Source organism: Micromonospora parastrephiae (genome assembly GCF_016802865.1).
GTDB classification, from domain to species: Bacteria; Actinomycetota; Actinomycetes; order Mycobacteriales; family Micromonosporaceae; genus Micromonospora; species Micromonospora parastrephiae.
Genome location: NZ_JAEVHM010000029.1, coordinates 1 through 46,085, shown reverse-complemented (window position 1 = coordinate 46,085; position 46,085 = coordinate 1). Strand labels below are relative to the sequence as shown.

At 68.9% G+C, this 46,085-nt stretch carries 36 protein-coding genes and 4 pseudogenes; 19 read left to right on the top strand and 21 right to left on the bottom strand.

What is annotated here, in order from left to right:
• Positions 1–344 (top strand): hypothetical protein (locus JNW91_RS32080; RefSeq protein ID WP_407664285.1); only part of this gene is annotated, 344 nt, incomplete at its 5' end.
• A gap of 45 nt (positions 345–389) precedes the next feature.
• On the opposite strand, the gene JNW91_RS09210 is transcribed toward JNW91_RS32080, so the two are convergent.
• On the bottom strand, positions 390–1,340 hold the full coding sequence (locus JNW91_RS09210) for an N-acetylglucosamine kinase (protein ID WP_203174470.1): 951 nt from the start codon (positions 1,338–1,340) through the stop codon (positions 390–392).
• 96 nt (positions 1,341–1,436) lie between these two features.
• On the opposite strand from JNW91_RS09210, the gene JNW91_RS09205 reads away from it, so the two are divergent.
• From JNW91_RS09205 to JNW91_RS09175, 7 genes are all read left to right on the top strand, one after another.
• Positions 1,437–2,354, top strand: a complete 918-nt coding sequence (locus tag JNW91_RS09205) for a MurR/RpiR family transcriptional regulator (protein WP_203174469.1) — start codon at positions 1,437–1,439, stop codon at positions 2,352–2,354.
• The gene (locus tag JNW91_RS09200) at positions 2,351–3,100 is read left to right on the top strand and encodes a sugar isomerase domain-containing protein (protein ID WP_203174468.1); all 750 of its coding nucleotides are present in this window, start codon (positions 2,351–2,353) and stop codon (positions 3,098–3,100) included. Before JNW91_RS09205 ends, JNW91_RS09200 begins: the two co-directional genes overlap by 4 nt.
• A gap of 61 nt (positions 3,101–3,161) precedes the next feature.
• Complete coding sequence (gene ngcE / locus JNW91_RS09195) at positions 3,162–4,541, top strand: N-acetylglucosamine/diacetylchitobiose ABC transporter substrate-binding protein (protein WP_309244294.1); 1,380 nt, start codon at positions 3,162–3,164, stop codon at positions 4,539–4,541.
• Positions 4,541–5,449 (top strand): carbohydrate ABC transporter permease, encoded by a 909-nt coding sequence (locus JNW91_RS09190; RefSeq protein ID WP_203174466.1) that lies wholly within the window; start codon positions 4,541–4,543, stop codon positions 5,447–5,449. The genes ngcE and JNW91_RS09190 overlap by 1 nt, the downstream gene beginning before the upstream one ends.
• A 55-nt stretch (positions 5,450–5,504) precedes the next feature.
• Positions 5,505–6,389, top strand: a complete 885-nt coding sequence (locus JNW91_RS09185; protein WP_203174465.1) for a carbohydrate ABC transporter permease — start codon at positions 5,505–5,507, stop codon at positions 6,387–6,389.
• Between the two features lie 37 nt (positions 6,390–6,426).
• Positions 6,427–7,605 (top strand): glycosyl hydrolase, encoded by a 1,179-nt coding sequence (locus JNW91_RS09180; RefSeq protein WP_203174464.1) that lies wholly within the window; start codon positions 6,427–6,429, stop codon positions 7,603–7,605.
• Between the two features lie 289 nt (positions 7,606–7,894).
• A complete protein-coding gene (locus tag JNW91_RS09175; RefSeq protein WP_203174463.1) occupies positions 7,895–8,986 on the top strand; it encodes a hypothetical protein in 1,092 nt (363 codons plus the stop codon).
• Between the two features lie 49 nt (positions 8,987–9,035).
• Here JNW91_RS09175 and JNW91_RS09170 read toward each other — a convergent pair whose 3' ends face one another.
• Entirely contained in the window at positions 9,036–9,578 is a 543-nt protein-coding gene (locus tag JNW91_RS09170) for a TetR/AcrR family transcriptional regulator C-terminal domain-containing protein (protein WP_238424656.1), read from the bottom strand.
• Positions 9,579–9,599: 21 nt separating this feature from the next.
• A pseudogene (locus JNW91_RS32075) lies at positions 9,600–9,689 on the bottom strand (TetR/AcrR family transcriptional regulator); the annotation flags it as partial.
• Between the two features lie 100 nt (positions 9,690–9,789).
• Here JNW91_RS32075 and JNW91_RS09165 point away from each other — a divergent pair.
• Both JNW91_RS09165 and JNW91_RS09160 read left to right on the top strand, forming a co-directional pair.
• Entirely contained in the window at positions 9,790–10,914 is a 1,125-nt protein-coding gene (locus tag JNW91_RS09165; RefSeq protein ID WP_203174461.1) for an FAD-dependent oxidoreductase, read from the top strand.
• A 365-nt stretch (positions 10,915–11,279) separates the two neighbouring features.
• Positions 11,280–11,426 carry a hypothetical protein gene (locus JNW91_RS09160; protein ID WP_203174460.1) on the top strand — a complete coding sequence of 49 codons (147 nt, stop codon included), beginning with the start codon at positions 11,280–11,282 and terminating at the stop codon, positions 11,424–11,426.
• A gap of 122 nt (positions 11,427–11,548) precedes the next feature.
• On the opposite strand, the gene JNW91_RS09155 is transcribed toward JNW91_RS09160, so the two are convergent.
• Complete coding sequence (locus tag JNW91_RS09155; RefSeq protein WP_203174459.1) at positions 11,549–11,953, bottom strand: hypothetical protein; 405 nt, start codon at positions 11,951–11,953, stop codon at positions 11,549–11,551.
• A gap of 305 nt (positions 11,954–12,258) precedes the next feature.
• Positions 12,259–12,651, bottom strand: coding sequence for a YybH family protein (locus JNW91_RS09150; RefSeq protein ID WP_203174458.1), 393 nt, complete (start codon positions 12,649–12,651; stop codon positions 12,259–12,261).
• Positions 12,652–12,932: 281 nt separating this feature from the next.
• Between JNW91_RS09150 and JNW91_RS09145 the strand changes: the two genes are divergently transcribed.
• On the top strand, positions 12,933–15,269 hold the full coding sequence (locus JNW91_RS09145) for a HelD family protein (protein WP_238424649.1): 2,337 nt from the start codon (positions 12,933–12,935) through the stop codon (positions 15,267–15,269).
• A 56-nt stretch (positions 15,270–15,325) separates the two neighbouring features.
• Here JNW91_RS09145 and JNW91_RS09140 read toward each other — a convergent pair whose 3' ends face one another.
• Positions 15,326–16,054: a VOC family protein gene (locus JNW91_RS09140; RefSeq protein WP_203174457.1), complete on the bottom strand. Its 729-nt coding sequence runs from the start codon at positions 16,052–16,054 to the stop codon at positions 15,326–15,328.
• A 70-nt stretch (positions 16,055–16,124) separates the two neighbouring features.
• Positions 16,125–16,892 carry an SAM-dependent methyltransferase gene (locus tag JNW91_RS09135; RefSeq protein ID WP_203174456.1) on the bottom strand — a complete coding sequence of 256 codons (768 nt, stop codon included), beginning with the start codon at positions 16,890–16,892 and terminating at the stop codon, positions 16,125–16,127.
• 334 nt (positions 16,893–17,226) lie between these two features.
• On the opposite strand from JNW91_RS09135, the gene JNW91_RS09130 reads away from it, so the two are divergent.
• Both JNW91_RS09130 and JNW91_RS09125 read left to right on the top strand, forming a co-directional pair.
• Positions 17,227–19,074, top strand: a complete 1,848-nt coding sequence (locus tag JNW91_RS09130; RefSeq protein WP_203174455.1) for a glycoside hydrolase family 15 protein — start codon at positions 17,227–17,229, stop codon at positions 19,072–19,074.
• Between the two features lie 315 nt (positions 19,075–19,389).
• Positions 19,390–19,944 carry a hypothetical protein gene (locus JNW91_RS09125; RefSeq protein WP_203174454.1) on the top strand — a complete coding sequence of 185 codons (555 nt, stop codon included), beginning with the start codon at positions 19,390–19,392 and terminating at the stop codon, positions 19,942–19,944.
• A 143-nt stretch (positions 19,945–20,087) separates the two neighbouring features.
• Here the strand turns inward: JNW91_RS09125 and JNW91_RS09120 are convergent, their stop codons facing one another.
• From JNW91_RS09120 to JNW91_RS09105, 4 genes and pseudogenes are all read right to left on the bottom strand, one after another.
• Entirely contained in the window at positions 20,088–20,696 is a 609-nt protein-coding gene (locus JNW91_RS09120; protein ID WP_203174453.1) for a hypothetical protein, read from the bottom strand.
• Positions 20,697–21,022: 326 nt separating this feature from the next.
• Positions 21,023–24,201 (bottom strand): annotated as a pseudogene (locus JNW91_RS09115) (penicillin acylase family protein).
• Between the two features lie 349 nt (positions 24,202–24,550).
• Positions 24,551–25,165, bottom strand: coding sequence for a lytic polysaccharide monooxygenase auxiliary activity family 9 protein (locus tag JNW91_RS09110; RefSeq protein ID WP_309244293.1), 615 nt, complete (start codon positions 25,163–25,165; stop codon positions 24,551–24,553).
• 461 nt (positions 25,166–25,626) lie between these two features.
• Entirely contained in the window at positions 25,627–26,208 is a 582-nt protein-coding gene (locus JNW91_RS09105) for a hypothetical protein (RefSeq protein WP_203174451.1), read from the bottom strand.
• A gap of 428 nt (positions 26,209–26,636) precedes the next feature.
• Between JNW91_RS09105 and JNW91_RS09100 the strand changes: the two genes are divergently transcribed.
• A complete protein-coding gene (locus JNW91_RS09100; RefSeq protein ID WP_203174450.1) occupies positions 26,637–27,881 on the top strand; it encodes a PQQ-dependent sugar dehydrogenase in 1,245 nt (414 codons plus the stop codon).
• 111 nt (positions 27,882–27,992) lie between these two features.
• Here JNW91_RS09100 and JNW91_RS09095 read toward each other — a convergent pair.
• The 7 genes and pseudogenes from JNW91_RS09095 to JNW91_RS09075 all read right to left on the bottom strand — a co-directional run.
• Positions 27,993–28,397, bottom strand: a pseudogene (locus JNW91_RS09095) (DinB family protein); the annotation flags it as partial.
• 31 nt (positions 28,398–28,428) lie between these two features.
• Entirely contained in the window at positions 28,429–29,019 is a 591-nt protein-coding gene (locus tag JNW91_RS09090) for a hypothetical protein (protein WP_203174448.1), read from the bottom strand.
• Between the two features lie 238 nt (positions 29,020–29,257).
• On the bottom strand, positions 29,258–31,438 hold the full coding sequence (locus JNW91_RS09085) for an MMPL family transporter (protein ID WP_203174447.1): 2,181 nt from the start codon (positions 31,436–31,438) through the stop codon (positions 29,258–29,260).
• A 280-nt stretch (positions 31,439–31,718) separates the two neighbouring features.
• A pseudogene (locus JNW91_RS32070) lies at positions 31,719–32,031 on the bottom strand (ATP-binding cassette domain-containing protein); the annotation flags it as partial.
• On the bottom strand, positions 31,994–33,964 hold the full coding sequence (locus tag JNW91_RS09080; protein ID WP_309244292.1) for an APC family permease: 1,971 nt from the start codon (positions 33,962–33,964) through the stop codon (positions 31,994–31,996). The pseudogene JNW91_RS32070 and the gene JNW91_RS09080, both read right to left, overlap by 38 nt.
• Positions 33,965–34,351: 387 nt before the next feature.
• Positions 34,352–34,726, bottom strand: coding sequence for a KUP/HAK/KT family potassium transporter (locus JNW91_RS33905; protein WP_407664286.1), 375 nt, complete (start codon positions 34,724–34,726; stop codon positions 34,352–34,354).
• A gap of 142 nt (positions 34,727–34,868) precedes the next feature.
• Positions 34,869–35,951 (bottom strand): aldo/keto reductase, encoded by a 1,083-nt coding sequence (locus JNW91_RS09075; RefSeq protein WP_203174446.1) that lies wholly within the window; start codon positions 35,949–35,951, stop codon positions 34,869–34,871.
• Positions 35,952–36,220: 269 nt separating this feature from the next.
• Between JNW91_RS09075 and JNW91_RS33900 the strand changes: the two genes are divergently transcribed.
• The 4 genes from JNW91_RS33900 (at position 36,221) to JNW91_RS09055 (ending at position 38,584) form a co-directional block, all read left to right on the top strand.
• The gene (locus JNW91_RS33900; protein WP_203174472.1) at positions 36,221–36,781 is read left to right on the top strand and encodes a LysE family translocator; all 561 of its coding nucleotides are present in this window, start codon (positions 36,221–36,223) and stop codon (positions 36,779–36,781) included.
• Between the two features lie 43 nt (positions 36,782–36,824).
• Positions 36,825–37,049 carry a hypothetical protein gene (locus JNW91_RS09065; RefSeq protein ID WP_203174445.1) on the top strand — a complete coding sequence of 75 codons (225 nt, stop codon included), beginning with the start codon at positions 36,825–36,827 and terminating at the stop codon, positions 37,047–37,049.
• On the top strand, positions 37,021–37,509 hold the full coding sequence (locus JNW91_RS09060; protein WP_203174444.1) for an HAD family hydrolase: 489 nt from the start codon (positions 37,021–37,023) through the stop codon (positions 37,507–37,509). Before JNW91_RS09065 ends, JNW91_RS09060 begins: the two co-directional genes overlap by 29 nt.
• A gap of 295 nt (positions 37,510–37,804) precedes the next feature.
• Positions 37,805–38,584 (top strand): FkbM family methyltransferase, encoded by a 780-nt coding sequence (locus JNW91_RS09055; RefSeq protein ID WP_203174443.1) that lies wholly within the window; start codon positions 37,805–37,807, stop codon positions 38,582–38,584.
• A 281-nt stretch (positions 38,585–38,865) separates the two neighbouring features.
• On the opposite strand, the gene JNW91_RS09050 is transcribed toward JNW91_RS09055, so the two are convergent.
• A complete protein-coding gene (locus JNW91_RS09050) occupies positions 38,866–41,394 on the bottom strand; it encodes a LamG-like jellyroll fold domain-containing protein (RefSeq protein WP_203174442.1) in 2,529 nt (842 codons plus the stop codon).
• Positions 41,395–42,241: 847 nt separating this feature from the next.
• Here JNW91_RS09050 and JNW91_RS09045 point away from each other — a divergent pair.
• Entirely contained in the window at positions 42,242–44,137 is a 1,896-nt protein-coding gene (locus tag JNW91_RS09045; RefSeq protein WP_203174441.1) for a M14 family metallopeptidase, read from the top strand.
• Positions 44,138–44,491: 354 nt separating this feature from the next.
• Here JNW91_RS09045 and JNW91_RS09040 read toward each other — a convergent pair whose 3' ends face one another.
• Together JNW91_RS09040 and JNW91_RS09035 are read right to left on the bottom strand one after the other, a co-directional pair.
• A complete protein-coding gene (locus tag JNW91_RS09040; RefSeq protein ID WP_203174440.1) occupies positions 44,492–44,908 on the bottom strand; it encodes a YeeE/YedE thiosulfate transporter family protein in 417 nt (138 codons plus the stop codon).
• Positions 44,908–45,564: a YeeE/YedE family protein gene (locus tag JNW91_RS09035; RefSeq protein WP_238424646.1), complete on the bottom strand. Its 657-nt coding sequence runs from the start codon at positions 45,562–45,564 to the stop codon at positions 44,908–44,910. Before JNW91_RS09035 ends, JNW91_RS09040 begins: the two co-directional genes overlap by 1 nt.
• Positions 45,565–46,085: the final 521 nt, after the last annotated feature.

Genomic DNA, 46,085 nt, shown 5'->3' with positions numbered 1-46,085 from the left:
CCGGACCCACCGCCGGGGCCGTTCCCCGGCCAGCCCCGGCCCTGCCATCCCGACCCAGCGCCGGGCGGCCGGCGGGGCCGTCCGGCGCCGCACCGACGCCGACCTCCGCGACGGCAGGTACACGCCTTCAGGCACTCGGTGGCGTGGTGACTGTGCTCTGCACCGTCGATCAGGCTCGCGTCGTCAGCGTCGATCCCGCCCCGGGCTACAGCATCAAGGATTACCGCTCGGGGCCTGCCAAGGAGGTCCAGGTGATGCTGCTGTCCGCGGGCAACCGGAGCGAGATCAAGGCGCGGTGCGACGACGGTACGCCGGTCCCGAGGGTAAAGGAGACCCGTCAGTGAACGCGCTGTCGGTCCCGCCGGCTGCCCGGACCGCTGCGGTCCTGGTCAACGACCGGCCAGGGACGGTTCACGATCGAGCCGAAGCATGCGGTGGTGCAGGCGCACCGCCTCCTCCTGGTCGGTGATCTGGCGCAGTGCGAGCCAGGCGGCTCCGACCGCCGGGTCCCCGGCGGTCGCAACCGGGCCGCCGAGGCTGGCCAGCACCGCCGTTCGCACCGACGTGGTCTTGGTCAGCAAGCTGCCGGCGAGCACGACGGGGCCGTCCGGCGGGCCCAACTCGCCGAGAGTGGCGACCAGTCGAGCGGCGGCCTCGGCGGTCAGACGCTCGGCGAGGGCGTCGCCGGCCGTGGCGCACGCGCACACCAGGGGTGCCAGCGCGGCGAACGCCGCCGGCTGCTGACGGCCGGCCCAGCGCACGAGTTCGTCGCAGCTGGTCACGCCGGCCTGCGCCGCGATGATGGCCGCCAGCCCTGGATCCACGGTGGGTCCGGACCAGGCCCGGGCGATCGAGCGCACCGCCTGCAGGCCCAGCCACATCCCCGAACCCTCGTCGCCCAGCAGCCAGCCGAGGCCGTCGGCGGTGCGGCTGACGCGCCAATCGTCGATGCGGGCGGCGACCGCGCCGGTGCCGGCGATGAGCACCGCTCCCGAGGGTGCCGGTGTGCCTGCCGCGAAGGCCGTCACCGCGTCTCCGACCACGGTGACCGGGCAGGTCAGGCCACGTAGCGCCCACTGATTCGTAAAGGCCGTCGCGATTTCGGGGTCCGCCATGATGCCCGCGCCGGCGATGCCTGCGACGCCGCTGACCACGGCCGCCGGGTCGTGCTTTCCCAGGGCGTCGCGCACTGCCACGCCGATGGAGTGAGCGGCGGCCGGCCCCGACGCCGTCGGGTTGCCCGGGCCTGCGGAGCCGCGGCCCACCACGGTGCCGTCCCGGGTCGCCACGACCGCCCGGGACGCCGTGCCGCCGGCGTCAACACCCAGTACCAGCACCATGCGGCAGATCGAAGCATAGAAATTTCCTGTTGACTAGACATTGATGTGGTCGTAATTTTCATCTTCATAGCTACTCGATGAAAAGGACGATCACTAGTGACGGGTGAGAGTGGCGGGCTGCTGGTGCGGCTCCGCATGGAGGGGCCGAACATGCCGGAGGCCCTGGCGAAGATCGCCGAGGCCATCCTCGGCGATCCGGAGACGGCGGCGCATGCCAGCATCGTCGACCTGGCCGAACGATCCGGGACCTCCACCGCGACGGTCACCCGCTTCAGCCGGGCACTCGGCTTCAAGGGGTACGCCAACCTACGCGTGGCCGTCGCGACCGAGACCGGGCGGGCCGAGCAGGCACGCTGGGAGACCGACATCTCCGGGGACATCGCGCCGGAGGATCCGATCGGCAGCGTCCTCGACGTGATCACCGCCGCGGACACCCGGGCCATCCAAGCGACCGCGTCCGGCCTGGACACCTCCGCGGTCGAACGGGTGGCGGCCGCGATCGCCGCCGCCGGTCGGGTGGAGATCTTCGGGCTGGGCAGCAGCGGCACCGCGGGCAGTGAAATGGCGTTCCGGCTCGAACGCATCCGCATCCCGGTGCGGTACCGCGCCGACACGCACACCGCCCTCACCAACGCCGCGCTGCTCGGGCCGGGCGACGTCGCGATCAGCCTGTCGCACTCCGGCCGGACCCGTGAGGCGATCGAAATGCTCGCCGAGGCCGCCGATCATGGTGCCCTGACCGTGGCGGTCACCTCGTTCGCCCGCTCACCGCTGGCCGAGGTCGCCGACGTCGTCTTCACCACCTCGGTGCACGAGACCACGTTCCGGCTCGCGGCCCTCTCCGCGCTGCACTCGCAGCTTCTGATCCTCGACCTCATCTACGTCGCCGTCGCACAGCGCACCTACGAACGGACCGCCGAGGCGCTCGAACTCACCGTGCGGGCCGTCGACGCACACCGGATGCCGGACACCAATGCGAACCGCAAGCGAGCACGGAGGGAAAAGCCGCTGTGACGATCACAAGCGCGGATTACGTCGAGGTCATCACCAAGGCCATCGAACGCGTCAGCACCACCCAGGGCGACCGGGTGGCGCGGGCCGCTGATCTGCTGACCGCGACGCTACAGGCCGGTGGGGTGATCCAGGCGTTCGGCTGCGGACACTCCGAGGCGCTCGCCATGGAGATCGCCGGTCGGGCCGGTGGCCTCGTACCGACCAACAAGATCGCCTTACGCGACATCGTCCTGTACGGCGGCGAGCCGACGAGCGTGCTCAGCGACCCGCAGCTCGAGCGCACGCCCGGCATCGCGCACCGCCTCTACGCACTCGCCCCGATCAAGCCCGACGACGCGTTCGTCATCGCCTCCAACTCCGGCGTCAACGGCGCCGTGGTGGAGATGGCACACCTGGTGAAACAGCGCGGACACGCGCTGATCGCGATCACCTCGATGGAGCACTCCGCCCGGGTCGAATCGCGGCACGACAGCGGGCTCAAGCTCGCCGACCTCGCCGACGTCGTGCTCGACAACGGCGCCCCGTACGGCGACGCGTCCCTCGACTACGGCGACGGCGCGGTCGGGGCCGTCTCCTCGATCACCGCGGCACTGCTGGCCCAGCAGATCGTCACCGAGGTGGTGGCTCGGCTGCTGGCGCTCGACATCACCCCGCCGGTCTACCTGTCCGACAACGTGCCGGGCGGGCGGGAGCACAACAAACACATCGAAGCGCGGTACGCCGGGCGCATCCGGCGCACCGCATAGGGAAAAGGCCCAGCTGATGAACCCTTCACCCCTGTCCGGACCGTATCCCACGAGACGAACTGTGCTGCGCGCGGCAGCGACCGCCGGTGTCGCGCTACCCCTGCTGAGCGCCTGCGTGACCGGTGGTGACGACGACCAGGATCCGGCCGCCGGCAACACCGGCGCCAAGAGCGCCGACAACCCGTTGGGCGTCAAGGCGGACGCACCGCTCGAGGTCGTGATCTTCAAGGGCGGGTACGGCGACGAGTACGCCAGGCAGGCCGAGACGCTCTACGCCCAGAGGTACGCGGGCGCGAAGATCGACCATCAGGGCATCCAGAAGATCGGGGAGGCACTGCAGCCCCGGTTCGTCGCGAACACTCCGCCGGACGTCGTGGACAACACCGGTGCCAGCCGCCTCGACATCGCCACGCTGGTCTCGGCCAGGCAGGTCAGCGATCTGAGCCAGCTGCTCGACGCCCCCGCCTACGACGACCCGGGCAGGACGGTGCGTGACACGCTGCTGCCCGGCGTGGTCGACGACGGCACCTTCGACACGGTGCCGCTGACGCTCAACTTCACCTACACCGTCTGGGGTCTCTGGTATTCGAGGCCGCTCTTCGCCGGGAAGGGCTGGACCTACCCGAAGAGCTGGGACGAGATGCTCGCGCTCTGCGCGACCATCAAGGCCGCCGGTATCGCGCCCTGGACGTACCAGGGCAAGTACCCGGAGTACATCAACGATCCGCTGCTCGGCATGGCCGCCAAGACCGGCGGACCCACGCTGGTCAAAGCCGTGGACAACCTTGAGCCGAACGCGTGGAAGGCGCCGGGCCTGCTCGGCGCGGCCGAGGCGTTCGCGGAACTGGCCGGCAAGGGCTACATCATGTCCGGCTCCGAGGCGCTGTCCCACACCGAGGCGCAGGCCGCCTGGTCGCAGGGCAAGGCCGCGTTCATCCCGTGCGGCTCGTGGCTGGAGAGCGAGCAGAAGGGCGTGACCGCACCGAACTTCGACATGGTGATGGGCCCGGTGCCGTCGCGGACCTCGGCGGACACACTGAAGCACACCGCGCTGCAGGCGGCCAGCAGCGAATCGTTCCTGGTACCGGCGAAGGCCAAGAACCCCGCCGGCGGCATGGAGTACCTACGGATCCTGTTCTCCAAGCAGTCGGCGAAGGCATTCGCCCAGACCGCTGGCACGCTGCCCGCCGTGGCCGGAGCGACCGACGGTCTCACGCTGAGCAGCGGCCTCGGCTCGGTCCGCGACGCGGTCCAGGCGGCCGGGACGGAGACCTTCACCTACCGGTTCCGTACCTGGTACGCCCCGCTGGCCAAGGCCGTCGACGACGCCACCGGTGAACTGGTGAACAGGCGCATCACCGCCGCGCAGTGGTCGGAACGGATCCAGAAGGCGGCCGACGCGCTGGCCAAGGACTCCACGGTGAAGAAGTACACCCGCTGATGAGACACGGTCGGTGGCGGTTCCTGGCCGGCGCGCTGGTGCCCGCGCTGGTGCTGCACGCGGTCTTCGTGCTGTCGCCGTACGCGCAGGCCTTCTACCTGTCGCTGACCGACTGGACCGGCGTTGCCGGCGAGGCGCACTTCGTCGGGGCGGGCAATTATGTCCGCCTCGGCAATGACTCCCTGTTCCTGCACGCGGTCCGTAACAACGCGGTGATGCTGGTCGTGGTGCCACTGGTGACCATCGGTATCGGGCTTTTCCTGGCGAGCATGATGCACCTCGGCGGCCGTGGGGGAAGACGGGGGATCGCCGGCTCGGGTGCGTACCAGATCGTCTATTTCTTTCCGCAGTTGTTGTCCCTCGTGGTCATCGCGGTGCTCTGGGGGTTCGTCTACAACCCGAACACCGGGTTGCTGAACGGGGCGCTGCGGTCGCTCGGCCTGGACGGGTTGACCCGCAGTTGGCTCGCGTCGCCGTCCCTGGCGCTGATCGCGGTGATGGCGGTACTGGTCTGGTCGTCGGTGGGCTTCTACGTGGTGCTGTTCAGCGCGGCGATCGACAGCATTCCGCGCGAGCTGTTCGAGGCGGCGCTGCTCGACGGAGCGGGCGGCTGGGCGACCTTCCGCACGGTGACGTTCCCGCTGGTTCGAGAAAACGTGCACGTCGCGTTCGTGTATCTCGGCATAGCGGCACTGGACGCCTTCGCCGTCGTTCAGGTGATGACGGTCGGCCCCGGTGGGCCGGACGGCGCGACCGAGGTGATCGGGCTGTCGCTCTACCGCAACGCCTTCCAGTACGGGAAGTTCGGCTACGCCTCGGCCATGGGTGTCGCCCTGTTCTTTGCCACCCTGACCCTGGCCGTGCTCGCGCTGCGGTCAGGCCGCAAGGAACGGCTGGAGCTGGCATGACCGACTGCACCGCGGCGCAGCAAGGGCCAGGAGGGCATGCCGAGGGAGGATCCGCATGACCGTGACACGTGAACGAACGGCTGTTTCGGCCCGGCCCGCCCCTGCACGTCGCGCCCCACGCTCCGCAGCCGCCTTTCCGATGCACGTCGCCATGCTGGCCTGGGCGGTCGTCACCGCGCTCCCGCTGCTCTGGGCGGTGGTCAGTTCCTTCAAGACCGACAACGAGATCCTCAACGAGCCGTGGTCCCTGCCGGCCTCGCCGCAGTTCGACAACTGGTCGCGTGCGTGGACCGAGGCCAGCATCGGCCGCTACTTCCTCAACAGCGTCATCGTGGTGGGCGGCGCGCTGCTGCTGACCATGCTGTTGGGCTCGCTGGTCGCCTACGCCCTGGCGCGCTACGAGTTCCGCGGCAACCGGCTCATCTACTACACCTTCGTCGCGGCGATGTTCTTCCCGGTGTTCCTGGCGTTGGTGCCGCTCTTCTTCGTCGTCCAGCAGTTGGGACTGCTGGGCACGTACCCCGGTCTGATCCTGGTCTATGCGGCGTACGCCGTACCCTTCACGGTTTTCTTCCTGCACGCGTTCTTCCGCACGCTGCCCGGTGAGGTGGCGGAGGCGGCGTTCATCGACGGTTGTTCGCACAACGGGGTCTTCTTCCGCGTGATGCTGCCGATGGCCCGGCCGGGCCTGGTGGCCGTCGGCATCTTCAATTTCCTCGGGCTCTGGAACCAGTACCTGCTGCCACTGGTTCTCAATCCCGACCCGGACCGGTACGTCCTGGCGCAGGGTCTGGCCGCCCTGTCGGTCAGCCAGGGGTACCGCAGCGACTGGAGCGGTCTGTTCGCCGGCTTGACCATCGCCATGCTGCCGGTGCTCATCGCCTACGTCGCGTTCCAACGGCACATCCGCGCCGGTATGACCGCCGGCGCGGTCAAGTAGGTCCCTTTTCATCCTCACGTAACGGAGGACCCGGCTCATGTCCATCGACAGACGTAAATCGATAGGGTTCGCGGGAGTAGCAGCCCTACTCGGCACGCTGGCTGTCTTCAGCAGCGCACCAAGTGCCGCCGCCGCCGAATGCGGCTACCTGTTCGACGACTTCTCCTACACCTCGTCGAGCGACAGCTCCCTGACCGCGCACGGCTGGACCCCGCGCAGCTACTCGGGCGGCCCCGGCGTACCCGGGGCGACCTGGTCCCCGAACAGCATCACCTTCCCGACCGTCAGCGGCCAGAAGGTCATGCAGCTCACCGCCTCGACCGACGGCACCGGCGCCGGCACCAACCAGGCGGAGCTCTACAGCACCCAGAAGCGCTACCTCGAGGGCACGTACGCCAGCCGGGTGCGCTTCACCGACACCCCGACCAGCGGGAACGACGGCGACCACATCAACGAGACGTTCTTCACGATCAGCCCCTTGAACGGCGACCTCGACCCAACCTACAGCGAACTGGACATCTCCGAGTACCTACCCAACGGCGGGTGGGGCGAGACCGGCCCGATCAACTACCAGACCACCTGGTACACGTACCGCAACGAACCCTGGTACGCGGACAACGTGCACTCGGAGCAGCGCAGCAGCCTCAACGGCTGGCACGACCTGGTGGCGACGGTGGCGAACGGCCATGTCATCTACTACATCGACGGCGTGCAGGTGGGCGACCACTCCGGCAAGTTCTACCCCCGGCAGACGATGACGATCAACTGGAACCTCTGGTTCATCGACACGGCGGCCCACACGGGAGGGTTGAGCACCTACATCCAACAGGTCGACTGGGTGTTGTTCGCGAAGAACCAGGCGCTGACCCCGGCGCAGGTGACGTCGAAGACGGCGGCGTACCGGTCGGCGGGCAGCACGTTCGCGGACACGGTCGCCACGACGGGTGGCTGCTCGACCCCGACGAACCCACCGACCACGCCGCCGACAAACCCGCCCACCACGCCGCCGCCGGCCGCCAACTGTTCGACCGCGCCGGAGTGGGCCTTCGGCACGGCCTACACCGCTGGCCAGACGGTGAAGCACGAGAAGAGCAGGTACGGCGACCCGAACGGTCCCGCGTCGGGTGACGGCAAGCACCTGTGGCGGGCGCGGTACTGGACGCAGGGGTCCGAGCCGGGCTGGACCCAGCAGTGGGAGGACCTCGGCCGCTGCTGAGCGGCATCTGACCACGTCATCAGAGGACAGGGAACGGGCGCCGCTCGCGACTCACCGGCGAGCGGCCGCCCGGCCGACGGGCAGCGACACCGGCGAGCGGCCGCCCGGCCGACGGGCAGCGACACCGGCGTGCGGCGCCATCGCGAACGCCGGCCTCGATGCGCTCCGCTGTTCGGTCCCGGAGGCGGTGGCGGACACCCGACAACGGAGCGCACGGTAGCCGACTGTGACCATGACATCACCACGTGCACACTCCTTCCCGACATGTTCCCGTCGACTGGAGGAACACATGCGTCTCCGATCGTTCGTCACCGCGGCGCTGGCCGCCGTCCTGGCGGCCAGCGCACTCGCGCCACCGGCACCGGCCGCGGCGGTCACCGCCGACCGCTGGGGGTTCGCCTATGTCAAGGACCCCACCGTGGCGGTCTGGACCGTGCTGGACACCAGCCGGCAGTGGGGTAGCTGGAAGACCGCGTTCCCGGCCGCCTGGGCCGACGGCATCAGGCTCGCGCCCGGCCGGTTCCAGGTCCGTTTCCCACAGGTGGGCTCCAGCTCGCGGGGCGTGCCGCACGTGACCCCGGTGAACCGCACCGGGCACTACTGCGAGGTGGTTCGCTGGTTCCAGTCCGGCGCCGACGAGATCGTCGACGTGCAGTGCCACAAGCCCGGCGGTACGCGCGAGGACACCCCGTTCACCGTGCTCTGGACGACCAGCTCGGGCGTGCTGCCCGCCGGCACCTCCCACGCGTACACGCAGTGGGGCGGCGGCGCGGTGGTGCAGTCGTACAACTCGACGGGCGTGGCGAACGCGGTCGGGCCGCTGGGCGTCGGGCAGTACCTGGTGCGGCTGCCCGGGGTAGGGCTGGCCGGGCTGCTCGCCGGCAACGTGCAGGTGACAGCGGTGCAGCCGAACGCCGGTCCCCGCCGGTGCAAGGTCTACTCCTGGAGCGCGGTCGGCACCGACGTGCAGGTGTACGTCTTCTGCTACGACCAGGCCGGCGCGTTCATCAACACCGACTTCGCCCTCTCGTACCACCGCCGGCGGCCGGTGATCGGATCCCTCGGCCCGCCGTCCTACTTCGGTTACCTGGGCACCGCCGTCGGCGGGCCGACCAACGACAACTCGATGCTCGGTGTCGGTGCGAACTCGGTGGCACCGCTGGCGCCCGCCGGCCGCTATCTCGCGACCTTCCCGCAGATCGGCATCAGGGAGACGCACGCCCAGGTGGTGGCGCAGGGCGCCGGCAGCAACTACTGCCACCTCACCCAGCCCTGGACGTACACCGTCAACGCCGACGCCAACGTCGACGTGATCTGCTTCGACAACGCCGGCGTGGTCACCCCGCACCGCTTCCTGGCCACCTTCACCTCCCGGCTCTGACGCCGCGCGGCGCGGCGGTGGTCGTCCTCGGTCACCGCCGGTGGTGCGGTCACGTGCGGGGTCGGCTGGTGATGCCGTCCAGGACGGTGGTCAGGTTGTGGTCGAACGTTTCCTCGGCGTTGAGGTGGGCGCCGTCGATGACGAGCCGGGCGACGGTGGGGTACCTGCCGGTTTTCAACATGCGTGTGAGGTAGGGGCCGAGGCTGGCCTGGAAGGCGGCCTCATCGGTGCCGGTGGAGCGGGTGGTGCGTCGCTCGGTGACCTCTCTGCGGACCGCTCCGATGATGAAGGCGTTGAGGGCGCCCAAGGCCCGCTGGAGATCGTCGATGCCGCGCACGCCGGGGGCCTGGCTCAGCGCCGCCGCGGTCGCTTCGCCCACGGCGAGCGCGTGGGGTCCCAGATGTGGCCTTCCGCCGAGCAGGTCGGAGAACCACTCATGGTCAAGGGCCGCATCGCGGGTCGCGTGGGCGACGGCCAGCACCCGGGCACGCCACTCGGAACGCTGGCCGGCCTCGGCGATCCGGGCATAGACGACGTCGACCATCAGATCGAGCAGTTCGGATCTGTTGAGCACGTAGTCGTAGAGCCGCATCGGACCGACACCGAGTTCTTTGGCGATCCTGCGAACCGACAGGCCGTCGAGGCCGTGCGCGTCGGCGAGCCGGATCGCCGTAGCGGCGATCTTCTCGCGGCTCAACGGCACCGGCGCCGCCCGCGGCTGGGGCTCGGGCCGTTCCCAAACAGGCAACGTCTCGCTACCGTACGGTGTATACACAGATACAGTGTACGGTAACGGAGTGAGAATGCGAATTGCGATCGCTGGTGGCGGCCTTGGCGGACTGACGCTGGCACGAATCCTGCATCGGCACGGTATCGACGCGGTGGTGTACGAGCGCGAGGCAGACCGATCCGCGCGGCCACAGGGCGGCGCGCTCGACCTGCACCCGGAGTCCGGGCAACACGCCCTGGCCGAGGCGGGACTCGCCGATCGGTTCCAGTCGGAGGCGCGGCCCGAGGGCGAGGAACATCGCATCCTCGACCCCACCGGACGGACCCTGGTACACCACGAGCCGCAACCACTGTCATTCTCCGGACGTCCCGAGATCGACCGGGGCGCACTGCGCGATCTGCTGCTCGATTCCCTCCCCGGCGACACGGTTGTCTGGGGGCACCGGCTTGTCGCGGCAACCCCGCGACCCGACGGGGGCTGGGAACTGACGTTCCACGGCGGCCACCGGACCGGCTGCGACATCCTCGTCGGCGCGGACGGCGCGCGCTCAGCCGTCCGGCCGCTGTTGACCGACGCTCCACTGTCCTACGTGGCCACCCTCGTGGAGCTGAACATCGGAGACGTCGACCGGCGCCATCCCGATCTCGCCGAGCTGGTCGGCCCCGGGAACCTGTGGTGCGTCGGCGTGAACCAGATCCTGGCAGCGCAACGCCTCGGCGACGGGAGCCTACGTGTCGGGATCTCGCTGCGCGCGGACGGCCGCCCCATCGACACATACCGCAGTAGGCGCGCCCTGCTGGACATGTTCGATGGTTGGGACCCCCGCCTCACCGCACTCATCGAGGCGGGCGACAGCGCGCCGACGCCGCGCCTGATCGAAGCGATGCCCACCGGTACCCGCTGGCCCAGCCGACCGGGCATCACCCTCATTGGCGACGCCGCGCACCTCATGCCGCCGGTCGGCGAGGGCGCCAACCAGGCCATGCTCGACGCCGCCGAACTCGCCAGCCAACTCGCCGCCGACCCCGCCGACCCGGACTCGGCAATCCGGGCGTACGAGGAGGCCATGTTCACCAGGATCCACCCGATCGCTGAAATGTCCGTACGGGTCCAGGCGATGATGTTGTCCCCCACCGCGGCGGAAGACATCGTCCGCTTCTTCACGGCCCGGCCCGCCGAACCGACGTTCGCGCAGTGACACCACGCGGTGCAGCCGAACGGCGCCACGCCTATCCTGCATTCACGCCCACAGCCGTTCGGGTCGCCGCCTCGGATCAGGCTGCCCGCGCCCGGCTGTCGTGAGCGCTGGTCGGCATACGGCCGCCGCCATCAGCTATGGGGCGGGCATGGACGCCGATGCCGCCGAAAACCAGGTGCGGCACCTGGTGGCGTCGTCGATCCGAGGCGTTTCAGCTGACCGGTTCCGTGGGTACGCTCCCGCCGTCTGATCATCACGATCGACGCAAACTCATCTTCAATCCCGGCCGGTTGATCACAGCACTACAGCAGGATCCGCGCAGTTGACGCTCAGACGCCATCAATCCCCTGATCGAGGAGAACCTCATGTCGGTCCAGGCACTTCTCTACATCATCGCCGTCATCCTGATCGTGCTCGCCGCCCTGCCACTGCGTACTCGGGGTGTCTCACTCGCGCTTCTGGGTGCCGCCTGTGCCGTGCTCGCCTACGCCTGGCCGGTGATCACCAACTGACGTCTCGTCGCGTGCCCGCGGTGCGACTCGACGATCTGCCGAACGGTCGCCAACCTCGCGCGCTTCGGGTCGAACGCCTTTTCGGCGCACCGGAAGATGTCGGGGTTGCTGGCTGACGCCGGTCAGAGCCGCGTGGTGGCGGACGCTCGCGGCGCCCCGGTGGCCGCGGCGCTGGCGACGAGGAGTACCACCGCCGGCAGGAACGCGCCGCCGATGCCCAGCCCGAGCAGCAGCCCCCATACGGTGATGACCAGCGCGGCCATCAGGTCGGCGACCCGGGCCAGCCGACCGACCCGCTGGGCGAGAACCGGCAGCGCCGCGGCGGCCACGGGCACCCCGAGCAGGTAGCTGGCCGCAATCCCGGAGTCGTCCACGGTCAAGGGAGTCAGCACGGCGACCACCAGCACGGTGATCGCCAGGGCCGACCATCGGAGGACCCCCCGAGCGTCAGCCGGCCGTCTCACCAGGACCACGACCCCGACGAGCAGGACACCCACGATCGCACCGACGGTCGCCAGACCAATCATGATGTCCTCCTCGAACGCGGATGGCGTCTCATCGAAGACGACGGATCGTCGTGTCCACGTCTCACGATACGACTGGTCGGGCTCGCCGCACGACCCTCATCCGCTCGCGATCCGTACCGCGAGGGCCCTGAACTGTCCCGGTCGGCGCCTCGGTCTTCATCCGAAGGCCGCCGGGGTGACTCCCTCCGCGCGTGACGCGGTGGTGCCGCCTGTCCCCCGGGTGGCCCACCGCCAGCTCTGGTGTCCGGCCGGCCGGTCGGGCGCGCAGCGGTTGGTCAGAGCGTTCGCGTGGCCAGTTCCCCGGATCACGATCCCTTCGGAGGGTTGGCCGGCTGCTGTCCCGGCCAGAACGGCCACTCCTCGAACGACCGACAACGGCCGTCGTCGGCGAAGCGCATGATCCACAGGTCGCGGTACTCCTGGTCGACCGGGTCGCCGTAGCGGACCTCCTGGCGGGACACGGCGGTGTCGCCCTCGACCGCGACGATCTCGCTGGTCATCCGGAACACCTCGTCGGGGCCCTTGCGCTGCTCTTCCCACATCCGGGAAATGGCCGGCAGACCCACGACCGGCGTCCAGTACGGGCCCTGCTGATAGCTCGCATCCTCGGTGAAGAGCGTGACCAGCGCGTCCGTGCCCGGCGTTCGCCAAACCTGCTCGTAGGCGGCGAGCCAGTCGACGACGTGCTTCCTGTTCATACGCATCACCTTGCCATTCGCTGGGCGGCAGGCGGCGGGAACCGGCCAGCCGCGGGCAGACGGCCGGGCCGTCAGCGCCGGAGATTGCCTTACGGCGGAGACATCCAGCCGGCGTCTCCGCCAACTCCCAGAACAGGCGGCATTCAGATCAGACAACGACCGCACTGTCAATAAGCGAAAAACAAATGAGTGATGCCACAGGCAACCCGGAGTGCAAGGCATAGAGATACCCATCTCTGCGCCAGGAGTTCCTGGTCGATGAGGAGAAACCGACTCTATACTTGCCGCCGGAATACGCCGCGGCTCATCCGGGCCGAGGGGAACACCAATACAAGGATCTGCGAATGCGCCGGAGTACTGCTCTCAACAACGGCACTGCTGGCGTCAGCGAAGTAACACCCAAGGACGAACCGTCGGCCTCCACCGCAGAGGGCCTCGCGCGCCGATCCGCCGTCGCCGAGGAACAGGAGTTTCTCGACTTGGCCACGGCCCGCCGCGACAGTCTGGCCGACCACCTGCAGGCCGAGCTTTCGTCAGAGGCCCTGGACCCGTTGGAACAGGCCCGGCAGCGCATGCTCCGCCAGCAGCACGAAGAGCTACGGCGAGCACGGGAAGGGCTGGTCTTCGGTCGCCTCGACGGCCTTGATGGCACCGTGCGACACGTGGGCCGTGTCGGTCTCCGCGACGACGGCGAGGACGCTGAGCCACTGCTGGTGGACTGGCGCGCTCCCGCAGCTCGGCCGTTCTACACCGCGACGGCTGTCAACCCGCAAGGTCAGGCACGGCGCCGTCACATACGCACGACGGGATCGACCGTCGTCGGCGTGGACGACGAGCCACTGGACGGGACCATGACGGCGGAACTCGTCGGTGAAGGCGCCCTACTGGCCGCCCTCGACCAGAGGCGTACCGGCCGCATGTCGACGGCGATCTCCACGCTGCAACGCGAACAGGACGACATCATCCGAGCCGGGGCGACCGGCCCGCTGATCGTTCAGGGCGGTCCCGGCACCGGCAAGACCGTGGTAGCTCTGCACCGCGTCGCCTACCTGCTGTTCGCCCACCGAAGGATGGCCGACCAGGCGGTCCTGGTCCTCGGCCCCTCGCCGCGGTTCCTCCGGTACATCGCCCAGGTGCTGCCCGCGCTCGGTGAGACCGCCGTCGTCTCGGCGACCTGTGACACTCTGCTGAGCGAGATCCGGGTGGGCCGCGACGAGAGCCGACTTGTCGCCGAAATCAAGGGCAGGGCCCTCTGGCAAACCGCGCTCGAAGACTACGTCACATCCCTGCTCCCCCGGCCTCGTGAGCTGACGCTGCGCTGGGAGGGCGAGTCCTACGTCATCACAGCCGCAACTGTGGCGCAGGCAGTTGCCTCGGCTGTGCAGGGACGCCCGTACCATCGCGCCCGCGCGGCGTTCGCCGAGCAGCTGCACCACCTCCTCGCCGAAGCCGTCGTCGAGCAGCGCGAGGCGCTGATGAACGAGATGGAGGAGGGCTTCGAGGACATCCTCGCCCGCGTCGACAGAAGCATGCGGCATGATCACCACTCCGGCACGACGTCCACCGGTAGTGACATCGACGGATTGCTCTCCGACGAAGAGGTCGAAGATCTTCGTTGTCGTATCGCCGAGAACGCCAGCATCGCCCGGTTCATCGAGGCTTGGTGGCCCACCCTCGACGCCGAAACCCTGCTGCGTGATCTGCTGGCCGACCGCACCCTGCTGGCCCGGTTCGCCCCGCGGCTGTCCCCGCAGGAGATCACCTCTGTCTCGGCCGAGCCCGCCTCGTGGGCATCGAGCGACATCCCCCTGCTCGACGCCCTCGCCGACCTGCTGGGTGAGGTCGAAGCCCCACAACCGCAGGGCGAGTTCGTCGCGGACCGCGCTCGCCGGCAGCGCGGCTGGGTGTACGGCCACGTCGTCATCGACGAGGCGCAGGAGCTGTCCGAGATGCAGTGGCAGATGGTCCTCCGGCGCTGTCCCAGTCGCTCCATCACGGCGGTCGGCGACATCGACCAGGCGGAGGCGGCGCACCGGCACACCAGTTGGGCACAAGCGGTGCAGGCTGCCTTCGGAGACCGCTGGACCGCTGCGGAACTGACCATCTGCTACCGGACCCCGCGTGAGGTCATGGACCTCACCGAACCGGTCTTGAAGAAGGCTGGCAGCCACAACGCTCCGCCACGGGCGGTACGCTCCTCCGGCATCGCCCCGTGGGAGCTCACGGTCACGTCCGCCGACCTCGCCGGCGCCGCCGCCCAAGCTGTGCGACAGCTGCGGCAACGGTGGCACGGCGGCACGGTTGGCGTCGTCGCCCCCGCCGCCCGTATCGCCGAACTCCTCGCCGTGCTGAGCGATGTGTCGGTGCTTACCGCGTCCCAGTCCAAGGGATTGGAATGGGACGCGACGCTGCTCATCGATCCCCAGGGCATCGCCGCTGAACCGCGCGGCTGGAACGGCCTCTACGTCGCGCTCACCCGATGCACCCAGGAACTCGGGCAGCTGGTTCTCACGCGGCAACCACCTGATCCCCATGGACGCACGGTCGACCCCAGGGCAACGCTCCAGGCTGGTGACAGTGACCGACGTAGCAACTCCGATAACGCACCTGCGCACTAGGGCGCATCGCGAAGCCCGGGCTGGGGGCCGTAGTGAAAGGCTGACGAGGGTTCGGATCAGCCTGGCGCGAGGAGGCAGAACTCATTGCCTTCCGGGTCTGCGAAGACCTTCCATGGGACGTCGAGGTCGATGTCGGTGGCACCGAGAGTCCGCAGTCTGGCCGCCTCGGCTTCCAGGTCGTCACCCGGGTACGGGCGGACGTCGAGGTGGACGCGGTTCCACACGGTCTTCACGTCGGGTGTGCGGAGGAACTGCAGATATGGGCCGACGCCCTTGGCGGAGCGCAGCACCGCGTTGTGGTCGGTCACCTTGTGCAGGGTCCAGTCCATCGCCTCGCCCCAGAAGCGGGCCATGGCTCGCGGATCCACGCAGTCGACCACCACCGTGGCGATCGGTCCGGTGTCCTGAACCGTGTCGTGCCAGTTCAGCACGCAGAACTCGTTGCCCTCCGGATCGGCCATGACCGTCCATGGGACGTCGCCCTGGCCTACGTCGGCGAATGTCGCGCCGAGATCCTTCAGGCGCGTGACCATCTCTGCCTGATGGGCCGCCGAGGTGGTGGCGAGGTCGACGTGCACGCGGTTCTTCACCGTTTTGGGTTCTGGGGAGGCGATGAGGTCGAGGCAGACGGCAACGGGGTCGGGATAGGCGAAGCCCACGGGTTCGAGGTTGGTCACGCCGGGTCCTTCGCTGGAGACTTCCCAGCCGAGCGCCTCGGCCCAGAAACCGCCCAGCGCGGAGTCGTCCCGAGCCTTCATGTTGATTTGAACGAGCCGCGTTGCCATGCCGGCAATGCTAGAGCCTGTGTCGAATCGCGGTGGCGCCCGAGCTGGAATGGCGTGTCGCTGCAGCTTGTCAGCTGCGCTGGGCGACGACCCGGGTGAAGCCGAGGTGACGGCCGGTGTCGGCGCGTAACATCTGCACTTCCCGGGGAACGAGGTTGCGGGCGGTGTCGTTGTCGGTCGTCTCCAGGACGGCTTCGCTCCAGACCAGCCAGTCGCGCCACCCGTCCTCCAGGAAGTCGGCACGCACGTCGTCGACCACGCCGCTGCGGCTCCACAACTGCTGCCACCAGGCCGGCGAGTGGAAGGTCCAGAAATCCGGCTCCCAGTACGGCTCGAGGTGCTCCGGCAGCCCGTCGTCGAGTTCCGTGGTCAGCCCCGGCACGACGATGCCGATGCGGCCGCCGGGAGCCAGGAAACGGCTCAGGTAGGGCAGGTATCGCGCGTCGGTGCCGAAGTAGTGGTAGGCGTCGACGCTGACGATGGCGTCGAAGTAACCCTCGGCGAACGGCAGGTCATGCGCCTCGGCCAGCAGCGGCGTGACGCGCTTGGCCTGGCCCGCCGCGTCGATCCTGCGCCAGTTCTCGGTGGGCTTGATCCACAGATCGGCGGCGACGACCTGGACGTCGAACTCCTTCGCCAGGAAGATCGAGGTGATGGCCTTGCCACAGCCAAGGTCGAGCACGCGGGCGCCGGGCGCGAGGTCGAGCTCGCCGCACAGCCATTCGAGCAGCCAGAGGGCGCTCGGACCCATCCAGTTCTCGATCATCCAACGGGGGTCGTAGCCGGCACTCCTCGGGAACCGTGGCAGGTTCAGCCGTTGCCTCAGATCGTCGATCACAGGGGCAGACTGGCACCCTCGGACCCAGACGTCGATCGATTTTACTGGCTGACTCCAGCGCCGAGAAGCGGCTCCCGCGACGTCGGCCCACCCTGATCGACGAACGCCACCTCGACATCAACCTGACCCCTCATGGCGCGGCGTCAGACGCGCAGGAGCACGACCGGCTGCGATACGGGCGATTCGCTCGACGAGGTCGGGTAGGCGAGCTGCCCCGTCGGCCGGTCGAGGCACCTGGGGGCACGCGACAGGGTGGCTGAACGTGAATCTCACCTAACTTGACAATTCTCCCCTTAAGTTCGATGCGCAGGACGGAGCCGAACCGGGGAGAGACGTGGACAGCTATCCGGCGATCGAGGATCACGGACTCATCGGCGACCTGCAGACCGCCGCGCTGGTGACGTGTGACGGGACGGTCGACTGGTTCTGCGCGCCGCGCTTCGACTCGCCGAGTATCTTCGCCGCGCTGCTGGACAAGGAGAAGGGTGGCTACTTCCGTATCGCGCCGCACGACGTGCGGTACGTCACCAAGCAGCTCTACCTTCCCGGCACGCCCATCCTGATCACCCGGTTCATCAGCGTCGACGGCGTGGCCGAGGTGATGGACTTCATGCCGGTCACCGGCGAGCGGGCCACCGACGCGCACCGCCTGGTCCGCATCGTCACCATGGTCCGAGGCAACATGCGCTTCCGGGTGGAGTGCCGGCCGCGGTTCGACTATGCCCGCGAAGAGCATCAGCTGGAGCGCCACCGCAACGGCTACGTCTTTCGCAGCCGGTCGGCGACACTGACATTCAACCCGGTCGACCCCGTGCGGCGACTGCTCGCCGAACACGGCGACGTCCGCCTTGAGGGCGGCGACCTCGTCGCGTACGGCACCCTGAACGAGGGCGACACTGGCGGTGTGGTCCTGGAGACGGCCGGCACCGAGCCGCGGATCTTCCCGCCGGAGGAGATCCAGGGCATGTTCGAGTGGACCAGGGACTACTGGCGGCGCTGGCTTGAACGCTCCCGCTACACCGGCCGGTGGCGGGAGATGGTCGAACGCTCCGCCATCACGCTGAAGCTCATGACGTACGCGCCGACCGGCGCGATGATCGCCGCGCCCACTGCCGCGCTGCCGGAGCTGGTGGGCGGAGCCCGCAACTGGGACTACCGCTACACCTGGGTACGGGACACGTCGTTCTCGGTGCACGCGCTGCTCGGCCTCGGCTTCACCGAGGAGGTCAGCCGGTACATGGATTGGCTCGACGAGCGGATCCGCGAGGCCGGCGACCTCCAGGACCCACTGAAGATCATGTACCGGGTGGACGGCTCCTCCGACCTGCACGAGGAGGTTCTCGATCACCTGGAGGGCTACCGCGGCTCGCGGCCGGTGCGGATCGGCAACGGCGCCGCCGACCAGGTCCAGCTCGACATCCACGGCGAGGCGCTCTACGCCATGCATCTCGCCGACGAGCAGGGCATCCGCGTCTCGCACCAGGTGTGGAAGAGCACCGTCCGGCTTGTCGACTGGCTCTGCCACAACTGGGATCAGCGCGACGCCGGCATCTGGGAGAGCCGGCACCACCCCCGCAACTACACGTTCGGACGGGTGATGTCCTGGGTGGCGCTAGACCGGGCCATCCGCCTGGCCACCCGCACCGGCCGCCCCGGGGACCTGGCCTGCTGGTCCGAACAGCGCAACCGGATCTACAACCAGGTCATGGAACGCGGGTACGACCGCGGTCGCGGCACCTTCGTGCAGGCGTACGACGAGAACGTGTTGGACGCGGCGCTGCTCGCCATGCCGGCGGTCGGTTTCGTCACACCGAGCGACCCGCTGTGGCAGTCCACCTTGAACGCGATCGAGCGCGAACTGGTCTCCGACAGTCTGGTCCACCGGTACGACCCGGTCCACTCCCCCGATGGTCTCCCTGGCCACGAGGGCACCTTCAACATGTGCACCTTCTGGTACGTCGAAGCGCTGGCCCGGTCCGGCCGCCTCGACGACGCCCGACTCACGTTCGAAAAGATGTTCACCTTCAGCAACCACCTCGGTCTCTACGCCGAGGAGATCGCCGCGACCGGCGAGCAGATCGGCAACTACCCCCAGGCGTTCAGTCACCTTTCGTTGATCAACTCAGCGCTGACACTCAACGACCTGCTCGACGCCGAGGCCGACGCCCGGCGCCGCCGGTAGCGCGGGCACGCTCCGGCCGGCCGCCGTCGCGGCCCGGATGCAGGATGAGCATCACGCTGACGCCGTCGATTCGGACCACGGCGACCGACCCCGGCGGCGCTCCCGCGTCGGCTGCGCTCGCGTTACCGGCATCCGGTGGCGACGCCGGTCGCGGTGAGCGTCGCCGTCGAGCAGCCCGACGCCCCCGAGGTCGGACCGCTAACCACCCGTGCGGCCGTGCAGAGCCGACGCTGGGAAGGGGCTTGACGCGCTGACGTCCGTCACGCATGGTCAACGGCATCGACAGTCTCGAATGCATTGACACGGGGAGGACTGATGAAGGCCTTCGTCACCGCCGCCTCGGCTGCGGCCCTGCTGCTCCTGGCCACGGGCGGCGCGTCCTACGGCCGGCCGGCGGCCGACGCGCCCTGCACCGGACAGACCCACGCGAACCCAGGGTTCGAGCGCGGCACCGCCGGCTGGACTGCCGGCCCTCGCATCGTCGTGTTCGGCGACGCGACCCGGCCCGCACACACCGGCCGCGCGTACGCCACCTTCGCCGGGCTCGACGTCACGCGTACCGACCTGCTGCGCACCACCGTCACGGTGCCCGCCGGGTGCGATCTGACGGTCAGCTTCTGGGTCCGGACCACCACCACGGAAACCAGCCGCGGCGACTACCTGAACGTCGGGCTGGCGGTCACCGGGATACCCCCGAAGACGCGGTTCTCGCTGGCCTTCGACGGCGGGCCGCAGTGGCGGCAATACACCATGTCGACCGGGACGGACACGACCGAGCGCACCGCGACGGTCAGCTTCGTCGCCAGCGAGACGGCCGGCAACGGCGCCACGGCCTTCGACGTCGACGACGTGTCCTTCACGTTGAGCTGACCACCGCGGGGACCGTCCTCGCGCAACGCGAACCCACCGTGCGCAACGCGACCTCGGCGATCGTCAGCCATTCCGGCAGCAGGTGCGCTCTGACTACTTCATCCTCCACCGGGGAGTCGAGCGGTCGCGGAATCTTGACGTGTTCAAAGGTCGTCAAAGAATCGCGTGAACCAGGTCGCATTGGCCGTCGGGCCGAAGACCCATCCATTGGGCCCGACGTACGGCGTGGCGAGGATGTGCGTGGGCACGATGAGGTAACCGAGTCCGGCGAGTGCCTGCTCGATCCGTTGCCGGTCGTCGGGGTGCACGTATGGTTTGTGGCCGCTCGGACCAGAAGGCCCGTAGGTGGCGAGGCCACCGAACTTGCTGACGCTCACGCTCAAGGACAGCGGGATCCGTGTGCGCTTCGTGTGACTGCGGCTGGCCTCGGCTGGAATCCAGATGCTGCCGAAACAGGCGGAGTCCTGGGCCAGCCCCGGGTCGCACGGGCAACCGTAGGTCTCGCTCAATCGCTCTGCGAGCCGGTCAAACCGGCCCTGGACCGCAGCGTGGTCGAAGTCCCGTGGCACCTCCAGGCCATCACCTTCGCCGCGCGCTACCCGTTCGTTCAACGCCGCCGGCATCGGCTCCGGCATGGACCCTCCCACCATGGCCCGCAGGATCGGCTCCCGCCCGATGCCGCCCGCCACTGGCGCAACCGGCTCGTCCAGCGCCCGGAGTATCGACCACCAGTCCGCGTCAACCAATGTCACGCGTGCACCGTAACGGGCGGGCTACGGACAACCAACGGGTTTGGACCGAAGTGGCTGGGCGCCTGATATCAGGACCAGCAGTTCCCGATGCCTCTGTACGAAGGCCCGACGACCATTCCTTTGCCCACACTGAGAAGGGCATTGTCGTCGGCGCTGTGCAACCTGATCGTGTTCGGTTCCACAGCACGCTCGACATGGAGGATCCTGACGTGGTGATTCGGAGCGACCGGGTGCTTCACCTGCGCTATCGGGTGCGCCGTTGACCGAGCGCTGGGCACGCCCCGAAGGGGCCGGCGGAAATTACCCGTCGGCCCCTTCGGCCGAGGTCACCGTCCGTAGAGCTCGAATTCGTAGAGCGAGAACCCGTACGAGGTAGCGCGGCTGACTCCGTACACCCGAACGTAACGGGCGCCGACCGGGGCGAAGGTGGCGTTGTCGACGCCGCCGTTGCCGGCGGTGGTGGCGAACACCGGCGTCCAGGAGCTGCCGTCGCCGGAAACCTCGATCCGGTACGAGGTGGCGTACGCGGACTCCCACCGCAGCACCGCCCGGCTGACGGTGCGGGCCGCGCCGAGGTCGACCCGGAGCCACTGGTTGTCGTCGTAGCTGCTGGCCCACCGGCTGCCGAGGCTGCCGTCGACCGCCTTGCCCGGGGTGTGGCTGGTCAGGAACTGGGTGCTCGACGCGGTGGCCGGGCGGCCCTGGGCCAGGTTGGTGACGTCGTCGCCCCGGCGCGCCGGGAACGAGACGACCTGCTGGTAGGTGGGGCGGTTCTGCCAGGCGATCAGCGGGTGGGTGATGCCGCCCAGGCCGGACTGGACGATCGAGTCGGCGCACCACTGGTCGCCGGCCCCGCAGGACTTGTCGCCCGGGTAGACCGTGCCGGCCGGCACCGTGGCGGCCTGGCCGAGCGCGTCGAGCAACGCCTGCCGGCAGGCGCCGAGGTTGCCGTTGCCGCAGTACGCGCGGCCCAGCCCGCCGGCCACCGGGTCGCCGAGCACGGTGCGCAGGTCCTTGTCGACGTAGCCCCACCAGCCGTACTGGAACGACGAGCCCTTGTGCGCCTGCCCCTGCAACGCCCAGCTCGCGGTGCCGTCGCGCCCGCCGTTCTGGCCGCCTGACGGCGCCTCGTTCACCTCGATGGCGTCGACCAGCGCGGCGTAGAGGTCGGGCCCGAGGCCGGGTCGGAACTCGGCTGCGGCCAGCAGCGGCCACCAGGCGTCGAAGATCCGGATGGCCTCGGCGTGCTGGTAGACCTTCGAGCCGGGCGACGTCTCCACCCGCCGGGCGCCGGCCTGCTGCCAGGCCCGCAGCTTGCCGATCGCGTCGGCCAGCACCGGGTCGGTGACCGGCGTGCTGTCCAGCACCCGCAGCAGGTCGCCGAGAACCTGCTGACCGCGCAGGTCGGTCACCGCCGCATCCGCCATGATCTTGACGACGTCGGCGCGGCCGAGCTTGCGCTGGGCGATCGCGGCGCGCACCGGGCCGTCGAGCAGTTGACCCCGGTGTACGGAGCCGAAGCTGAAGTTGCCGTCCGCGGCCCCGAAGTCCCGCGCCTGCTTGTTGTTCCAGCTGACGTAGTAGTCCTGGTTGACCGACTGCGGGTGGGCCGACGCCGGGGTGTAGGTGGCGTCGTTGGTGTCCGGGTTCCAGCCCGCCCACTCGTACGCCGGCTCGGCCCTCGTCGGCAGGTTCGGATCGGCGGTGACGGGCCGGACCGGGTTCGAGCCGGAGTTGAAGTACGCCGCCTCGGTCGAGTTGACGTAGAACCAGTTGAACGCGTACCCGACGCTGGCCGCGGACGCCTGGAACGCCGCCGCGCTACCCATCGCGGACGGGTCGTTGTATGCCTGGAAGCCGATCGCCGAGTCGGCCTCGTGCCGGTAGGTGGAGCGCAGCTTGGTGAAAGCGGTCGGCTGCCCGTTCACCAGTCCCCGGTACGCGACCAGCCCGTACTTCGTGCGCAGCGCGCGCAGTGTGTACGAGCCCGCCGGCGTGGAGTCGGCCAGCGTCGGCGACCAGGAGTTGCGCTGCTCCAGCGCCTCCATGGCGAGGCACTGCCCGTGGTAGAGGTAGCGGTTGGTGCGCAGCGTCGGCGCGCTGCCGTCGGTGGTGCACAGCGGCACCGCGTACGTGTCGGTCAGGTCCTGGGAGGCGGAGGTGGCGCTCCACGCGTAGTCCTGGCCCCGACCGAGCAGCACGTAGAGGTTCAGCCCGGCGAAAGCGGCGCCGCGCGCGCTGATCCCGGGCCCTTGCAGCTCCTGGAGCATGAGCAGTTGCGGGGCGAAGTAGCCGGTCTGCGGGCCGAACACGGCGACCGGGTTGCCGGTGGTGGTGTGCCGCCCGGAGACCACCACGGCGTTGGACATTCCCTGCGCGCGCAGGTTGGCCAGGCCGCCGAGCAGCCCCTGGGTGGCGGTACTGCCGCCGGCGCGGGCGGCGGCCCCGCCGCTGGCGTCGTACGCGAGGGGCTCGGCGGTCACCGTGCCGGCATCCGGGAGCACCGCGCTGGTCGCGCCCGGCGGTGTCGCGCCGTACGGGAAGCTCTGTCCGTCGTGCAGCGTGAGCACGGTCTCCGGGTCGTTCTGTGAGCGGAACGCCTGCCAGACCCGGTCGCCTTCGGTGGCCCCGTACTTGGCCCGGGCGGCTACCCGGACCAGCGCGGACTGGATCTCGCTGCCACCGCCCCCGCCGAAGAGCCCGCCAACCACACCGGCGGTGGCGATCAGATCGGTCATGGTGAAGTGCGTCGGCTTGCCAGCGCCGGCCAGCACGTACTCGCCGGGGTAGTTGTCGTCGGCGATCGACTTGTCGATGTAGGCGTTGATACCGGCGATGTAGTCGACCACGTCGGTGTAGAGCTGCTGGCCCCGGGCGCCCTTGAGGCGCAGCGCGTCCACCTGCGCCTGGAGGTCCGCTTCCGAGTAGGGCGAGTTGGCCCAGATGCTCTGCTCCAGCTCACGGTTGCCCGGCGCGCCGCCGGCGAACGAGGTGAGCGTGCCGCGGCCGGCGTGCCGCAGCAGGTCCATCACCCAGAGCCGGTCCTGGGCCCCGGCGTAGCCGCGCCGAACATGGTGCCGGCGCGGGTGGTGCCGGTGACGTGCGGGACACCGGTGGCCCTGTCGCGCACGATGGTGACGTCCGCCCGCGGTGACACGGTGCTCTCGACCTGCGCGGCGGGGACGCCGAACGAGGCGTCGTTGTAGAAGTGGGCGATCTGCTCGTCGGTCAGCCCGGCGTAGTTGTAGACCAGGTTCGCGTACTCGTCGAGTTGGTCACTGGAGTGTGCCGGGCGGGTGCCGAGCGTTTGGTGGGCCAGGATGGCGACCAGCGTGGCGTTGCCGTTCTGCCCCGGGGGCAGGATGTCGGCGCACTGACCGAGGCAGTAGTCGTCGGGTGTGAAGGTGGTGGCGGCGACCGCCGGTGACGGCGGGGTGACCGTGAGGACGCTCGCGGTCAGGGCGGTGGCGGTGAGCGCCGCGAGCCGGGCGCGAAGTCTGGGCATGGCGATCCTCCGGGGGACGCGGAGTCGGGCCGTTCGGTACGCCCGGCTGCCAATGCCGACCTCTCGCCCTCCGCGCCCGGGCGTTCCGCCTGGAGGTGAGAATGACTCATATCAATCTGGGGAAATGATCGGCGTAGGACCGCCGCCCGGGATAGCCGTCGTTCACCACGCGCCAATGCCGACGTTTCGGAGGACAGCCGGCAGTCTGTCGACAACTGCCGCTCACCGTCGCCGTCGCCGGTCGGCCAGTTCCAGCAGTGCGCCACCGTTGTTCGGCACCTGCAGATAGGGCACATACTCCGGCCCAGGACGCCAACGCCCTGGGCCGGAGCAGTGCCGGTCTTGCCGATCAGGTGATGTTGATGTCGCTGCACCACATGTAGGTCTGGTCCAGGTGCGACGCCCTCCAGATCACGAACAGGACGTGGCTTCCGGTGCGTCCAGAGACCGAGACGTTGAACGAGATGTTCTGCGCTGGCGCGTAGCGCCCGGTCGTCGTGATCAAGTCGAGGTTGCCCCACCCGACCTTCTGGGTGGCCGGGTTGAATCCCGGCTTGGTGACGTAGACCCGGAAGTAGTCAGCACCGTGGCTGGCCTGGTCGTACAGCTGGACCGTGAAGCTGCGGCCGACGGTGGTCGCCTTCCACGCTCCGGGCTGGTTCACCGCGTCGTTCCTGGAGAGGGCGTTGCTGCACAGCTGTCCGTCGGGAGTACGGGCTTCGTACTGGCCGCCGAGGCCGTCGCGCAGCTGGCTCATCCAGTTCCACATGGTGTCGGGGTTGGCCTGGAACGCCCGCCAGCACATGGGGTCTTGTTGCTGCATGGCCGGGTTCGTGTGTTGGTTGCCCCAGGTCTTCCAGCACTGGTAGGCGCGACTCGCCGGGTTGATGATCGTGCCGTGTGCCTGGGCCGCGCCGGTCCAGGGCAGCGTACCGGCCACCATGGCGAACAGCAGGACGAGCACTCGGAGGGACTGACGGACGGTTGACCGTGGTCGTCCGCCGGATTGATCGGACTTGTGTGAACGCACTGTTCATCCTCCGCTCTTCGGTACTGGAGATCACAATGGGAACGCTCCCAAACCAACTGTTACATCTATGTACGTAAATATCAATGCTGATCTATCTAAAGCTGGATGTGGATCGAGCTGACCGGGATCGCTGTCGAGGACGGCTCCCAGGACCGTCCACGTCCGACCGCTCGAACCGCCGGCCACCAAGGGATCAACGACGGGTCGGCGCCGCCGGGGCCATCGACGACCGACCTCGGGCTGGATCACCACCACCCACCGGGTCGCCCGCATCGGCATCCACTGCGGTACGCGGATGGTTCACAGCCACCGGAAGGCCCGGTCCAGCCTCTGGCTTCGCGGCTTCGGATCCGGCGGCCGGGTGGGTGCGAGTACGACCGCCCCGTCCGGCATCGTCAAAGGCCGGCTGCGGCGTCGTACCGGCGGCGCTGGTCGGCCATCTCCGATTCGGCCAGCGCCTCCTTGAGCGCCAACTCCGCGTACCTGTCCGGGAACATCTGCCGCAGCCGGTCGACGAACATGACGTCGGCGGTCGCCTCGACCACCTGGATGCCCGGAGGCTCGGTGGACATATCCATGATCACAGGGCCGGCCAGCTTGACCGCCACGTCCCAGGGGCGCTTCTGCTCGGCGACCCCGCAGAGGTGGAAGCCGTAGACCTTCTGCACGTCGGCGAGCGCGGTGGCCCCGGCCGGCTCGTAGCCGTAGACGCGTACCCCGCAGATCACTGCCGGCTTCTTCTCCTCGGTGGCCGCCTGCTGGACACTGTGCCCGGCGTGGTTGTGCTGCCCCGGGTCCGCCTGTTCGAGCGTGGTACGCATCCGGTTCATAATCTGCCGTTGCAGATCCGCCGGCTCCGCCTCCGGGCCGGCCCGGTTGAGCAGTACGACCGCGCCGGCCGACACCGCCAGCAGGATCACCGCCACCCACACGAAACGGTTTCGGTACCAACCCGCGAAACCCTCTCGGGAAATCATGATTGCCTCTCACCTCGTCGCCGGTTCTGATGCGCTGGCAGACCGAATCGGACGCCCCCGACGTGTCAGCCGTCGAGCGTGTCAGCCGTCGGGGACACGTGCCGGGGGGATACGTACGGCGGGCGAGGATGCCTGCCCGCCGTCAGAGAGATGGCCCGGCGATGCGGCATGCGAGCGTCTGCCAAGCGACGCGCTGCCGGCACTGCGATGCTCCCGTTTTGGCCGTTCCCAGCACGGTTGCCCCCGCGCTGCGGCGATGTGAGCCATTCCAACACGCCTGGATCCGCTTTGGCAACATCGACGATCCTGAGCGTGGATTCATCCCGATCGCAGGCCAGGACGGCGGGCTTGATATTGGCAGGGGTCGATGTAGTGTGGAAACGCTCCCAGATCGCGTCCACCACCCCACCTGCTCGAGGAGCTGAACCATGTCGCTACGGCGTTATCGCCCGGCCACCATGCTTGCCGGGCTGCTCGTCCTGGCCCTGTCCGCGTCCCTGTTGCCACCGGCGCCGGTTGCCGGCACCGCCGCGGCCGGCACATCCCACAACCGCGCGGTGCCACTCGCGGAGCTGACCGTGGTATCCGAACAGGTGGCCTCCGGTCTGCAGCGTCCGATCGCGCTCACCGGGCTGCCGGACGGCCGGATGCTGATCGCGGAGAAGAACGGCACCGTCCGCGCCTACCACCCCGACACCGGCCTGGCGGCCGAGCCGGTGCTCGACCTGACCGCCCGGATCGACACGTCGGACAACGAGCGCGGCCTCCTCGGCATCACGCCTGCGCCGAACTTCGCGCGGACCGGGATCCTCTACGTGGCCTACACGAGCCTACCGGCCGGCGCGCTGACCCTGGCGCGAGTGCCGATCGGCGCTCCTGAGCGGCTGCAGGTGCTGCTCACCCAGGAGCACGCCGAGTACGGCAACCACAACGGCGGCCAGGTGGCGTTCGGCCGCGACGGCTACCTCTACTGGTCCCTCGGCGACGGCGGCCACGCGAACGACCCGTTCAAGTCCGGTCAGAACCTCGGCACCCTGCTCGGCAAGATCGTGCGGATCGACGTCAACCGCACCTGCGGGGGGAAGCCCTACTGCGTGCCCTTCGACAACCCGTTCGTCCGCGTGTCGGGCGCGCGGCCGGAGATCTGGGTCTACGGGCTGCGCAACCCGTGGCGGTTCTCGATCGACCCGGTCGACGGCTCACTGTGGATCGGAGATGTCGGCCAGGGCCTGGTCGAGGAGATCAACCACATTCGCCCGTCACAGCGTGGGGCGAACCTCGGCTGGTCCTGCCGAGAGGGCACTCCCGTCTTCGACCCGGAGCAATGCCGGCCGGGCGTGCGGTACACCGACCCGGTCTTCGAGTACGAACATTATCTGACGGAGAACTGCTCGGTGACCGGCGGCGTGGTGTACCGAGGGTCCGCCACCCCGGAGGCGTGGGGGACCTACATCGCGAGCGACTACTGCTCGACCCTCGCGTTCGCCGTGCGTCCCAAGCCCACGGGCGGCTACGAGTCCGCCACGATCGGCAACTTCCCCACCCAGCCGACCGCGATCGACGCCGACGTGCACGGCGAGTTGTACGTGCTCAGCGACCTCCCGGGATGGCTGAGCCGGGTGCGGTTCGAGCGGGTCCAGCCAGCCGCTGGCGGCGGGGCAACCAACCGCTGAGCCTCGGGGCAATCCCTCCGCATCCGCAACACCTCCGGGGACGGCCGCGTCTGGGCGGCCGTCCCCGGCTCACTGTGCGTTGGTGGCACGTGCGGCCTGAGTCGCGATCTCCTACCGACCGGTGACGCCGTCGGTAAGCTCCCGCAGGATGTCGGCGTGACCGGCATGCCGGACGGTCTCGCTCGTCATGTGGGCCAGCACCCAGCGAAGCGTACGAGGCGAGTCACCGACCGGCTGCGCGGTGAGAACATCCGGGCCGGCGGCTGCGCTGATGTGGGCGTCGCTCTCGGCGATCGCAGCCCGGTAGTCAGCGATGATCTGATCTGGGGACCGGCCCGGCTCGACCACCATGTCGAAGTCCACGTCGGCGTAGCGCGGGTCGCCCGCGAACGTGTAGCCGAACCAGTACCGCTCGCTGTCGGTCAAGTGCTGGACCACGCCCAGCAGTGTGGTGTCGGAGACGACCAGGCGGCGCCGCAGCTGCTCCTCGCTCAAGCCCGCGACCTTCTCTTGGACGGTGCGGGCGGTGGGCGCGGCAGCGGCAAGGTCAGCCGGGCAGCAGGCGGCGCAGCACACCTTTCGCGGTGGCACCGGTGCGGTACGACTGCACCAGGTACGAGCCGCAGACGATGTTCGCTCCGGCCAGGGCGGGCACCGCGTACTGCGCCAGACGCTGCCGGCGCTGCCAAGTGGCGACGGTGCCCGGCGTCTGGGCCGTGGGTATGGTCGCGTCCCTGACTTCGATCTGCTCGCCGCGCTGCTGTGCCTCCTCCGCCAGCTGACCGATGCGCTTGCCGCAGTACGCGGCGTACGCGGTGGCCGCCGCGCCGAGCACGGTGATGCCGGCCTTTGCCGCACCCACCGTCCCAAAGCCCTTCTGCAGTGCCATCCGACGTCGGCCCACCCGGCTCAGCTGGAGGCCGGCGAGCATCGTGGCGCCGATGCCCAGCCACTGCACCGGGCTGAACCGTGCCCACGCCGATTCAGCGACCCGGATCCGATCGATTCCCTGCCGCAGGTCGCTGCCGGACTTGTTGACGCCGGCGACGCCCATCACGGTGCCACCGAACCAGAGAGCAGAGCCCACGTCGTGCACCGCTTGGGCGACGGCGTGGTTGTCGGTCGCGGTCATTTGCATGTGAGTGACCTCCCTGGGCTGAGAGCGGCTGAACACCCGCTTCCTCCCGATTAGAGCAGTTCTGCTCCGTCGGCTCAGTGCCGTCCGGCCAATTCCACCCGTCGCACCCGGAACGGCGAAGCCGGACGCCGGACGGAGGAGCAACGCTGCTCCCGGGAGCCGTCGTAGCGTCGGGTCAGGCTGCGCCTGCCGTCCGGTGGGCGGAGCCGTCAGCCCCGCCCACCGCCTTCGCGGGCGCTCAGTGGGTTGTTGCGGCCTCCGATGCCGGTTCGCTGGCCGAGGGCGGCATTGCCGATGGGTCTGATCTGGTGGCGTCGCCGTGCCCCGGCCACCAGGCGGCGTGGCCGAGTAGCGCGGTGACGCCGGGGACGAGGAAGAGGGACATGATGAACGCCGACAGCACGATTCCCACCGAGACCGCGAAGCCCATTTCGGTCAGGAACGACACCCCGGCGAAGAGCATCGAGGTGAACGTGCCGGCGAGGATCAGGCCGGCGGCGGCCACCGACGGTCCGGCGTGCTGGATCGCCAGGGCGGCGGCGGTGCGGGGCTCGTTGCCTGCTCGTGCCTCCTCGCGGAGTCGGGCGATCATGAGGATGTTGTAGTCGGTGCCGATCGCGACCACGAAGAGGTACAGGATGATCGGCAGAGAGAATGACAATCCCGACCGGCCTCCGATGCCCTGGAAGGCCAGGACTGTCGCGCCGAGCGTCGCCATGAAGCCGAGGCCGACGGCGATCATGAGGTACATCGGGGCGACGAGGCTGCGCAGGAGCAGCCCCAGGATCACGGCGATCAGCACTGCCGCCACCGGGAAGATCACCCATAGGTCGCGGTTGTTCGCGTCGCGGATGTCGGCGAATACCGAGCTGACGCCGCCGACCAGCGCCGTCGTTCCGGCCGGGGCCCGGTCGTGGGCCACGTGCCGGAGGTCGTCACCGGCCAGGTCGAGTGCCGCATTCGAGTACGGGCTGGTGTTCAGCAGCAGGTTGATCTGGGCGATGGTGCCGTCGGCGTTGATGGTGGCGGGGCTGCCGTCGGGTCCGGGCATCAGACTGCCGACTCCGGGGACCTGGGTCAGTGATTGCGCGTAGCCGGTGAGTGTCGCCGGGTCGAGGCGTTGGCCGTTGTCCGCGCGTACGTAGACGGTGGTGGGGTTGAGGGCGCCAGCGGGGAAGCCGGTTTTCAGGTCGTTCAGGGCGCGTGCCGACTCCGTGTTGGCGGGGAGTTGCGCTACCTGGTCGTAGTCGACCTTGAGGCCGAACAGGCCCAACGCCAGTGCGACCATGACTCCGCCCGAGGCGAGGGCGACCGCCGCCGGTCGACGTCCGGTGAGCCGGCCGAGGCGTTGGAAGACGCTGCCCCGGGGGTTGCGCTGCCAGGACTTCGACGGCCAGAACACCTTGGGGCCGAGGAGTGAAACGATGGCCGGCACCAGTGTGACCGCGGCGATGGCCATGACGACCACCCCGATGGCAAGGCCCGGGCCGAGACTCCGGAAGCCGCCGAACACGGCGAGCAGGAGCGCGCCGAACGCGATCACGATCGCCGCGGCAGCCGAGGCGATGACCTCACCGACCCGGCTGACCGACTCGGCCAGCGCGTTCTTCGAGGCGTCACCTGCACGCAGTCGTTCGCGGTAACGGAACAGCAGAAAGACGATGTAGTCCGTGCCGACCCCGTAGAGCACCACGGTGAGGATCGTCAGCAGTGACTGGTCGACCTGCATGCCGAAGGCTTTGACGAACAACGTGATGACCGCACTCGAAACCGCCGACACCACGCCGACGACCACGACCGGCAGGAACGCCGCGACCGGACTGCGATAGATGATGAGGAGCAGGCCGACGACCAGGGCCAGCGTCACGATGCTGACGACCAGCAGGGCCGTGTCGAACGCGTCCTGGTTGTCCACGAGGAGCGCGACATCGCCGGTCACGGCGTAGGACAAGCCAGAGCCATCCAGTACGGACTGCGCCTTCTCGCGGATCGACACGACGGCGTCACCGAGCACCGGATCGGCGGGCGGGCCGGTGAGCGAGACGTTGACGAGTTGCACCAGCTTGTTCGGCGAAACCGCTTGCGGCCCGGTGACAGCGGTGCCGACCCGGTCGATGCCGGCACTCTGAAGAGTCTGGGCGAGTTGGCCGACCCGGTCGGTGTCCGCAGCGCCGAGGGGCTGACCGTCCGCGCGCTTGACGACGATGGTGGCGCTCGCCCCGTCGCCCTGACCGAACGCGCTCTGGGCCACCTCCTGCGCCTGCACCGACTCATAGCTCGACGGCAGGAAGCTGGCCTGGTCGGTGCTGACCTGATCGGCCAGGGACGGCGCGAGAAACGAGCCGACGAGCAGCACGAGCCACACCGCGATGACTTTCCATGGATTGTGGACGATGGTTCGTCCGAATCTGGCGAACATGCACGACTCCCTCAACGAACGTCAACTGCCGCGACGTCTACCTGTCGCAATTCTTCGAAATTTCACGCGTGACGACGCGCGGGGCTCGTCGCAGGCATCACGCCTTGTCGGTACGCTCCGGGACGCTCACGCGGCGCCTACGGGATGTCGCCCGGCAACGCCGAACGCCGCAGGAGCCCTTCGAGCGGCAACTCAATGGTGCCATCATGGCACCATTATGGCTCAACATGCAATCAACCTGGCTCAGAATGGCTCGTCACAGCATGATCTGAATGCCTGGCGGCTCCTTGAGGTGCCGCAGCCGGGCAATCATGACCAGGTTCTCCCGCCCGGTGAGGATCTCGTCGACCGCCGCGAACTCCCGTGAGACTGATGGGCTCCCGGACGTTGGGGCCTGGGTCGCCACATCGAAGCCGACGACTCGGGCCGTCCCGGGCGTCGGCCCCGAGAAGCGTGGCCAGGATCTTCACCACTGTGGTGTTGCCGGCCCCGTTCGAGCCGAGCAGGGCGAAGATGCCGCCCCGCGCCACGTCGATGTCAACGCACGAGCTGGTGTCAGCCGCCGACGTGGATACCCGGCCGGCGAGCCGGATCGGATTCGACCTTGCGGATGATCTCCCGGACGACGGGTGGGGTGTCGCCCCGTCCGAGCAGAAGGTAGCGCAGTAGGTGCGCCACCGGGTTGCCTTCGGACCATTCGAAGTGAGCGTGGGGTCGTACGCCGGTGGCGTCGCGCAGGGCGAGCAGGATCGCGGCGATGGCGTTCGGGGCGGCGGGGGCGGTGGTGCGCAGGACCCGGTGACCGCCGACGTCGACGCCGGTGACGTGCAGGACGCCGCTGAACTCCGACGGGTCGACCACGTCGATTTCGAGGAAGAGCACGTCGGCGGCGCCGGGGACGGGATTGAGACCTCGTTGGGCGCGTTCCTTGAGGCGGTACTCCTTCGCGTCGCCGCTCTGACGGCGGTTGGCGATCAGGTGCAGCCGTCCGTCGTGGGCGATCGAGTCGGCGATGAAGCGGCGGGCGGCGCCGTCGAACTCGATGCTCTCGGCGCGCAACTCGGTGGTGCGCGAGATCCGGGAGATGAGGGAGACGGTGATGATGCCGGCGATGAACAGCCCGGAGATGGCGATGCCGTCGGGTTTCTCGATGACGTTCTCGACCAGCGCGTACAGCAGCACGGCCGTCAGCGCCGCGAACCCGGCGGTGGCGGCGCGTTGCCGGCGGCGCAGCGCGGAGATGGTGACCGCGACGGCCCCGGACACCATCATCGCCAGGATCCCGGTGGCGTACGCGCCGGCCTGGGCGTCCACATCCGCGGCGAACGCGACGGTGATCGCGATGCTGATCAGGGTGTAGACGATGACCACGGGCCGCACGGCGCGTCCCCACTCGGGGGCCATGCCGTAGGCGGGCAGGTAGCGGGGCACGATGTTGATCAGCCCGGCCATCGCCGAGGCGCCGGCGAACCACAGGATCAGCACACTGCTGATGTCGTAGACCGTGCCGAAGGCTTCGCCGAGGCGTTCGTGGGCCAGGTAGGCCAGCGCGCGCCCGTTGGCCGCCCCGCCGGGCTGGAACTCGTCGGCGGGGATCAGCACGGTGGTGACGAGCGTGGTGGCGACCAGGTAGCCGGACATGACCAGCGCGGCGGTGGTGAGGAGCTTGCGGGTGTTGCGGATCCGCGCGGCCAGTCGCTGCTCGGCGTCGGAACCGTCACCGCGCACGAGGGGCATCATGCTGACCCCGGTCTCGAAGCCGGACAGCCCGAGCACGAGCAGCGGGAAGGCCAGCACGGCGGGGCCGATGACGTCGCCGACGCCGCTGCTGCTGCCGGCGGTGAGCGCATCGGTCCACCCGGACAGCAGCGCCGGATCCTGCGCGATCGCCACGAGGCCAGCCACGACGACCGCCGCGTTCAGCCCGAGGAACACCGCGACCAGGGGGATGGCCACACCGACGGCCTCGTTGAAGCCGAGCAGGAACACCCCGCCCAGGACCAGCAGCAGCACCACCGTCACCACCACGGCCGCGGTCGTGCCGTGCGGAAAGCTGTCGGGCAGGACCGGGTTCTCCAGCAGGTGCACCGTGGCGTCCGCCGACGACAGAGTGATCGTGATGATCCACGACGTGGCCACGAACCCCAGCAGGACCAGGACGAACAGCTTGCCCTTCCAGAAGGGCAGGAGGCGTTCCAGCATCGCCACCGACCCCTGCCCGTTCGGGCTCTCCCCGGCCACCCGCCGGTACATCGGCAGCACCCCGAAGAGCGTCAGCGCCACGATCAGCAGCGTCGCCAGCGGTGAGAGCGCCCCCGCGGCGAGGGCCGCGATGCCGGGCAGGTACGACAGGGTGGAGAAGTAGTCCACCCCGGTCAGGCACATCACCTTCCACCAGGCGTGCGCTTCGGCGTGCGACTCGCCGCTCTCCGGACCCGCCGGCTGCACCCGGTGCTTGAGCAGCCACCGCGTCACCGTCTTCGACGGCGGGCGCAGCGAGCTGGGCACCTTTACGCGAGCGGGCACGGTCGCCTGGCCGACTGGACCCGGGTCGGTGTCACGGTCGGCGGCAGAGACTTGTGAGGCGATCAGCCCGAGGCGTGCCCGCGCGTTTGTGTCCCGCCCACTGCCCATGTCGGCTCCGTCCCCCTGCGTCGGCCACCTCGTCACGCGAACCCTCAATGATCACGAGTGCGGCAAGCAGCGGACACCGTACCCACCCCACGCATCGTCCATCCGGGCTGAGCACCGTGATCCACACCGCTTCGGCGCGGCCCGGGCGGCGTCGGCGGTGGAGGCGGGTTCGATTCTTCGTCGGTGCCGCGCCGTCCGGAGCGGTAGCGGAAGCCATGCCGGGTTCGGTGATGAGAGGGCGGGGCGGTCTTCGCGCGTGCGTCGCAGCCGAGCCGGAGCTCAGACGGGGACTTCGGCGCTGAGGACGATGGTGCGTTCCTCCGGCAGGTGAAGGAACTCCGCGTGGCTGGCGGCGTTGTGGGCGAGGGCGATGAACAGGCGTTTACGCCAGGTGGCCATTCCCGGGGTACGGGTGCAGCGCAGCGTGATCCGCGAGACGAAGTAGGAGACCTCCTCGCCGTCGACTCGTTCTGCGACGGGATGGGTGGCGGCGGGGCGCAGGACCTCGGGAAAGTCGGTGGGGTCCTGGAAGCCGAAGACGGCGGTGATATGGATGATGCCGTCGTTGGGATCGCCGAGATCGTTGATGGTGAGCCGCTGATCCCACGGCGCGCTGCAGTCGACGCGGACCGTGGGGTAACAGCGAACCGAGATGCAGCACGCCTTCCGGGTCCTGCGCGATCTGCGCGCTCGGCGTCACCACCACGCTCGGCGACCAGCCTGCCGGCTCGAGGACCCCTCGGATCGACGGGCCAGGATCGTGAGGCGGCCGTCGAAACGAGTGTCTGGGTGTTGGTCAGTAGCGGGCGCTGCTGGATTGCAGTCGCGGGGAGATCGTTGACGCTTGCCCGTCGACGGTGGCTCCGGCGAACTGCAACATCCGCGCCAACATTTTGTTGTTGTTGGCGGGAAAGTTCAGCGCGGGAGCGGACACCTCATCCAGTGTGGCACGGTGGGCCTCGGTGAGAGTGACGTTCAGGGCATTCAGGTTGGCGTCGAGCTGGTCCATCCGGCGGGCGCCGATGAGGGTGGAGGTGATTCCGGGGCGGCCTTGCACCCACGCCAGGGCCACCGCGGCGGGACTGGCGCCCACCTCGCGGGCGACGGTGTTGAGCGCGTCGATCACGACGTAGTCGGCTTCGCTAGGGACGCCGACCATCTGCGCGCGTGTGGTGTCCACTGGGCCAGTGGTGGCGCTGGAATACTTACCGGACAGGAATCCGCTCTTCAGCGGCCCCCATGGCATTGCGCCCATGCCCAGGGCCTGGGCCATAGGGATCAACTCTCCCTCCGAGGTGCGTTCGAGTAGGGAGTACTCCAACTGCAGGGCGATGATCGGCGCCCACCCGCGGAAGCGCGCGATGGTGGCGGCCTCGGCCGTCGCCCAAGCCGGGATGTCGGAGAATCCGAGGTAGCGGACCTTGCCGTCGCCGATCAGGTCATCCAGCGTCCGGAGGGTCTCCTCGACCGGGGTGGACGGGTCGAAGTTGTGCAACCAGTAGATGTCGACGTAGTCGGTTTGCAGGCGCCGCAGTGAGTTCTCCAGCTGCTGCACGATCGCCTTACGGCCGGGTCCACCGCCGTTGGGGTCGTTTTGGTAGAGGTTGCCGAAGAACTTGGTACCGATCACCACCCGGTCGCGCAATGCGCGCTGGCCGGCGAAGTAGTCGCCGATGATCTTCTCGGAGTGACCGTTCGTGTAGATGTTGGCCGTGTCGATCGAGTTGCCGCCCCGGTCCAGGTAGGCGGCGAGGATGTTCCTGGATTCCTCCGGGCTGCTTCCCCAACCGAAATCCTCGCCGAAGGTCATCGCACCCAGCGTGAAGGGGCTGACGCGCAGGCCCGAACGGCCGAGCGTGACGTAGGAATCGAGCGACATCAGAAACTCCGAGTTTGATAGAGGTACGAGACGGCGGGACGAGCCGCCCGCTGTGCTCTACCAGCCAAGCCCGCGGAGCCTTGATCAACTAGCACGATACGCGCGATTCGTTGCACGATCCGCTCAGTCTCTTCGGGATCGTACCTAGCCCCGAAGGCCGATTCGCGCGTTCTGCCTGTATGGCCCCACTGCTGGTTGCGAGGTCCTGCCGGTACCTGCCCCGGCTGGCACGCGAGGGTGAACGGGGCTTTGGCACGGGGTAGGCCGGGATCCGGCGGGCGACGAAACGGTGGAGGTCGGCGCGACGCTCTGGGTGTCGTCGAACCCCGCCGTGCCTGGGAGTCGTTCTCGGCATCCAAACTGGAACCCTGGCCTGGGGTGTGCTCACCTCCGCCGGTGTCACCGCGTTGCTGACGGCTTCGCACCTGGCCTACGAGGTGCTGCGATGGGCCGGCGCGTGCCATCTGATCTGGATGGGGCTGAGCATGCTGTTAGCCCACCCGCCACCGTCGACCAGACCAATCGGACCCACTGATCGACGAACCCGCGACGGCCGGCATCGACTTCTACCCCGGGCGGCGGCGCGGCGCACTGACGAATTTACTGAACCCGAAGATGGGCGTGTTCTACGTCGCGCTCCTACCTCAGTTCATCCCCTTCGGCGCTTCCCCGTTCACCTTCTGGGTACTGCCTGGTCGGCCGTGCTGGTCGTCCTGGCACGTCGGCTGCGCACGGTGCTGCAACGTCCCACGGCTCGCCGGCTGATGGACCGCGTCACCGGGACTGTGATTACCGGATTCGGGATCCGGCTCGCTACCAGCAGCCACTGACCTCGAAGAACCCTGCGGCTGCGGCGACGACTACGCTGCGAACGTGATCAAGGGACTGCTGCTGGACTTCTACGGCACGGTGGTCGAAGACGACGACGCGATCATGCAGGCGATAGCTGACCAGGTAGCCGCGGGCGCCTCAACATCCGTCGCTGGAGGCGAGGTCATGGCTGCGTGGGAGCGGGAGTACGAGGCGGTCGCCGCCGGCCCGACAGTTCCGGACGCTACGACACTGCGCGATGCGCAGCCTGGCCACGGTGATGGCTGAGGTGGGCTACGCCGGTGACCCCGCCGAACTGTGCACCGCGCAGTTCACGTACTGGCAGTCGCCGCCGTTGCGTCCAGGTACCCGGCAGTTCCTCTCCCGGGTCACGGTGCCCATCTGCGTGGTGTCCGACGTCGACCGCGCCGACCTGGACGCGGCAATGGCGCACCATGGCCTGACCTTCGCCGCCGTTGTGACCAGCGAGGACGTCCGCGCCTACAAACCGGACCCGGCCATGTTCACCCGAGCGCTCGCCGCCCTGGACCTGGGTGCGGACGAGGTGCTGCACGTGGGCGACTCGACCAACGCCGACGTGCACGGGGCGCACGCGGCCGGCATCCAGGCGGCGTGGATCAACCACCGCGGGCACACCCTGCCGAACGACACACCCGTCGCATACGAGATTACGGACCTGACCGGCCTTATCGAAATCATCCAAGGGAGGGCTGCCGCAAGTCACTGACCTGCCGAAACCCTCTCGCTGTCGGGACGGCCGATTCGAACCGACGACCCCCTTGACCCCCAGGACGATTCGCCAGAGCCCGACGGGCACTCGCCGAGGCCGTCGCCGTGGTGGCCTACTGCCGCAGCGTCGCTGGCCGTCGCCGTCGCCGTCGCCGTCGCCGTCGCCGTCGCCGTCGCCAAACGATGGTCACGATCCCCGCCTACGCCATCCTAGGAGGCTGGTATCCAGGGGTGCCCGGCCAATGGACGCGAACCGCCCTCGCGTTGCTCCGGACGCGACTACGGTCAGACCAGTGGTCGATCACCTCAGCGCGGTGGAGGCACTCAAGGCGGACCCGACCCTGTCCGGGTTGCGCCGCTCCCTGGAGGCGTACTACGGCGACCCGGCCCGCGAGGCGGCGATGGACGCGTTCTACGCGCCCCTGGTTCGCCCAGGAGACCTGGTCTTCGACGTCGGCGCGCACGTGGGCGACCGGCTCGGCAGCTTCCGGCGGCTGGGCGCCCGCGTGGTGGCCGTCGAGCCGCAACCGCTCTGCACCCGGGCGCTGCGCGCCCTCTACGCGGACGACGAGCGGGTGACCGTGGTGGAGGCGGCGTGCGGGGCGTGTACCGGGCCGGTGCGGCTGCACGTCAACTCGGCGAACCCGACGATCTCCACGGCGTCGCCGGGCTTCCTGCGGGCCGCCGGTGGGGCCGGCGGCTGGGAGGACGAGATCTGGGACGTCGAGATCGAGGTGGCCGGAACCACACTCGACACCCTGGTCGCGGCGCACGGCGTGCCGGGCTTCGTGAAAATCGACGTGGAGGGGTTCGAGGACGCCGTGCTGGCCGGATTGAGCCGCCCCCTGCCGGCGCTGTCCTTCGAGTTCACCACCATCGAACGGGACCTGGCCGCGCACTGCCTGGACCGGCTCACCCGGCTGGGCTTCACCACGTTCACCGTGGCGCTCGGCGACGAGATGGCGTTCGCCCTTGATGGCTGGCGGCCGGCGGGCGAGGTGGCGGCGTACCTGCGGGAGTTACCCCACGAGGCCAACTCGGGCGACGTCTACGCCCGCGCCCGGCCCGCCTGACCCTGCACTTGCCGGAAACTCGTCCGCACAGGTCACGCGGCATGTTCGTACTCGTGAAGGGTTTCGCCCAGGCGGCCACGCCTACGTGTGTCGAGGCGGGCAAAGGTGGCGCTGGTTCCTCATGGCATGGCGGGCACCGAAAAACGCGGCGCTCGGAGTGGGCGCCTCACCGGGTGATCGATTCGAGGCGTACCCGATCCCTAGATCGCCGTCGGCGGCGGCGTCCTCGCGGCACGGGCCGGGAGGGGGCGTCGTGGCCCCCTCCCGGGAAACCCGCGGTGCTACTTTCCGGACTCGTAGAGCGCCGTCACTTCGGCGGCGCTCAGCGCGCGGTCGTAGACGTGCACCTGGTCGATCGTGCCGTCGAAGTAGTCGACGGGGTTGCCGCCGAACTTGCCGCGGCCGATGACCAGGGGCCTGGTGGAACCGTCACCGAGGCAGGCGCTCGCCTGCCCGGCGAGTTGCCCGTCGACGTAGAGGCGCAGCTGGCCCGTTGCCGCGTCCCGCACGCCGACGAGGTGGTACCACTGCCCGGCGACCGGGGTGGTCGGCGCGAGGGCCCGCACCCCGGCGAAGCTCATCGCGAACCGTCGGTCAGCGCCCGAGTACTGCAGGTAGAAGGCGCTGTTCGAGGCGCCGTCCTGGCTGACCACCGTCTGGAAGGCGCCACCCGCGCTGTCGAGCCGCACCCACGCCGAGGCCGAGTAGCTGGCGGTGGTGTCGAGGATGGTTTTGCCGGTGTCGACGTACTGGTTGCTGCCGTTGAACAGCAGGCCCGAACCCGTCCTGCCGGCCGTCCAGGTGGGCGCGGCGACCAGCCGGCCGTCATTGTTGCCCGCCTCGTCGTTGGCCGTGTCGCCGGCATTCTCGTCCAGCGGCCAGTAGCCGACTCCGGTGAGGCCGGGCGTGCCGGGCGGCGGCGGCGGAACGTTCGCACTGGTACCGTCGGCCGAGCGGATGACCGCCTCGTTCACCGCGCGCACCTGGTCGAAGTCCATCTTCTCGACACGGCGGTCGTAGGTGAAGAAGCCGTTGACCTCGTGCTCGACGTCGGTGATCTGGGTGTAGACGCCGGCCGAGACCCCGCAGGTGTTCGCTATGCGCAGCAGGTCGCGCTGGTTCTCCACGTACCGTCGGGTCAGCGTTTCGGAGTCCGGCGCCATCCAGTACGCGCCGCCCTCGCCGAACCACATGTGACCGTCGACCTCGAGGCCCATTCCGCCGTGCTCTCCGTCGACGGCCACCCGGTCGGCGGTGGGCAGTGGCGACGCCGGACCGAGGTACTGGTGGTGGTCGATGATGTCCCCGCGTCCGGAGTCCCCGAGGGAGTCGCAGCAGTTCACACCGCTGTGCGCGTTGACGAGCCGGGTCGGGTCCTGCTGCTTCACCGAGTCGGCGATGCGGCCGGTGGCGCCCCGGTCCCACTCACCCCAGCCCTCGTTGAACGGCACCCACACCACGATCGACGGATGGGCGGCGTGTTCCCGGATCATCTCGCCCAGCTCGGATTCCCACTGCCGCTGCCACTCGACCGTCGGGCGGCCGGGCTTCGTCGCGGGCATGTCCTGCCACACCATCAGCCCCAGCCGGTCCGCCCAGTAGTACCAGCGGCCGGGCTCGACCTTGATGTGCTTGCGGACGGTGTTGAAGCCGAGCACCTTGTGCTGCTCCAGGTCGAAGCGCAACGCCTCGTCCGTCGGTGCGGTGTTCAGCCCGTCGGGCCAGAAGCCCTGGTCGAGGGTGGACATGTGGAACAGGATCTTGCCGTTCAACGTCATGCGAAGCTTGCCGTCGGCGCCCTTCGCCTTGCCGATCTCGCGCATCCCGAAGTAGGAGCCGACCTCGTCGACCCGCTTGCGGCCGTCGAACAGGCGTACCCGGAGGTTGTAGAGGAAGGGCGAGTCGGGTGACCACAGCTTGGGCTTGGCGATGGGCATCGTCAGGTCGGTCCCGGCCGGACCGGAGACGCGCGCGACGGCCTTGCGTCCGTCGTACGCCACGGCCTCCACGGTGAGGCCCTCGGCCCCGGATGTGGGGTTCGCGCGCAACCGCAGGGACTTGTCGCCCAGGTCGGGCGTCAGGTTCAGCGAGTCGATGGCGCCCGTGGCCGAGACGGGCTCCATCCAGACCGTCTGCCAGATGCCGGAACTGCCCTGGTAGAAGATGCCCCGGTCGCCGACCCGGCGCTGTTTGCCGATCGGCTGGAACGTCGCGTCGGTCAGGTCCTCGGCCCAGACGATCAGCTCCTGCTGCCCGCCGGGCCGCAGTGCGTCGGTGACATCGGCGTCGAAGCCGTCGTAGCCGCCCCGGTGCGTCGCCACCTGGTGGCCGTTGACCCACACCTTCGAGTCGTAGTCGACCGCGCCGAAGTGCAGCACCAGGCGCTGGCCCCGGCCGACCTGCCACCGCTCGGGCACGGTGAAGGTCCGGCGGTACCACATCCGGTCCTCGTGCCGTTGGATGCCGGAGAGGGCCGACTCGATGGGGTAGGGCACCAACACCCGCTCGGCCAGCTGCTCGCCGACCGGCGGAGCCTCGCCGGCGGCCGCACCGGCGAACTCCCACACGCCGTTGAGGTTCTGCCAGCGGGGCCGGGTCAGCTGCGGCCGCGGATATTCGGGCAGCGCGTTGGTGGGTGAGACGTCATCCGTCCACGGCGTGGAGAGCGGCGGTGTTCCCTTCGTCCAACCGGTGTGGGCGTCGGGTTGAGGCGCGGCGGTCGCGGCGGTCGGCGCTGTGGTCGCGACCAGGACGGCCGCGGTGGCGAAGGCGAGGAATGGCCAGCGTCGGCTGGAGGCGCGTCGGGTCATGCGGTCGGCCCTTCGGGAGTGCGGACGGGGGCGGCGGCTGCCAGTGGTGCGCTCCGAGGGTGGGCGGTCGGGTCACTGGTCGATGTTCCCGGGGCGGGACGTGCCCGCTGCCTGATCCCCCCACGCGCAGGTCACGGCTGAACACATTCCAACGTTGTTCCGGCAGCGATGTCAATAGATATCGACAAGACTGAGCCGATTCGGCCACCACCGAACACGCTCGAACAGCGGGCATCCCTGGCGCTGACGGGCCGGGCGGAAACTCGGCCGCCGGGCTCATTGGACGGTCCTGTCGATGGTCGGCGAATTCCACGTCCACGCCATCGACGGTGCTGGCTCCGCCGTGGGAAAGGATTTATTGCGGTCGGGTGTGGCCGAAGGGGATGCGACCGGGGGTGGATGTCGTCCACGGCAGGCCCGGGGCCAGGGTGCACCGGAACGAAGCCGGTCACGGGACGAGCCGTACCGAGGTGCCAGCTTCAACCGGACGGGTGCCAACCCGGTGCCAACTCGCCCCGGGCGGTGCCCTCACCGTGGACGGGACAACCGCCGTCACGCTGCTCCGATGCCGCCGGAGGTAAGGAGCCAACGGCATAGAGGCATTTACATCTATCTGCATACCGATTACGGTGATCCCAACTCGAGTACCCAGTGGGTTGCAACCCTCACAGAACGTAGCTGCCCCTGCCTACGCGCGGGCACGCACCACGTGACACGGGAGATTGCCTTGGGTTCCGACGTTCGACAGCCCTCATCCGGTCAGTCACCAGCCTCCCCTCACTCTGTCGCCGTTCAGCGGTCGCTGGGGAGCAAGCACCTCCGCCGACGCCCGCGCCTGCTCTTCGTGGTGGCGGCCCTGGCAACGGGGGCCCTCGTCCTCGGTGCCACGCCCCTCTGGGGCTCGGACCGCGCGGGCCTCCTCGGCGGCGCGGCCCTCTCCTCGACCCCCACCTACACCGTCGGCCTGCAGCCGCCGCAGGATCCGGGGCCGTTCCCCGGCAGCGTGACCCCCACGTCCCCCACCATCACCATCGCCGGCCAACGAGACGGCGAGAGCACGTTCAAGGTCGTCAAGTACGACCAGGTGCAGCCGAAGAACCCCGGCCAGATGGACTTCGACCACTACCACACCGGCATCGAGATCCAATGGTGGCTGCGGAAGTGGGCACACGAACGACCCGACATCGTCGACCTGCACATCGTCGGGGAGAGCTTCAGCGGCCAGCCGATCTACCAGGTGACCATCACGGACAAGTCCACCGGCGCGGACACCGACAAGCCGGCGGCCTACTTCGAGGGAAACCGGCACTCCGGCGAGGTCTCGTCGGCCGAGAGCTCGCTGTGGCTGGCGCACCACCTCATCACGCAGGCCGGCCGCGACCAGAAGGTCGACAAGCTGCTCAAGGAGAAAACCGTGTACATCCGTCCGGTCAACAACCCGGACGGGCACGACATGTACCTGTACACCGCCCAGACCAACCGGTCGACGGTGCGGCCGTACGACAACGACGGGGACGGCAAGCGCGACGAGGATCCGGGTGAGGACCTCAACGGTGACGGGTACCTGAGCCAGATGCGCCAGTACGTCGGCGCAGGCAAGGGGACGCACGTCGTCGACGAGCGGGACCCGGCCAGGAACGCCATGCTCAACGTCGGCGCGGGCAAGGGCGACTACCTGATGTTCTCCGAGGGTACGGACAACGACGGCGACGGTCGCTACGACGAGGACGGTATCGGCGGCCTGGACCTGCACCGCAACTACCCGTACAACTGGCACGTCATGCCGGAGGACGACGCCACCGACCGGAACCTGACGCAGGGCGGCGCCGGCGAGTACCCGTTGTCCGAGCCGGAGACCCGGCACGTCTACACCTGGCTGATGTCGCACACCAACATCGGCGCCGTCAACAGCATGGACACCCGGGTGCCCATGCATCTGCGGGGGCCCTCGACCTGCGATCCCGTCGAGTGCATGTACTCGACCGATCGCAAGCTCTACGAGCACTTCGACAAGGCGGGGGTCTCGTTCACCGGCTATCGGCATGCCGGGAGCGTCTACATCGACTACGCCACCCGCAACGGTGGCGAGCCGACGCCGCTGTTCGGGCACGGCCCCGACTTCGGCTACTTCCAGTACGGCGCCATCTGGTACGGCGACGAGATCTGGAACGGTGGTGACTTCACCGACTACGACAAGGACGGCAGGTACGCCGACTGGGAGCGGTCACGGTGGTGCGCCGAGAACGGGCGGACGAACTGCTTCCTGCCGTGGACGAAGGTGGAGCACCCGAAGCTGGGGGCGGTCGAGATCGGCGGCATCAACCCGAAGTTCTGGTCGCAGAACCCTTCGGCCGATCTGATCGGCGGGTGGGCCACCAACCAGGCCCGGTTCAACCTGTATCTGACCGAGTCCCTGCCGCAGGTCGACCTCAGCGACGTGAAGGTCAAGAAGCTCAAGGGCGCTCAGGGTGACGGAGCGACGCACGAGATCACGGCTTCGGTCCGGAACACCGGCCGCATCCCGACAGCTCTCGAGCAGGCGAAGGAGATCAAGATTGTCGCTCCGGACACCGTGAAGGTGGAGGGCGCGCGCGCCGTCGGAACCGCACCCCAGTTCTATCTGGACGGGGGTGACCGGCAGAAAATCCGCCTGCGGGTCGTCAAGGCCGCCACCGACACCATCACGGTGCAGGCTGTCAGCGTCCGGGGAGGGCTGGACTCCGCGTCGGCGCGGCTGAACTGATCGCTCGGGAGGTCCCCGTCCCGCGGTGTGGGTGCGGGGACCTCGCCATGTCGTCCCACACCGGCGGCCGGTGTCCGGCGAGGAATACGGTGACGCTCTGAGAAGGTGGCGACGGAAGGATCCGGTCGGTCTTCTGCGAGTCGACGAGGAGCACAGCCGCGCGGTGGACGACCTCGGTGCACCGGGCTGCTCGGCAGGGACTGATCGTGGACACAGGGCGTGCCGCGGCGTGGTCGCGCGAAGGATTGCTCGCCAGCAAACCGCACAACCAGGCCGGCCCAGATTCAGGACCCAGGCACCTGCGGGGAACAAGGAGATTCGAACCCACGAGAAGCTCGAGTCGATCGCGTTCGGCTACCGCTGGCAGGATCCGCTGTCGAGGTGGAAGTACCTCATGTTGGCCCAGCGGCAGAGCCGGATGCCGACGACTATGCCGGCGATCGTGACCAAGGCGGGGAGGTACCCGCTGGCGACCTGGACGATGGGGATCGCCGGGCAGCCACCCGAGATCGCCCAGCCCGAGCCAAACAAGATTGCGCCGGGGATCACGCCGGCGTGGATGCGACCTGGGGTGCGGCGGACGCGCAATACGGCGAATACCACGACGATGATCGCTACGGCGCCGGCGAAGGCCAGGAGCATACGAAGATCCTGGAAGGTGAACATACGGTTCAGTTCGGCGTAGTCACCGAACCCGATGTTCGCGACGGTGAAGCCGAGCGCCAGCCCAGCGATGACGTTAGCGACGACTATCCCGCCCCGGGTACGCATCAGATCACCTTCCACAGCAGGAACGACACGAGGACGCCGGTGCCGAAGAAGATGGCAGTCGCGACGATGCTGACCGGCTGTAGCCGCCCACAGCCATTGAGTCCGTGACCGCTGCTGCACCCTCCGGCGAGACGGGTGCCGAAGCCGACGAGTACACCGCCGATGAAGAGCGCGCCGATCATTGCAATCGGTTTGTCGGTCACGATCTGGCCGAAGGCGTCGCCCATGTCGAGGCGGAGCTGGAATCGGCCGGCGGTAACCGCCGCTACCCACCCGCCGACGAAAATCGACAGGAGCAGGGCGACCTGGCTGACCAAGGGCGCCGGGAGCAGACTCGCCAGTGAGAAGCTCGGCGCGGCAGGTGGTCGCCCGTCCTGTCGCGGTGCCCGCGCGTCGCCGTGCGGGGTGGGATGCGCAGCAGGCGCAGCCGAACCGGCTCCGAACTGGTCGGCAGTAGCTGCGGCGAGAGCCGCGGTGAGGACACGTTCGTCAGCGACCCGGGCGTTCACGCGTTCGACACGGCGTTCGGCGCGCCAGTGCAGCACGCGGTCCCACGCACCGGACACGCCGAAGGATCGATCGGTCGTGACGGCGTAGTTGATGGTGGTGAGGGCGAGCCCGGCAGCCCCCGCCCACCAGGGCCAGTATTGAGTCATGGGGGACCTACAATCCACTCTGCGAGTCGGGTCCACCACCGGGCCCCTGCTGGGGTCGATGGGGTTCTGGAGGGGTCCGGACCCTGTGCCGGTGGCCGGATGTTGAAGCCTTGAGCGGGTGCCGGTAGCGGGTTGAGCTCCCGGGCCGGCACCGGCTCGAACCGCTGCGACGACCCCGAGCGAGCCGTGACGGGGATGTCGGGCGTGCGGTGTCTGACCCCACACCGGCGGGTAGGCGCCCCAGATACAGCGCGTCGGCTCCGTTTGGCAGGAGCGTGATCGGTACGAGCTGGCCTGGACAAGCCAGCTCGTACCGAGCGCACGTCAGCCAGCCCTGTTCACTGTCGCAGTAGTGGTTGCGCCAGTCGCGCAAGCTTGCGTTGAGCAGGGGAAAGAGGGGGCAGTCCTGAGCGTGTGAGCAGCCCATGTCACTCCGATCTGGCCAGCGTCACCCGGCGAAAGGGTGGATGGCATGAGTTGGAGGGGCAGGTCTCGGTCAGCAAGCATACATACCATATGGA

Bases quoted from the DNA above. Each gene is read 5' to 3' on its own strand.
- JNW91_RS09210 (WP_203174470.1), bottom strand. From the start codon at position 1,340: ATGGTGCTGGTACTGGGTGTTGACGCCGGCGGCACGGCGTCCCGGGCG.
- JNW91_RS09190 (WP_203174466.1), top strand. From the start codon at position 4,541: ATGAGACACGGTCGGTGGCGGTTCCTGGCCGGCGCGCTGGTGCCCGCG.
- JNW91_RS09185 (WP_203174465.1), top strand. From the start codon at position 5,505: ATGACCGTGACACGTGAACGAACGGCTGTTTCGGCCCGGCCCGCCCCT.
- JNW91_RS09180 (WP_203174464.1), top strand. From the start codon at position 6,427: ATGTCCATCGACAGACGTAAATCGATAGGGTTCGCGGGAGTAGCAGCC.
- JNW91_RS09175 (WP_203174463.1), top strand. From the start codon at position 7,895: ATGCGTCTCCGATCGTTCGTCACCGCGGCGCTGGCCGCCGTCCTGGCG.
- JNW91_RS09170 (WP_238424656.1), bottom strand. From the start codon at position 9,578: ATGCGGCTCTACGACTACGTGCTCAACAGATCCGAACTGCTCGATCTG.
- JNW91_RS09165 (WP_203174461.1), top strand. From the start codon at position 9,790: ATGCGAATTGCGATCGCTGGTGGCGGCCTTGGCGGACTGACGCTGGCA.
- JNW91_RS09160 (WP_203174460.1), top strand. From the start codon at position 11,280: ATGTCGGTCCAGGCACTTCTCTACATCATCGCCGTCATCCTGATCGTG.
- JNW91_RS09155 (WP_203174459.1), bottom strand. From the start codon at position 11,953: ATGATTGGTCTGGCGACCGTCGGTGCGATCGTGGGTGTCCTGCTCGTC.
- JNW91_RS09150 (WP_203174458.1), bottom strand. From the start codon at position 12,651: ATGAACAGGAAGCACGTCGTCGACTGGCTCGCCGCCTACGAGCAGGTT.
- JNW91_RS09140 (WP_203174457.1), bottom strand. From the start codon at position 16,054: ATGGCAACGCGGCTCGTTCAAATCAACATGAAGGCTCGGGACGACTCC.
- JNW91_RS09125 (WP_203174454.1), top strand. From the start codon at position 19,390: ATGAAGGCCTTCGTCACCGCCGCCTCGGCTGCGGCCCTGCTGCTCCTG.
- JNW91_RS09105 (WP_203174451.1), bottom strand. From the start codon at position 26,208: ATGATTTCCCGAGAGGGTTTCGCGGGTTGGTACCGAAACCGTTTCGTG.
- JNW91_RS09100 (WP_203174450.1), top strand. From the start codon at position 26,637: ATGTCGCTACGGCGTTATCGCCCGGCCACCATGCTTGCCGGGCTGCTC.
- JNW91_RS09090 (WP_203174448.1), bottom strand. From the start codon at position 29,019: ATGCAAATGACCGCGACCGACAACCACGCCGTCGCCCAAGCGGTGCAC.
- JNW91_RS09085 (WP_203174447.1), bottom strand. From the start codon at position 31,438: ATGTTCGCCAGATTCGGACGAACCATCGTCCACAATCCATGGAAAGTC.
- JNW91_RS09075 (WP_203174446.1), bottom strand. From the start codon at position 35,951: ATGTCGCTCGATTCCTACGTCACGCTCGGCCGTTCGGGCCTGCGCGTC.
- JNW91_RS09060 (WP_203174444.1), top strand. From the start codon at position 37,021: ATGCGCAGCCTGGCCACGGTGATGGCTGAGGTGGGCTACGCCGGTGAC.
- JNW91_RS09050 (WP_203174442.1), bottom strand. From the start codon at position 41,394: ATGACCCGACGCGCCTCCAGCCGACGCTGGCCATTCCTCGCCTTCGCC.
- JNW91_RS09040 (WP_203174440.1), bottom strand. From the start codon at position 44,908: ATGCGTACCCGGGGCGGGATAGTCGTCGCTAACGTCATCGCTGGGCTG.
- JNW91_RS09035 (WP_238424646.1), bottom strand. From the start codon at position 45,564: ATGACTCAATACTGGCCCTGGTGGGCGGGGGCTGCCGGGCTCGCCCTC.